The organism is Pseudomonas sp. S3_G06 (assembly GCF_054667565.1).
Map to the genome: position 1 here is coordinate 578,238 of NZ_CP162738.1, position 57,671 is coordinate 635,908.

Annotated in this window: 35 protein-coding genes and 1 pseudogene (2 of these 36 cut by a window edge); 15 read left to right on the top strand and 21 right to left on the bottom strand. The window is 59.8% G+C overall.

Annotated elements, in window-relative coordinates:
* The 5 genes from AB4N47_RS02690 to AB4N47_RS02710 form a co-directional block, all read right to left on the bottom strand.
* Positions 1 to 1,244 carry the 5' portion of an ATP-binding protein gene (locus tag AB4N47_RS02690; protein WP_460154408.1) on the bottom strand. 517 nt of this gene lie to the left of the window's left edge, so the window shows 1,244 of its 1,761 coding nt (coding positions 1–1,244); it begins with the start codon at positions 1,242 to 1,244; its stop codon lies beyond the left edge, outside the window.
* A 77-nt stretch (positions 1,245 to 1,321) separates the two neighbouring features.
* Positions 1,322 to 4,120, bottom strand: coding sequence for an RHS repeat-associated core domain-containing protein (locus tag AB4N47_RS02695; protein WP_341638918.1), 2,799 nt, complete (start codon positions 4,118 to 4,120; stop codon positions 1,322 to 1,324).
* Positions 4,117 to 6,882, bottom strand: a complete 2,766-nt coding sequence (locus AB4N47_RS02700) for an RHS repeat domain-containing protein (protein WP_341638919.1) — start codon at positions 6,880 to 6,882, stop codon at positions 4,117 to 4,119. The genes AB4N47_RS02695 and AB4N47_RS02700 overlap by 4 nt, the downstream gene beginning before the upstream one ends.
* Complete coding sequence (locus AB4N47_RS02705; RefSeq protein ID WP_341638920.1) at positions 6,879 to 11,360, bottom strand: SpvB/TcaC N-terminal domain-containing protein; 4,482 nt, start codon at positions 11,358 to 11,360, stop codon at positions 6,879 to 6,881. Before AB4N47_RS02705 ends, AB4N47_RS02700 begins: the two co-directional genes overlap by 4 nt.
* A gap of 199 nt (positions 11,361 to 11,559) precedes the next feature.
* Positions 11,560 to 13,083: a fumarate hydratase gene (locus tag AB4N47_RS02710; RefSeq protein WP_024014122.1), complete on the bottom strand. Its 1,524-nt coding sequence runs from the start codon at positions 13,081 to 13,083 to the stop codon at positions 11,560 to 11,562.
* A 486-nt stretch (positions 13,084 to 13,569) separates the two neighbouring features.
* Between AB4N47_RS02710 and AB4N47_RS02715 the strand changes: the two genes are divergently transcribed.
* The 3 genes from AB4N47_RS02715 to AB4N47_RS02725 are packed head-to-tail and all read left to right on the top strand — an operon-like array spanning position 13,570 to position 16,499.
* Positions 13,570 to 14,676 carry a GGDEF domain-containing protein gene (locus tag AB4N47_RS02715; protein WP_341638921.1) on the top strand — a complete coding sequence of 369 codons (1,107 nt, stop codon included), beginning with the start codon at positions 13,570 to 13,572 and terminating at the stop codon, positions 14,674 to 14,676.
* Entirely contained in the window at positions 14,669 to 15,604 is a 936-nt protein-coding gene (locus tag AB4N47_RS02720; protein WP_341638922.1) for an iron-sulfur-binding ferredoxin reductase, read from the top strand. Before AB4N47_RS02715 ends, AB4N47_RS02720 begins: the two co-directional genes overlap by 8 nt.
* A gap of 28 nt (positions 15,605 to 15,632) precedes the next feature.
* Positions 15,633 to 16,499 (top strand): enoyl-CoA hydratase-related protein, encoded by an 867-nt coding sequence (locus AB4N47_RS02725; RefSeq protein WP_460154409.1) that lies wholly within the window; start codon positions 15,633 to 15,635, stop codon positions 16,497 to 16,499.
* Between the two features lie 13 nt (positions 16,500 to 16,512).
* Here the strand turns inward: AB4N47_RS02725 and AB4N47_RS02730 are convergent, their stop codons facing one another.
* On the bottom strand, positions 16,513 to 17,808 hold the full coding sequence (locus AB4N47_RS02730) for a hypothetical protein (RefSeq protein ID WP_341638924.1): 1,296 nt from the start codon (positions 17,806 to 17,808) through the stop codon (positions 16,513 to 16,515).
* A gap of 202 nt (positions 17,809 to 18,010) precedes the next feature.
* The gene (gene pyk / locus AB4N47_RS02735; RefSeq protein WP_341638925.1) at positions 18,011 to 19,462 is read right to left on the bottom strand and encodes a pyruvate kinase; all 1,452 of its coding nucleotides are present in this window, start codon (positions 19,460 to 19,462) and stop codon (positions 18,011 to 18,013) included.
* Between the two features lie 172 nt (positions 19,463 to 19,634).
* Between pyk and AB4N47_RS02740 the strand changes: the two genes are divergently transcribed.
* On the top strand, positions 19,635 to 20,021 hold the full coding sequence (locus AB4N47_RS02740) for a tetratricopeptide repeat protein (protein WP_016773461.1): 387 nt from the start codon (positions 19,635 to 19,637) through the stop codon (positions 20,019 to 20,021).
* A gap of 230 nt (positions 20,022 to 20,251) precedes the next feature.
* Positions 20,252 to 20,611 carry a PilZ domain-containing protein gene (locus AB4N47_RS02745; protein WP_125917092.1) on the top strand — a complete coding sequence of 120 codons (360 nt, stop codon included), beginning with the start codon at positions 20,252 to 20,254 and terminating at the stop codon, positions 20,609 to 20,611.
* Positions 20,612 to 20,703: 92 nt separating this feature from the next.
* Here AB4N47_RS02745 and AB4N47_RS02750 read toward each other — a convergent pair whose 3' ends face one another.
* Positions 20,704 to 21,081, bottom strand: a complete 378-nt coding sequence (locus AB4N47_RS02750; protein ID WP_024014114.1) for a DUF6124 family protein — start codon at positions 21,079 to 21,081, stop codon at positions 20,704 to 20,706.
* Between the two features lie 452 nt (positions 21,082 to 21,533).
* Between AB4N47_RS02750 and AB4N47_RS02755 the strand changes: the two genes are divergently transcribed.
* From AB4N47_RS02755 to AB4N47_RS02770, 4 genes are all read left to right on the top strand, one after another.
* Complete coding sequence (locus AB4N47_RS02755) at positions 21,534 to 24,260, top strand: Ig-like domain-containing protein (protein WP_341638926.1); 2,727 nt, start codon at positions 21,534 to 21,536, stop codon at positions 24,258 to 24,260.
* 133 nt (positions 24,261 to 24,393) lie between these two features.
* The gene (locus AB4N47_RS02760; protein ID WP_341638927.1) at positions 24,394 to 28,044 is read left to right on the top strand and encodes a Tc toxin subunit A; all 3,651 of its coding nucleotides are present in this window, start codon (positions 24,394 to 24,396) and stop codon (positions 28,042 to 28,044) included.
* Between the two features lie 41 nt (positions 28,045 to 28,085).
* Positions 28,086 to 32,171, top strand: coding sequence for a Tc toxin subunit A-related protein (locus AB4N47_RS02765; RefSeq protein WP_460154410.1), 4,086 nt, complete (start codon positions 28,086 to 28,088; stop codon positions 32,169 to 32,171).
* Positions 32,164 to 36,468: an Ig-like domain-containing protein gene (locus AB4N47_RS02770; RefSeq protein WP_460154411.1), complete on the top strand. Its 4,305-nt coding sequence runs from the start codon at positions 32,164 to 32,166 to the stop codon at positions 36,466 to 36,468. Before AB4N47_RS02765 ends, AB4N47_RS02770 begins: the two co-directional genes overlap by 8 nt.
* A gap of 13 nt (positions 36,469 to 36,481) precedes the next feature.
* Here the strand turns inward: AB4N47_RS02770 and AB4N47_RS02775 are convergent, their stop codons facing one another.
* From AB4N47_RS02775 to AB4N47_RS02800, 6 genes are read right to left on the bottom strand one after another with little or no spacing between them, the layout of a single operon-like run.
* Entirely contained in the window at positions 36,482 to 37,810 is a 1,329-nt protein-coding gene (locus AB4N47_RS02775) for a DUF58 domain-containing protein (RefSeq protein WP_341638930.1), read from the bottom strand.
* Positions 37,807 to 38,808, bottom strand: a complete 1,002-nt coding sequence (locus AB4N47_RS02780) for an AAA family ATPase (protein WP_042607313.1) — start codon at positions 38,806 to 38,808, stop codon at positions 37,807 to 37,809. The genes AB4N47_RS02775 and AB4N47_RS02780 overlap by 4 nt, the downstream gene beginning before the upstream one ends.
* Complete coding sequence (locus AB4N47_RS02785) at positions 38,805 to 39,968, bottom strand: DUF4350 domain-containing protein (RefSeq protein ID WP_341638931.1); 1,164 nt, start codon at positions 39,966 to 39,968, stop codon at positions 38,805 to 38,807. Before AB4N47_RS02785 ends, AB4N47_RS02780 begins: the two co-directional genes overlap by 4 nt.
* Positions 39,965 to 41,503 carry a DUF4129 domain-containing protein gene (locus AB4N47_RS02790; protein WP_341638932.1) on the bottom strand — a complete coding sequence of 513 codons (1,539 nt, stop codon included), beginning with the start codon at positions 41,501 to 41,503 and terminating at the stop codon, positions 39,965 to 39,967. Before AB4N47_RS02790 ends, AB4N47_RS02785 begins: the two co-directional genes overlap by 4 nt.
* Positions 41,490 to 42,467 (bottom strand): stage II sporulation protein M, encoded by a 978-nt coding sequence (locus AB4N47_RS02795; RefSeq protein ID WP_341638933.1) that lies wholly within the window; start codon positions 42,465 to 42,467, stop codon positions 41,490 to 41,492. Before AB4N47_RS02795 ends, AB4N47_RS02790 begins: the two co-directional genes overlap by 14 nt.
* The gene (locus AB4N47_RS02800) at positions 42,464 to 43,180 is read right to left on the bottom strand and encodes an RDD family protein (RefSeq protein ID WP_341638934.1); all 717 of its coding nucleotides are present in this window, start codon (positions 43,178 to 43,180) and stop codon (positions 42,464 to 42,466) included. The genes AB4N47_RS02795 and AB4N47_RS02800 overlap by 4 nt, the downstream gene beginning before the upstream one ends.
* Positions 43,181 to 43,447: 267 nt before the next feature.
* Between AB4N47_RS02800 and sbcB the strand changes: the two genes are divergently transcribed.
* Positions 43,448 to 44,878, top strand: coding sequence for an exodeoxyribonuclease I (gene sbcB / locus AB4N47_RS02805; RefSeq protein ID WP_341638935.1), 1,431 nt, complete (start codon positions 43,448 to 43,450; stop codon positions 44,876 to 44,878).
* 98 nt (positions 44,879 to 44,976) lie between these two features.
* On the opposite strand, the gene mvaT is transcribed toward sbcB, so the two are convergent.
* Positions 44,977 to 45,354: a histone-like nucleoid-structuring protein MvaT gene (gene mvaT, locus AB4N47_RS02810; protein ID WP_016773476.1), complete on the bottom strand. Its 378-nt coding sequence runs from the start codon at positions 45,352 to 45,354 to the stop codon at positions 44,977 to 44,979.
* Between the two features lie 337 nt (positions 45,355 to 45,691).
* On the opposite strand from mvaT, the gene purU reads away from it, so the two are divergent.
* Together purU and AB4N47_RS02820 are read left to right on the top strand one after the other, a co-directional pair.
* A complete protein-coding gene (gene purU, locus AB4N47_RS02815) occupies positions 45,692 to 46,540 on the top strand; it encodes a formyltetrahydrofolate deformylase (RefSeq protein ID WP_016773477.1) in 849 nt (282 codons plus the stop codon).
* Positions 46,541 to 46,621: 81 nt separating this feature from the next.
* The gene (locus AB4N47_RS02820) at positions 46,622 to 46,798 is read left to right on the top strand and encodes a hypothetical protein (RefSeq protein ID WP_163018872.1); all 177 of its coding nucleotides are present in this window, start codon (positions 46,622 to 46,624) and stop codon (positions 46,796 to 46,798) included.
* Here the strand turns inward: AB4N47_RS02820 and AB4N47_RS02825 are convergent.
* From AB4N47_RS02825 to AB4N47_RS02845, 5 genes and pseudogenes are all read right to left on the bottom strand, one after another.
* Complete coding sequence (locus tag AB4N47_RS02825) at positions 46,782 to 47,780, bottom strand: lysylphosphatidylglycerol synthase transmembrane domain-containing protein (RefSeq protein ID WP_110602535.1); 999 nt, start codon at positions 47,778 to 47,780, stop codon at positions 46,782 to 46,784. The two genes, AB4N47_RS02820 and AB4N47_RS02825, sit on opposite strands and share 17 nt — an antisense overlap.
* Complete coding sequence (locus AB4N47_RS02830; protein ID WP_341638936.1) at positions 47,777 to 48,547, bottom strand: polysaccharide deacetylase family protein; 771 nt, start codon at positions 48,545 to 48,547, stop codon at positions 47,777 to 47,779. The genes AB4N47_RS02825 and AB4N47_RS02830 overlap by 4 nt, the downstream gene beginning before the upstream one ends.
* Positions 48,540 to 49,631, bottom strand: a complete 1,092-nt coding sequence (locus AB4N47_RS02835) for a glycosyltransferase family 4 protein (RefSeq protein ID WP_341639015.1) — start codon at positions 49,629 to 49,631, stop codon at positions 48,540 to 48,542. The genes AB4N47_RS02830 and AB4N47_RS02835 overlap by 8 nt, the downstream gene beginning before the upstream one ends.
* Positions 49,632 to 49,847: 216 nt before the next feature.
* Positions 49,848 to 50,612, bottom strand: coding sequence for a methyl-accepting chemotaxis protein (locus tag AB4N47_RS02840; protein WP_425375757.1), 765 nt, complete (start codon positions 50,610 to 50,612; stop codon positions 49,848 to 49,850).
* Between the two features lie 93 nt (positions 50,613 to 50,705).
* A pseudogene (locus AB4N47_RS02845) lies at positions 50,706 to 51,737 on the bottom strand (HAMP domain-containing protein); the annotation flags it as partial.
* A 186-nt stretch (positions 51,738 to 51,923) separates the two neighbouring features.
* Between AB4N47_RS02845 and AB4N47_RS02850 the strand changes: the two are divergent.
* Positions 51,924 to 53,411, top strand: a complete 1,488-nt coding sequence (locus AB4N47_RS02850; RefSeq protein ID WP_341638938.1) for a helicase HerA-like domain-containing protein — start codon at positions 51,924 to 51,926, stop codon at positions 53,409 to 53,411.
* 90 nt (positions 53,412 to 53,501) lie between these two features.
* On the opposite strand, the gene AB4N47_RS02855 is transcribed toward AB4N47_RS02850, so the two are convergent.
* On the bottom strand, positions 53,502 to 53,957 hold the full coding sequence (locus AB4N47_RS02855) for a DUF721 domain-containing protein (RefSeq protein ID WP_110646619.1): 456 nt from the start codon (positions 53,955 to 53,957) through the stop codon (positions 53,502 to 53,504).
* A 308-nt stretch (positions 53,958 to 54,265) separates the two neighbouring features.
* Between AB4N47_RS02855 and secA the strand changes: the two genes are divergently transcribed.
* Both secA and argJ read left to right on the top strand, forming a co-directional pair.
* Complete coding sequence (gene secA / locus AB4N47_RS02860; RefSeq protein WP_341638939.1) at positions 54,266 to 57,007, top strand: preprotein translocase subunit SecA; 2,742 nt, start codon at positions 54,266 to 54,268, stop codon at positions 57,005 to 57,007.
* A gap of 122 nt (positions 57,008 to 57,129) precedes the next feature.
* On the top strand, positions 57,130 to 57,671 hold the 5' end (the start) of the coding sequence (argJ, locus tag AB4N47_RS02865) for a bifunctional glutamate N-acetyltransferase/amino-acid acetyltransferase ArgJ (RefSeq protein WP_341638940.1). The gene runs 676 nt beyond the window's last position; the window shows 542 of its 1,218 coding nt (coding positions 1–542); the start codon lies at positions 57,130 to 57,132; its stop codon lies off the right edge, out of view.

Below are 57,671 nucleotides of genomic sequence, written 5' to 3' on the forward strand. Positions count from 1 at the left end.
ATGCGCGTGAGCATGTCATCCACCGGTTTCAGCGCCTTGTACGCGTCATCGACGCGGCCATGTTCGAGCAGCAGGCGCAGGGTGGCCAGTTGCATGCGCTGAGCGGTCAACGGTTGATTGATTTCGTGGGCCAGCGCGGCGGACATCTGCCCCAGCGCGGCGAGTTTGGCCGACTGCACCAAACCTTCCTGCGCGGTGCGCAAGTCGCGGGTGCGCTCCTCGACCAGACGCTCGAGTTCTTCGCGATTGCGCTGACGGACCTTGGCCAGCCGCCAGCGCTGATTGAGAAACAGCAACAAGAACACCAGCGCCAGCCACACACCGGCGGCGGCCAGCGCGGCGTTGCGCAAATCTTCGAAGGCCACTTGCGGGCGGCGCAGCAGATGCAGGGTCCAGCCTTCGGTCGCCAGTGGCAGCGATTCCCATAAATAGTCCGCCGTGCCCTGCGGACCTTCGACCCGGCGCAGATCGCTGTTGTCATCGAAGCGCCGTAGCGGCAAATGAGTCAGCGGCAGCAGCGATTGCTTGTCGTACTGACGCGTGCTTTTGATCTCGGTCAGATCATCGGCGCTCAGCGGCCGCAAGGCGCGATAACGCCAGCCCGGCTGATTGGCGATAAAGATGATCCCGCGTGCATCGCTGACCAGCAGCGTGTCGCTGCCCTGGCTCCATTCGCGTTCCAGTTCGGGAAATTCCAGCTTGACCACCATCGCACCGAGAAACTCGTCGTGGTCACCGAGCACCGCGCTGGAAAGGAAATAGCCGGGAATGCCGCTGGTCACGCCCACTGCGTAGAAACGCCCGGTGCCTTGGGTGCGGGTCTGGCTGAAGTAGGGGCGGAAGCCGTAATTGTGGCCAACGTAACTGCTGGGCAAGCGCCAGTTGCTGGCGGCCACGGCCAGGCCTGTGCGATCCAGCAGTTCAAGGGTCGAGGACTGCGCCGCACCGTTGATTTTTTCCAGCTTCACATTCAATGCCGCTTGCTGCGCAGCATCGACCGGGCCGGCCAGGGCCGAACGCAATTGCGGGTCCAGCGCCAGCACGGCGGGCAGGGCGCGATAGCGGTCGATCAGGGTGTGCAAGGAGTTGGCGTACAACCCCAGTTGCTGATTGGCGCGGGCGGCGTCTTCTTCCAGCGCCTGACGCTCGGCGTGGCGCATCGCGAGCGTCGCGGCAATGACCGTGCCGGCGATGATCAGCAGGGAATACGACGACAGACGCAGGGTACGGGAAGTCGGCAGCATGCTGGTCTAACGGATGGTAGGAGGAGCGGCACGATAGCATGCAGATCGCGTTTCGCTACGTGATCGCACGTCACCGGCTATCCCTTGAGTCTTGCCTGTGTGTTCTTGAGATGGCCGATAGTGACATCGGTGGCCCTGCGAATGCTTTGCAGTGTATCGCCCGGTGCATTGCCAAAGAACCTGCTCAGCAATCTGTATGTATGGATGGAGGTACGCCCCGCGTCATCAAACGCCTGAGTAATTTCGTCGACGTTTTTGTTCAGTACATCAATCATCCCGTTGATGAACGTTTGCGCTCTCTCCACTTTCTCGGGACTGAGCGGGGCGCCTGCGCCGGATATCTCATGCAGGATCTCGAACGTGCCTGCCAGAGTACTGAAGGCGGCGCTGGCTTCGCTGGCAGCCGAAGGTGCGGCGTATTTCGCTGCAACACCGGCGCCCGCCGTCGCGACTTCCTTGGCGCCTCTCAGCCAGCCAGCCTGGTTCAGCGTTATGATGCCTCTGCCGATGGCCCTGAATTTGTTGAGCGCATAATGACCGTAGTTGCTGCTCTTGTATTCGGACCGACCCACAATTCGGCCCGGATCAAGCTTGCCCGCCTTGAATTTGACTGACGCGCTGAAGCTCATGCTGTCTGCGACGTAATCCACTCCCACGCTGACGGCTTTTTTTGCCAGCACGCCGAGAAACACCCCGAACGCTACACCGACCGGGCCGGTCACGCTGCCCAGCGCCGCCATCGTTGCGCCGATTCCGATGCCCGCCGCGTAACTGACGGCCTGCCCTCCGATATGTGCCGCGGTTCTGAGGGCCGCGGACTTCCCGTGTTGTGCTGCCGAGCGGTGGTTATCAATTTGCTGATCGGCTTCCTGAGCCCTTCTGGAGGTGAGCTTGAGAATATCAAAATGCCGATCGATGGCTTTTGATAACCGCATGTTCGCTTGGTACTGTCGCTGTTGTGAGGCGCTCGCTGCTTTCCTGGCATCCCGTTCTTCGGGCCTTTCTATGTGAAAAGCGTCCAGCAGGGATTGGCCGTCCTGATCAGAGAATTTGATTGGGTTGTTGGCAACGAACGAGTACAGATTCAACCCATCCACATCCCCCGCCGGATCTGCACTGACCCAACGCTGCAACCATGGCGCGTAATAGCGGGCGCCGTAGTAGTACAAACCGCTGACATCCATTTCCTTGCCGGAGTAACGGACGAAGCGGTATTCGATTTCCGATTCCGGGGCCACCCATGCGGTTTCGCCGAACGGGTAATAGCCTTCTGCGCTGGTGACCACAGCGTCTTTGTTGAGCTCCATCACGCAAGAGCCGAGGTGGTCTTCAAGGGTGTAACGCAGTTGGGTCTTGTCGGCTGGCCCCGCTTGCACCCAATGCAGGCAGCGCGCATTACCGAGGCTGATGATGTGCAGTTCTTCGCCATTGTCCTTGGTGCGGATTTCCAGGCCGGGCAGGTAGCGCACTTTATCGACGTGGTTGACACCCCTGGCGACCGTTTCGCGGTATTTGAGTACCCGCACGCCCTGGCTGTAGCGGTAATACTCAGTGTCGTTGGCGCTGTCCTTGCGAATCACCAGATCTATATGTTCCAGCTCGTCGCGATTGTTCCAGTGCAATGTCGGACCGTGCCGCAGCCTGCATTGATTGCCGTGCAAGTCGAACCAGCTGCCAAAGTCCGGTTGGTCATCGCTTTCCCAGCGCACTGCGCGGTTGCTTTTGTCATCGACGCGCATACGCCTCGTGCGACCGCCGCCGTCGCGCTGATGACGCAATTCGGTCAGATTGCCGCCGTCGTCGTAGCTATACGTCTGGGTGTAGTTGAGGCGGTTTTGCTCGTCGGGCGGTCGCGGCAGGCCGGGAATTTCCGGGGGCAGGGCGTCGTCATGACCGGTCGCGCGGATCAACCGATACAACGAGTCGTAGATGAATGTGCGGTGGCCATCGACCCGCTGGTTGGCGAACCAGGTAGGCTCGAAGGCGCGGTCTTCGATGCGGGTGATATTGCCGACGCGGTCGTAGAAGTAGGCGAGATCCTGCAATCTGGGCTGACCGGGTTTCTGACTGATCCGCGTGCGCAGGCGTCCGTCCGCCGGGTCGTACGTCCACTGACTTAGGACACCGTTACCGGCCAGTTGCGAGGTGATCTGATTGTTCGCGTTGTACTGCGCATCCCGCAGAACCTGTGTGACCTGCTCCCCGACTTGCAGCTCCACCTGTTTGAGCTGGCCGGCAAGACCGTAGCTTGACGCTCTGCGATAACCACCGGCATCGGTCTGCTGCAGCACAGCGCCCAATGGGCTGAAGACCTGATGGCTGGTGAACGCTTCGTTATCGTGAAAAGTGCGCTTTTCCACCAGTGCCTGTCTGGTGAGGGCATAGCTGGTGATATCCAACGAGCCTGACGGATCTGTCTGCCGGATCAACCGGCCGCGCAGGTTGGAGCACGCTCCGGCAGAACCGGGGGCGTAAGTGAAGGTATCGAGCTGATTTTCGCCGTTTCCCGAGACTTCGAGCTGCACCAGGCGCAATTGCTCGTCAAAGGTTGATTGCCAGACATGGCCACGCTCGTCCCAACGGTGTCTGGGCTCTCCGTCCCTGCCCAACAGGGCCAGGCGCCAGCCGCTATCCCGGCTGCTGGTAAACACGGCGATACCGTTCAGCGAAAACACGCTGGTGCTGTTCGCTATCGGCAGGCGTGGATCCTGTTGCGCGACCATACGCCCGGCGACATCGTGGCGCTGGCGGGTCACAAGAGCTCTCGGCGTGTCATCCGCCACGGTACGCAGATAAGCGACCTGGCGGACTGGCAGGCCACGTGCGTCGGTGACCGTCAACGCAGGAGTGCGCGAATGAACGGTATCGAATTTCATTGGTGTGGATATGTATGTCGGGTGAATGGCCTGACAAAGTCCTGAAATGCCGCTTTGAACCTGGATTTCGGTTGAGCTTGTTTGCGCAAAAAACGGTTGTCTGTGAGTGCGTCTTCCTTGTACCAACTCATCATGGTCTGGCTGGTTTCGATAAATCCCAAAACCTTACTGGTTTCCTCTCGAAGGGCTTCGAGTCGGATAGGCCCCGCAGCTGTTGAGTGGCCTGCATTAGGTATCACAAGACCTGCATCGAACGTGTTTCGCCCCAGACGCCTGTACGCTTTTTCGGCGATGGCCATTCGGGAAGTGAGGGCTTCTTTCCAGTCTGCAAGCATGGTTTCGATTTTCTGAATCTTTACCGGATCCAATCCGTTTTTGATGTCCTCGGCTTCTTGTACACGTTGCCCCATATTGAGCGTTGCGCCGACGCCTCCAATAACTGATCCGACGACGTAGTTCATAAATATCAGGCTTGCATTGGCCGGGCTGGTATCCAGTCGACCCTGTGTGAGACCGATCTTTTCATCAATGGCTGCGACGCTCATTGCTGACGTTTGTGGAATCAAGGGCTTGATCAGATTTGCAGGGGACATGAGGCGATCAGCAAGTTCCCCCGTGATGGTGCCGGCGATGTTCCCGCCGACCAACCCTTCGAGAAATGGTGGTTTACCCTGTTCAGTAAAATTGACCATGTGCGGGTTGTCGGGAAGCATTGAGCCTATTTTCGCACCGAGGTAAAGGCCGCCGAGGAAACCGGCAGCGGCATTGATGCCTTCTCCCGCGAAATTCCCCAGCAATTCGACACCGTATTGTCCGTGTGAGAAGTTCTGAATCTGTTCTTGAGCAGTAACAGAGTAATCACTAAGAACGGTCAGAAAGTTTGCGAAGTTGACAATCTCATGTCCTTCTCGGCTGTTCCCCTGCACATCCACAAAAGAGACCGGGTTGTTACCGACAAAACCATACAGATTCAACCCATCCACATCCCCCGCCGGGTCCGAACTGACCCAACGCTGCAACCACGGTGCGTAATAGCGGGCGCCGTAGTAGTACAAACCGCTGACATCCATTTCCTTGCCGGAATAACGGATAAAGCGGTATTCGATTTCCGACTCCGGCGCCATCCACGCGGTTTCGCCGAACGGGTAATAGCCTTCTGCGCTGGTGACCACAGCGTTTTCATTGAGCTCCATTACGCAAGAGCCGAGGTGGTCTTCGAGGGTGTAACGTATCTGGTCGTCTATCGGCACTGAACGTTGCGCCCAATGCAGGCAGCGCGCGTTACCGAGGCTGATGATGTGCAGCTCCTCGCCGTTGTCCTTGCTGCGAATTTCCAACCCCGGCAGGTAGCGCACCTGGTGGAAGTGGCGGACCTTGTCGGTGAACCATTCATGACATTTGAGGACCCGCTGGCCGGCGCTGTACTGGTAATACTCGGCATCGTTATCGCTGTCTTGACGGATAACCAGATCCACGCGCTCCAGCTCATCACGCCTGCTCCATTGCAATGACGGACCGTGGCGCAGCTTGCGTTGATTGCCGTGCGGGTCGAACCAGGTACCGAAGTCCGGCGGCTCGTCGCCCGTTTCCCAACGCACCCCGCGATTGCTTTGATCGTCGATGTATATGCGCCGGGTGCGGCTGGCGCCGTCGCGCTGATGACGCAGTTCGGTCAGATTGCCGCCATCGTCGTAGCTATACGTCTGGGTGTAGTTGAGGCGGTTTTTCTCGTCGGGCGGTTGCGGCAAGCCGGGAATGTCCGGGGGCAGGGCGTCGTCATGACCGGTCGCGCGGATCAGGCGGTACAGGGAGTCGTAGTCGAATTCACGATGGCCGTCGACCCGTTGATTGGCGAACCAGACGGGCTCGAAGGCGTGGTCCTCGATGCGAGTGATGTTACCGACGCGATCGTAGAAATATTGCAGATCCTGCAATCTGGGGTGAGCGGTTTTCTGACTGGTGCGCGTATGCAGGCGTCCGTCGGCCGGGTCATACGTCCACTGACTCAGGACACCGTTACCAGCCAGTTGGGAAATGATCTGGTTGTTGGCGTTGTACTGCGCATCCTGCAGAACTTGCGTGGTGTTCGCCTTCACTTGCAGTTCCATTTGCCTGAGTTGCCCGGCGAGACCATAGCGCGATGCTCTGCGATGGCCGCCGGCATCGGTCTGTTCAAGCACGGCGCCAAGCGGACTGAACACCTGGTGGCTAGTGAACGCTTCGTTATCTTGAAAAGTGCGCTTTTCCACCAGTGCCTGTCCGGTGAGGGCATAGCTGGTGATATCCAACGAGCCTGACGGATCTGTCTGCCGGATCAACCGGCCGCGCAGGTTGGAGCCCGCTCTGGCAGAACCGGGGGCGTAAGTGAAGGTATCGAGCTGATTTTCGCCGTTTCCCGAGACTTCGAGCTGCACCAGGCGCAATTGCTCGTCAAAGGTTGATTGCCAGACATGGCCACGCTCGTCCCAACGGTGTCTGGGCTCTCCGTCCCTGCCCAACAGGGCCAGGCGCCAGCCGCTATCCCGGCTGCTGGTAAACACGGCGATACCGTTCAGCGAAAACACGCTGGTGCTGTTCGCTATCGGCAGGCGTGGATCCTGTTGCGCGACCATACGCCCGGCGACATCGTGGCGCTGGCGGGTCACAAGAGCTCGCGGCGTGTCATCCGCCACGGTACGCAGATAAGCGACCTGGCGGACTGGCAGGCCACGTCCGTCGACGACTGCCAGCGTCGGCGTGCGCCAGTGCAGGGAGGCGGTCATGCTCCCGACTCACTCGAGGACACCACCTCTTCGGCGGTGTCGTTGAAGTCTTCGCTGGTGTGATACCAGGGATGATAAGTCTCGCGGGAAAAGTCGCCTTTGGCGTTGACCAGCCTGGTCGGACGCCCCGGCGCGTCATAGAACAGCTGATCGAAGAGCCCGAGCTTGCGCAGGGATTGATCATTGACGTAGCGGTGGGTGTTGGCGAAAAACGGCCGGTATTGGCGCTGCGGCAGACCTTTGTTGTTGTACTCGACGCGTTCGCTGATACGCCAGCGTGTCTGCGTCGGTTGCTCACCTTCTTCGATGAGCAATTCACCATCCTCGCCCACCACATAAGCCAGCCCCGGGTCGACCTTTTGCTGGGTCTGCAGTACCCGACCAAAGCCATCTACGCAGGTTTTGACGATCTGGATCTGCGCGACGATGGGGTCTGTGGGGTAGCGGTCGGCGCTGAGCACCACGGTGTGTACCGGTTCTCGGTAAGCCAGTTCAATGGCCTCGATCAATTGCTGGTCTTCAGGCGTCAGTGCGTGGCTTTGCGCAAGTCGGCGACGGGCACTGGCACGGATCTGCCCGCCGGGCAACAGGTCGCCTTGCATGATCGACCGGGTTTGAAGGGTGGAGGAGGGGATTGATCCCATCCAGCTAAACGGGTTTTTGTGCAGAGTACTTGCTGCTTTGCCTACGGTGTCCTCTGGAAACTGGATGGCGTATTCCGGACTGGTGTCCGGCAAGGTCCAGCCAACGCCCAGCTTCTCGAATCCGGCAGGTTCACCATTCTCGGTACCGTAAAAGCTGACGACCAGTGGCTGCCCGGAAGGCTCGTAAATGACTTCTTCGAAGTTGTCGTTGGCGTCCTTGATCAGCCTGGGTTTGAGGGCGTGGTAATCGAACTCCGCTACCTCAACCGCACACCCGTCGGGCAATTCCACGCGCATCACCGCCAGGTAGTGTTGATCGTATTCGGCCTTGGTCACGCCATGGCTTGGCGTTTCATTGAAATCGAGCACGTTGTAGAACGCTTGCAAGCCGCCGTACCGAGCCAGATTGAACCGCGACGACCATAGGTTTTGTTCCTCGCTCGGCGGCGTTTCGAACAGCAGTTGCATGGGGTCGTAACCAATTGCCGCGAGGGCCTCGCGGATATTCAGGTCCGGCACAATGCTGTAAGCGTCCAGCGCGGTTTTATCCAGCAGGGCAAGCTCCAGAGAATGTGACAGGGCTTCGAATCCGGCGACGCCGTCATCCAGTTCAATGCCCTCTACGTCCACATAGCGCTGTATGGATTGGGAAGTCAGTACCCTTTCGACGGCCCATTCTTGCGTATCCTGCCGCTCTCTCAGTGATTCGAAAGACACCCGTGCCGGGTTCAACTCGCCGGGGAGCGTACCTTTGGCCAGTTTCAGCGCATCGCCCCGTTCCAGATACGGCAAGCCCAATCGCCACTGCTGTGGCTCTGGCAGATTGATCAGACGTGCACGGGTTTCACTGATGTAAAAGTATTGCTGCGCCTCGTCGTGAGCGTCGGACCACCATTGATTCAGATGGTCTTCGGTGAAGGGGGGCGGGCTCTGGGCGGTCAACCTGCGCGCATAGCTCACCGTAAGTGCGTGGGTCGCGGCGCCATAAGCGTTCCAGCGCAGGGTGACATCGTGGCGGCACAGCGGGTCGTTGATAAAGCCGTCGTACTGATAGCTGATGGCTTCGACCTGAAGGGGCAGCAGAACGGCTGCGGCATATGGCCCCTGCGGCCGCACCTCGCGAACCAGATAGCGCTTCTCTTCTACCGAGTACAGCGCGGCTGCACCGGGCGCCTGCGCATCGGCGCGGTAGGGGAAAATTTCTGTTCGAGCGACCGAGCCAACCAGTGCCTGCGCAATCCGATAGCGACTGTCGGACCCCTCCGGGGTGACGGGCTCATCCATTTCACCTTTGGGGTGGTAACGACTGAACAGGGTTTCGCCCAACGGGCAGGCGTCCACGTCCGCGCTGAAATAATCGTCGCGGGAGCGATTGATTTCCTGACCGTTGTGAAACCAGGTGCATGTTTGCACCGGCTCGCTGAAGCCAGGCTCTGAAGGATCGGTTCCAACCTCGCAGTCAAGTTGCTGCAAGTAGCCGAACCCGCGAAATTCCCTCTCCCTGCCGTCGTAGAACCCTTCGCGCCAAGTGAACGACTGGGTCAACCGGTTGCCGGTGATCTCGTCGTGCTGCTCCTGTTTTTTCACCACGGCCAGCGGAAATGGCAGATGACATACCGGTGCACGCTCAAGCGCCAGCAGCCGCTCCTTTTCATCCAGCCATTCCTGAGCCGAGCTGCGATAAGTCACGCCGCTGGAACAGCCCATGTTGTTGTTACTGTTGACCAGCAGGTAGGGCTTGGCTGCAACAAAATCGTAGCGCCAATGCCGCGGCTGGATATGCGGCACCGTCAAAATCAGGCTGGCGCAACCGAGGCCTTGCAGGTCGGCGAAACTGACCTGGCACAAACGGTCATAGCGCACGTCTTCAGGCCACGGCACGCTGACGGGAATCTGCTCCAGACCATTGCCGCCCCGGTTCAGGTAAATGTCGAACCCTTCGGATTTGAGATAGATCAGCGCGGGCGCGCCGGAGCCATCGAGATCGGCCAGACGTACTCGCGAGGCGTCGAATTCTTCATGGGTGAAGGGCAGGGCGCTGATCTTGCGACCTTGACCGAATGTGCCATGACCAAGATTCGGCCAGCAGCGGACCTCGTCATGGCGGATGCGGCACAGCTCGGGCATGTCGCTGCCAAGCAGGTTGCCCAGAAGCACCAGTTCGCTTCGCGAGTTGCTGAACACCGGCAGACGGTCGTCTGCGTATTCATGGGGTATTTCCTGTGCGGCGGCGAAGCCGTGTTCGCGCAGGCTGGCATAGAGGCGCACACGGTCGGGGCTGATGCGGGCCGCTGACATCAGCCCGTCGCCGCTGAAATCCCCCATGGTCAAAGTCAGATCCTGGTGTTCCCTGGGAAACGTGTCGAACGCGCTGAACAGTTCGAATTGGCGCTGCGCATTCAGCGCATGGAAACCGCAGTAACCCAACCGGGCGATGATCAGGTCCAGGCGCCCATCACCGGTCAGATCCAGCAGTTGCGCCACGGCGCGGTTACGATCTGCCACCGGGATCCTGTCCAGCAGAGCCCATGGGCCGTAACCGATCAATTCAGTGCCAGGCGCCGCGCGCAGCGGCTCGCGGTAGTACCAGGCGTTGTCATAGCGGCAGAGAAAACCCGGCACGCCCTCGCCATACAGATCGACGCATTGGTAGAACCCGCTGTCTTCGATGCCCGGTTGAGTCTCGTTTTCCAACAGGCGTGCAGGTGTCTTGTTGATCTCGAAGGGCGAGTATTCGAACTCTAGCGGCGGTGAATGCTCGACATTGCCTTGCGCATCGAAGGCCTGGTAGTGCGCCGCGGTGATCTGACTGTAGGCCCACGGCGCAGTGTTCTGGATCGGTCGATATTCCAACAGCAGGCGACGTACAAGCTTCGCCTCTGTCGCCAGCCCTTCGGGGAAGTGATGAAACATCAACACTTGCTGGCACAGCCTGCGGGTGCTCAGTTCAAAACCCTGGCCATAGGTGGAAAACGGATCCGGTCGCAGCCGCCAGCGGTTCACTTCTTCGTAGCTCGGGACCTCGGTCAACGAATTGCTGCGTTCGCCGTAATCGAACACCAGTTGAAAATGCCATGGCAGATCCGTCGGTCGGTCAGTGTCCCAGCTGTAAAGGCGATCGCTCGCCGTGGCATTGCCGTAACACACCCGTCGCAGATAGCGCTGGGCGCGGTAGTCGTGAATCGGGTCTTGCTCGTCAGGCTGATCGTCGGCCTTGTACTCGTAGCAGATGTGTTCGCCATGGGCGTTCATGCTTTCACATAAAAGCCAGCCGCTGATGCGTGATGGGTCGTCGGGGTCGGCACGGCGGGAGGCGGTGGTTTTGCCGTAGACATGCAACGTACCGTCGGCGCCATGGATCAGCCAGAAGGGGGCTCCGCCGTCAGCCGGATACCAGCATTCGCGCAGGGAAAAATCACTTTCGATCCGCGCCCGGTAAGTCACGACGTTGTGTTCGGGAATGGGACGGTCTCTGTAGCTGTGTTCCGTGCGCGACTTCAGGTTTCCTCCATCATCGAGCTCCGGCATCCACACCTCGCCGTCATGCCCGATGATTTCATCGTGCTCGGCATAACGTGGGACACCTTTATTGGTGCGGCGGCTGATCTGGCTCAGGCCCAGGTGGCAACCAAGGCCAAACGAACCGTTACCGCTCTGGCTGTTGATTGACAGGGGTATTTGCGGGTCGTAACCACGACCGCTCGATAGCGGAATCGGCAATTCGCATCCAGCCGAGGCGGTCGGCCCTACCGCGCTCCAGCTTTTGCCGATGGTGGCGATCGATGAGCTTCTGGCGATGGAAGGAGCTGTGATGCTGAGGTCTTGATCGGCCATGGTCGAGTCCATTCGCGCTACATAGGGCGTATGGATAGACGCTAACAGGAGTGGGCCTAAGATGGACCTGTCAGATCTGACAGGTGCGCAAGATCGTTTTCTGTGCTTGGGCGATTCTTTTATCGCAATTGGTTTGAACACACAAAAACGGCCGGGGCATCTTTGCGGATGCACCGGCCGTTTTCATGATGCCAGAAGCTTACTGCACTTCTACCGCCAGGCTTTCGCTGATCTTCTGTTGCCAGATCGCCGGGCCAGTGATGTGTACCGACTCGCCTTTGCTGTCCACCGCTACGGTGACCGGCATGTCCTTGACCTCGAACTCGTAGATCGCTTCCATGCCCAGCTCGGCAAATGCCAGCACCTTGGACTTCTTGATCGCTTGCGCAACCAGGTAAGCGGCGCCGCCGACAGCCATCAGGTACACGGCCTTGTTGTCCTTGATCGCTTCGATCGCGGTCGGGCCGCGCTCGGATTTGCCGATCATGCCCAGCAGGCCGGTCTGCTCGAGGATCTGGCGGGTGAACTTGTCCATCCGCGTTGCGGTGGTCGGGCCGGCCGGGCCAACCACTTCGTCACCGACCGGATCAACCGGGCCGACGTAATAGATGAAACGACCTTTCAGATCCACCGGCAGGGTTTCACCCTTGTTGAGCATCTCGACCATGCGCTTGTGCGCGGCGTCGCGACCGGTGAGCATCTTGCCGTTGAGCAGCACGGTTTCGCCCGGCTTCCAGCTCTGCACCTCTTCCGGGGTCAGGGTGTCGAGGTTGACGCGACGGGCCGACGGGCCGGCTTCCCAGACGATTTCCGGGTAGGCGTCCAGCGGTGGCGCTTCCAGCGAGGCTGGACCGGAACCGTCGAGCACGAAGTGTGCGTGACGGGTGGCGGCGCAGTTGGGGATCATGCACACCGGCAGCGAGGCAGCGTGGGTCGGGTAGTCCATGATTTTCACGTCGAGCACGGTGGTCAGGCCACCGAGGCCCTGGGCGCCGATGCCCAACTGGTTGACCTTTTCGAACAGTTCCAGACGCATTTCTTCGATGCGGTTCTGCGGACCACGGGCCTTCAGCTCGTGGATGTCGATGGATTCCATCAACACTTCCTTGGCCATCACTGCGGCCTTCTCGGCGGTGCCGCCGATGCCGATACCCAGCATGCCCGGTGGGCACCAGCCGGCGCCCATGGTCGGCACGGTCTTCAATACCCAGTCGACGATCGAGTCGGACGGGTTGAGCATGGCCATTTTCGACTTGTTCTCGGAACCGCCGCCCTTGGCCGCCACGTCCACTTCCACGGTGTTACCCGGGACGATGGAGTAGTGAATTACGGCCGGGGTGTTGTCTTTGGTGTTCTTGCGAGCGCCTGCCGGGTCGGCAAGGATCGATGCCCGCAGGACGTTTTCCGGCAGGTTGTAAGCGCGACGCACGCCTTCGTTGATCATGTCGTCCAGGCCCATGGTGGCGCCATCCCAGCGCACGTCCATGCCGACACGGACGAATACGGTGACGATACCGGTGTCCTGGCAGATCGGGCGATGGCCGGTGGCGCACATGCGCGAGTTGATCAGGATCTGCGCCATCGAATCACGGGCCGCTGGCGATTCTTCGCGCAGGTAGGCTTCGTGCATCGCCTGGATGAAATCCACGGGGTGGTAATAGGAAATGAACTGCAGGGCGTCGGCAACGCTCTGAATCAGGTCATCTTGCTTGATCACGGTCATGAGTCGCGCTCCTCTGAAAACGGTGGGGAAGCTACAGGCTTCTAGCTTCGAGCGGCAAGTTAAAGCATTACGCGGACAGCTTGAGCTTGCCGCTTGAGGCTTGCGGCTTATGGCTGTCCCTTTGTGGCGCGACGCTAAAAAGGCGCGGCAGTATACCGCGCCTCGGTGGTGGGGGCACATTGGCTTTTGGTCGGATGACCCTGTGGCGAGGGGATTTATCCCCGCTCGGCTGCGCAGCAGTCGTAAAACCTGTGAGCTCAGAGTGATTGACCGGTTGCAAGGGGCCACTTCGCAGCCCATCGAAGATAAATCCCCTCACCACAGGGACCTGGTGCAGGCATCAATGCAGCTCAATCAGGTCATGCATTTGACGTCAATTTTCGAGCCCGAAAATCGGTGGTCATTTAGCGACCGGCCCTCTAAAGTGGCATCCGGTCTGTAGAGTAGGACACTCGGTCAGCCTCCTATCGCACGGTGAGTCAACGATTGACCCATAACGCCATTCAACGCCTTTTGCTCAAACGCTTCGCCCTCGCTGCGGCCACCTACGGATTGGCTTTGCTGCTGCTGTGGCTGGCGTTTTTCACCGGGCATTATCAGCAATCTCTGAGTGGCGTGGCCATCGGCAGCGCCCTGGTGGTCATCAGTCAGGCGAGCCTTTTCGCCATGTTCTGGAGCGGGCGCAACCAGCGCTTCGCCGACCCCAGCCTGACCGAAGCGCAAGTGCTGATGGGCCTCGGCTGGCAGACGTGGCTGATCGCCCATGTCGACGAGGCACGCGGCGCGTTTCTGGTGTTTTATGTGCTGATCCTGCTGTTCGGCCTGTTCCATCTCACCCGACAGGTGTTCATCCGCTGCGCGCTGCTGGTGTTCTTCAGTTTCTCCGCGATTACCCTGTGGGACGCTTACCATTTCCGTCTGGCGGAGCCTGCGCTCGCGGCGTTGCAAGTGTGCATTCTGGCGATGGTTTTGGCGTGGCTGGTGCTTTACGCACGCTTTGTCCAGGTCTCGCGGCAACGTCAGCGTCAGCGCCGGTTTGCCTTGCAGGCGCATCAGGACACCCTGCGCGGGATGATGCGCCAGCTTGAGGATCTGGTGGCCACCGACGAACTGACCGGGCTGTTCAATCGCCGGCATTTCCTGCGCATCGCCTCGCGCGAGCTGAATGCGCTGGACAGCGACGTGATGCACGGGCTGGCGCTGATCGATCTGGACCACTTCAAACGCATCAACGATCTGCACGGCCACGCCGCCGGCGATCAGGTGTTGCAGGCGTTTGCCGGTGTGGCGCAAGCCTGCCTGCGCGACGGTGACGTGCTGGCGCGCTATGGTGGCGAGGAGTTCGTGGTGCTGGTGCCCGACTGTGATGCTGAACGTCTGACCGCGTGTTGCGAGCGTTTGCGCATCGCCTTCAGCGAGGTGGAATTGATGGGCCTGCAAGTGCGCAACCTGAGCCTGTCGGCGGGCATGACCCTGCTGGCGGTCGGCGATGATCTGGACGAGGCGTTGCAGCGCGCCGATCAGGCGTTGTACCGGGCCAAGCGTGACGGGCGCAATCGCTGTGCCGCCGCGTGGGAGAACGTCGATGCCTGAATTGCGTGTCGGTGATCGGCAGTGGACGGTTGAGGCGGGCAGCAATCTGCTCGATGCCCTCAACCACAACGGCGTCGCCGTGCCCTACAGCTGCCGCGCCGGCAGTTGCCATGCCTGTCTGGTGCAATGCGTGCAAGGCCTGCCCAGCGACAGCCGTCCGGACGCCTTGAGTGCCGAGCAACGTCAGGACGGGTGGCGCCTGGCCTGTCAGTGTCAGGTGGTCGAAGACTTGCAGGTACACACCTTCGACCCGATCAGCGACGGTCGCCCGGCCTTGGTCGAAGCGCTGGACTGGCTCAGCGATAGCGTTCTGCGCCTGCGCCTGACCCCGCAGCGGCCATTGCGCTACAGCGCCGGCCAGCATCTGGTGTTGTGGATCGGCCACATCGCCCGGCCTTACTCGCTGGCGAGCCTGCCGCAAGAAGACCGCTTTCTTGAGTTTCACCTCGACTGCCGCCAGCCCGGCGAATTCGTCGATGCCGCCCGCAAGCTGCAAATCGGCGACTCGATCCGCCTCGGCGAACTGCGCGGCGGCGCCTTGCATTACGATGCGGACTGGCACGCCCGGTCGCTATGGCTGCTGGCCGCCGGTACCGGTTTAGGTCCGTTGTTCGGTGTGCTGCGCGAAGCCTTGCGTCAGGATCACCAAGGCGCCATCCGCGTCATTCACCTGGCCCATGACGAACGCGAACACTATCTGGCCAAACCCCTTGCCGCATTGGCCGCGCAGCGGGAAAACCTCAGTGTCGAGCTGTGGACCGCGGCCGAGTCGGCCGCCGCTTTGGCGCAACTGCGCCTTGTTTCCCGGCAGACCCTGGCCTTAGTCTGCGGCTCGACGGCCAGTGTCGACGCCTTCGCCAAGCGTCTGTACCTGGCCGGATTGCCGCGCAATCAACTGCTGGCCGACGTGTTTGTGAGCCGTGGTTGAGCGCTGATTTTCAGACGCGAGACACGCCATGACCGAAGCCATCCTGCTGGAACGCGAACGCGGTTTGCTGACCTTGCGCCTCAACCGCCCGGACAAGAAAAACGCCCTGACCCGCGCCATGTACAGCCGCCTCGCCGAGGCGCTGAAACAGGCCAACGATGACCCGCAAATCAATGCCGTGCTGATCAGCGGCAGCGCCGAGTGCTTCACCGCCGGCAACGACATTGCCGACTTCCTCGAGCAACCGCCGAGCGACCTCGACAGCCCGGTGTTTCACTTCATGCTTAACCTGCTCGAATGCCGCAAACCAGTGATCGCCGCAGTCGCCGGTGCAGCGGTAGGCATCGGCACGACGATGTTGCTGCACTGCGATCTGGTCTATGTCAGCCGCGACGCCAGGCTGCGCATGCCGTTCGTCAACCTCGGATTGTGTCCCGAATTCGGTTCCAGCCTGATCCTGCCGCGTTTGCTCGGGCAGGCGAAAGCGGCTGAGTTATTGCTGCTTGGGGAAGGCTTTAACGGCGAACAGGCTGTGCAGTGGGGGATCGCCACACAAGCGCTGGACAGCGGTGAAGCGGCGTTGAGCAAGGCGCGAGAAGTGGCGCTGCGGTTTGATGAATTGCCGGCCGAAGCGGTGCGCATCAGCAAGCAATTGATGCGAGCGCCGGATCGGGATCTGGTGCGCAAGGTGATCGAGGAGGAGGGTGCGTTGTTCACCCAGCGCCTGCGTTCGCCGGAGGCGGTGGCGGCGTTGAGCGAGTTTTTCGGTGAAGGTCAAGACGCCTTCGCGAGCAGGCTCGCTCCCACGGGGGAACGCATTTCAAAGTTGGGAGCGAGCCTGCTCGCGAAAGGGGTTGACCAGACCATAAAACTCTCAATCAGGGGCAGCCGGTAAACTCGTCGCCAGGTCACTCGATCAACCCACGGCCGACGCATTGAACCTGTTGCCCGTCGACTTGCCTTTGGCCGAGGAACGTCATTTTACCTTCACCGATTGCAACCCCAGTCCAGATCCCCCTCTCCAGGTCGAACACTCGCCAGCCTTTGCCATCCGCAAAATCCGTATCCAATTTGCCGTCATCGGTGAATCTGGCAATAACATGGTTAAAACCAGAGGACACTTGACTCAGCCCGGCAACAAGTATGTGTCCGCTGCTCTGGATGGACGCGTCAAGCCATAAGGTGTCAATGCCTTGCAGTCTGCTCAGAAGTGGTTTGCCTGCGTTGAACTGGGTGTTGGGTTTGCCGTCGGATTCCCGGCTGATCAATACGCCATGGTGTGCAGGCTCCGTATACCCAACGGATAACAGCCGCTTATTCGTCTGCCCGATAACTTTCAAGACATTGACGCTCAGCGAGTTCTCTATCGGATCCATCACTTCAAAGCCATCAACGGCGAACGAGTCATCAATTTTCCCGGTAGCAGTCAAGCGGTTGAGTACTGCCCGGTAAGGATGATTGCCACGTACACAGCCCGCGAGCACGTAGGTCCCATCCTGTTTTGCCAATAGATCGTATAGCTCCGTGTGAGTGAAATTCGGGTGGAGAACATAGGCGATTTCTCCCTCGTTAAATTCAATATCCCGTGTGCCGTCAGGCAAGAGCCGAATGACGGCTGTCGCCACTTTGTTTCCATCCCGATCTACGGTGGTATGCAATACGATCTTGCCGTCAGGCAGAACGGTCGACCGCTGGCTACCGGTTTTTGAGTTCGCTGCGTTGGGTAGTTGCTGGTGCTTCTGATGTGCCGTGTCGTCATCCGAGAGGTAAACGGCGACTTTGCCGGTTTTGTTGAATGCCGGATCAAGGTTGCCAGCGACGTCGAGACGCGCGACCCCTATGGCACGCTTGAGGTTAGCCTGAAAGAAATTGCCGATGAGCAGCAGTTTGCCGTCGGCCTGCTCCACTATTTCGTTAGCGAAGGAATGCGATCCTTCTCCGTCCTCAAATTGACCGGTTACGTAGCCACTCTGGCCAAATTGAGTGTCGTGTACGCCGTTGCTATCCAGTCTGATCAAGTAGTAGGCATCACCGTTCGATTGGCCTACGCTCCCCGCGATATAGGTGCGCCCTGATTTGTCGACCATCACCCCCCGCAGGACAAGGTTTCCTGAAAAATCGGGAGGTTTTTTCGGAGTGGCAACGCCCTGATTGCCAAACGTTGGATCGAATTTACCTGGCGAGATGTTTGCCGCAACGTCCATCTTCAATCCTCCTTGATCACGAGTCGTGTCCAGTCTTGAGTGATTGGGTGGTGCAGTAGCACGCTAGTCAAGAATGGCTCTTGCAACAACTGACAGAACTGACAGTTGACGTTCTGTGAAAACTGGTTTTCAGCGACATGCAGGCAACAAAAAGCCCCGCCATTCACATGGCGGGGCTTTTTGCGTTTCAGCGGCCGGTCACTCAGACCTGCGGATCACCGACATGCAGGATCTTCATGCCGTTGGTGCCGCCAGTGGTGTGGTAGCTGTCGCCCTTGGTCAGGATGACCCAGTCGCCTTTTTCCACGACGCTGCGCTTGGTCAGTTCGTCGATGGCTTTCTGGCTGACTTCGTGCGGTTCCAGCGAGGCCGGGTCGAACGGGATGGTGTAGACGCCACGGAACATCGCCGCGCGGGCCTGGGCTTCGCGGTGCGGGGTGAACGCGTAGATCGGCACCGAGGAGCGGATACGCGACATGATCAGCGGGGTGAAGCCGCTTTCAGTCAACGCGATGATCGCTTTGACGCCCGGGAAGTGGTTGGCGGTGTACATGGTCGCCAGCGCAATGCTCTCGTCGCAGCGGCTGAATTCCTTGCCGATGCGGTGGCTGGAGGTCTTGCCGGTCGGGTGCTTCTCGGCGCCGACGCAGATGCGCGCCATCGCCTGCACGGCTTCCAGCGGGTAGAGACCAGCGGCGGATTCGGCCGAGAGCATCACGGCGTCGGTGTAGTCGAGCACGGCGTTGGCCACGTCGGACACTTCGGCGCGGGTCGGCATCGGGTTCTGGATCATCGACTCCATCATCTGCGTCGCTACGATCACGGCCTTGTTGTGGCGACGTGCGTGCAGAATGATTTTCTTCTGAATGCCCACCAGCTCGGCGTCGCCGATTTCCACACCGAGGTCGCCACGGGCAACCATCACTGCGTCGGAGGCCTTGATCAGGCCATCGAGGGTTTCGTCGTCGGCTACGGCTTCGGCGCGTTCGATCTTCGCCACCAGCCAGGCTGTGCCGCCGGCTTCGTCGCGCAGTTGACGGGCGTATTCCATGTCGGCGGCGTCACGCGGGAAGGACACTGCGAGGTAGTCGACTTCCATTTCGGCGGCGAGCTTGATGTCGGCCTTGTCTTTTTCAGTCAGGGCCGGGGCAGTCAGACCACCACCGCGACGGTTGATGCCTTTGTGGTCGGACAGCGGGCCGCCGATGGTCACCACGCAATGCAGCTCGGTGGCAGTGGCGGTTTCAACACGCATCACCACGCGGCCGTCGTCGAGCAGCAGCTCGTCGCCCACGCCGCAGTCCTTGACCAGATCCGGGTAGTCGATGCCGACCACTTGCTGGTTGCCTTCGGTCAACGGATGGCTGGTGGAGAAGGTGAACTTGTCACCGATCTTCAGCTCGATCTTCTTGTTGGCGAATTTGGCGATACGGATTTTCGGGCCTTGCAGGTCGCCGAGCAGGGCGACGAAGCGGCCGTGCTTGGCAGCGAGGTCACGCACCAGTTTCGCGCGAGCCTTGTGCTCGTCGGGGGTGCCGTGGGAGAAGTTCAGACGGGCAACGTCCAGACCAGCCAGAATCAGCTGTTCGAGAACTTCCGGCGAGTTACTGGCCGGGCCAAGGGTAGCGACGATTTTGGTACGACGGACGGACATGCAAAGACTCCTGAGTTCAAGCGCAGGCAGAGGCTACTATGCTCGAAGGGTGTAGTCATTGTTCGAATGCACTACTTATCGTTTTCTTTATTGAACGTGGCAACTTCGGGACAAACGCGCCTGAAGATTTTCGACCAGGGGTCGATACAGAGCACAAGACAGGAGAACCCCCATGCGATTGTTGCCCATTGCCGCCCTTGCCCTCAGCGTCCTCGCCGCGACGGGCTGCACCCGTTGGTCGATGAACCATCATTTGAACAACGCCTACAGCGCCTATGAACGTGGCAATTGCGAGCAGGTCATGCTTGAACTGTCCAAAGTAGAACGTGCCAGCCGCGCCCGCCCGTACGTGTGGCCGGAAGTGTCGATGATGCGCGGCCAGTGCCTGGAACGGCAGAAGCTGTACATCGACGCGGTGCAGACCTACCAGTTCATCATCGCTTCGTACCCCAACAGCGAATACGCCTACCGCGCCCGCGCGCGTCTGGAAACCTTGCAGAGCCTGGGCCATTACCCGACACGCAGCGCCGCTGCGGTGGTGCGGCCGACACGCTTCTGACGGTACTGTCGTACAAAATCTGGCCGTCTGTACAAGCTCCGCTATAGTCAAGTAAACCGCTTGCGAGGCTTGTCTCGACGGCGGCGCAACACCTGCGACTGGCAGTGGTAAAAGTGACGGCGATTGTCGCGACCGTCACACCGGAAGCGGGGAGAGCGGGCCTGCCTAAAGGCTCGTTCCGAAGCACAGGTGCGGCTCCTTGCGGAGCCCTGCATGGCGTACAGCACATCATGTTTACCGACCGCCGGATCGAACGGCACCAGTTGCCGTATTACCTCAGAGTGTTCAATAGCATTACCGACAAACCCGTCGGCTTTCTCGGCAACGTGTCTGCGGACGGGCTGATGCTGATCAGCCAGTTGCCGATGATGATCGGCGCAGATTTCCAGTTACGCCTCAAAGTCCCGGCCCGCGATGGCAGCCAGCAAGTTATCGATTTCAGCGCCTGCTGCGTGTGGTGCCATGAAGACGCCACACCGCTGCATTACGACGCAGGTTTCATCCTGCGGCGTGCGCCGGCGGAGTTCGGCGAGCTGGTGCTGGCGCTGAAGCAGTACTTCAGTTTTCAGCCGTTGCCGGCTTCTGCCTGAACAGCAAAAGATCGCAGCCTGCGGCAGCTCCTACAGGGGAACGCATTCCAGATGTAGGAGCTGCCGCAGGCTGCGATCTTTTGATCTTGACATCACGCCACCGCGATCGCCCGCTCCTGATCCAGCGCCTTCTCCGCCAGCAATAACCCCATCTCGCTCAACTGATAGATCGCCATCGCCAGATGTCGCGGCTTGTCCTCGAGGCTGTCCGCCAAGTCGAGCAGCAGAATGCTGACCGAAGAAAAGGTTTCGTAGGTTTGAATGGCCATCGCTTCGGGGTTGATGTCGGGCGCGACCATGAACATCTGCATGCCGCGATCGACGGAATTGCACGACGGCGCAGCGCCGGGTTTTTTCAGGTAGTGATCGAGGGCTTTTTCAGCGGCCTCGTGGAGTCTGGTGGAATCGGGGGAAGCGTAGGGGGAGGTCGAGTCTTCGGTTTCAGGGGGATTGGGTGTTGGTTTGATCATGGTGATAACCCTTGGTTGGGGCCTTCACCCCTCGCGACTAAACGAAAGGGTGGCGGCTGGACGCAGGTTAGTCGACCGGGGGTATCACCAAAAACCGGCGCGCCGAAGCGCCCTGCGTACAGCCACCATCGAGTGCGGGGATAGGGATTACCCGACTGGATGACGCTTATACACCTTGATGACAAACCCCCGGGCGACTAAACCCGACCACTGATTGGCAGCGGCACGGATCACGTTACGGGGCAGCTTCAAAGCGCACAAGCCGGCGGATTCTGAGTGATGTGTAGGCAACGGCGCAACCTGATGTAGCCGCGTGTTAACGGCTGAAGGACGTCAGCATGTTGCAGTGTGGGAATAGTTACCGTTGATCGGGACTGTCAGGTTTTACAGGTGTGCTCGCTTGGGCCGTTGTGGCTTTCTGCACCGAACGAACCAGTGCCCCCGGGGGTTTCATGACTGACGATACTGAACAATTGCCCGAAGGCATTACCTTGATAATTGATCAGCCCGCCAATGGCGCTGTAATCGACGTGAGCCAGACAACTATTTCCGGCAGAGGTCTCATCTGGAACGAAGATGTGCGTATTACGATCACCGGGAACTTCACGCCGCTCAGGTTCACGACCCACGCGAGTCAGGGTGTGTGGAGCTTTACGTTGCCGCATTACATGCCTGCTGGCGCTGTCGGTATAACGGCCTTCAGCGTGATCTATGAAACAGCGGTCTCGGTCACCACACAGTTTCCCGCGCCGATCATCGAACCGCAGGAAGGTACTGGCAGCCAAGTCAACGGTAGCGGTCTGCCTGATACTCGAATCGAAGTAACAGGAACTGGCGCAGGCGAGAAGCACGCTTTCGGAATAACTACCGTCGCACGTGATGGCAGGTGGAACTCCCCAGCTTGGCTGCCGGGTTTCGAGCCTGACGATAGAGATTACGAATATGTTGCTCTGGCGCGCTTTTCTATCGGGAATCAAACATACACTTCAGAAAAATCCTTACCGCAAACCTACACCTCTGGATTACGCATACCAGTCATTGAATTACCACGGCCGGGTGATATCCAGGATGTGGCTTTTTCGCTTTCCGGCACTGCTGGCGTAGTTGGTGCAACTGTGAAGGCATTCATCGATTTCACAGACGTGCAGGTAGGGCAAAGTGGCAAGTTGACTGAAGAGGAGTGGGTTGTCCCATTGAACCTGGAACCGGGTGTTCATTCGCTGACGGTGTACCAGGATAATGGCATTTTGAAGTCAAAACGTAGCGTCGCAAGGGCTGTAAAAATCCGTCCCATGCAATTGCCAGCGCCCTCTGTAGTCTTTCTTCCTGATGGCGAAATACGGTTTTCCGGTACTGGCCTCACCGATGCGATGGTCGATATCAAAATCCTCGGCGGCCCGGGCGGAACGGAGCCTGTATCGGTAAAAGTAGCAGGGGGAAATTGGGAAACAACAGCGCTGGACTGGAAGCCGGGCGACTTCCAATTGAGTGCCCGACAACGAGTCCCCGACAACAGCGGCGGCTGGATCGAATCATTGCCACTTCTCTTCACGCTCAGCAAGGAATTACAACCTGTCAGAGAGGTTACTGATGACGGCGAGTATCAACCCACCTTCAGCGGCGAAGGGGTCGACCGCGCTACCGTCAGCCTTTTTGCCGGAGCCGAAATAGCTACGCCTGTTGTCGTCAGAAACAGGCTGTGGTCCACGCAGGCTCTGGAATCCTGGGGGCCGACGAACAAACGGAAAATATCGATCCGACAAGAGCTGGACGGTTCTGAAGGCTGGATGGAGTATGAAATCAGCATCCTGCCTCGCGAACCCGGTCTCGATGTCCCTCCCGAGAACGGGCTCACGCCGATCTTCAGCGGTACCTGCTTCCCCGGCGCGTTGGTGAACATCACGTTCAGCGACAGCGGCTCCTCGTTTGCAGCGACGGTCACCGGGGAAACCTGGACCTTCCGGCGCCCGACTCCATTTACGGATGGGGTGCGCTACACCATCGAAGCGAAGCAGACAGTCGTCGGACTCACATCGAAGCCGGGCTCCCTGACGTTCACGGTCTACAGGGAACGGCTCAAACCCGCGATCAGAACGCCGCTGCCCGAACAGGAAACGGACAGTGATCTGACGGTGACCGGTGACTTCGGCATGGCAGGCGCTTCGATGCAGCTTTGGGACGCGCAGGAAGGCAAGCGCTTGGGTGAGCCCGTGATTCTCGGGCAGGACGGCCCGTGGTCTGTGTCGCTCACCGGACTCGCCATCAAGACATGGTTCATCACCGCGCAGCAAACCCTCAACGACCGGGCCTCACCAGACAGTGAGGTGCGCCAATTCGACGTCGTCGTCATGCCGCCCGAGTTCGTGCGGCCGCTTCCTGGAGGCGATCTGACGCGCACGGCAGTTCTGTCGGGTACAGGTCGGCGAGACGGGTTGGTTACCGTTTGGCGCCGCGGGCTCGATGAGCCGCTGTTGCGCGATGTCCAGATCGGTGTGAACGGTACGTGGGAAGCCAGCGTTGTGCTGGAGGTCGGAGACGAAATCCTTTGGGCAACTCAGACGTTCGAGGGAAAAACGTCAAAACCCGGCCCTGACGTGCCGTGTCGGGTCGTACCCGTCGCGCCGATGCCCGAATCACCCACTCCCGAAGAATTCCTTGGCGCTACGGTGACGGTGTCCGGGTTCGGCGTTTCTGGTGACCTGATCACGCTCAAGCGCGGAGAATACGTATTGGGCACGGCCCCGGTGCTTGACGACGCGAGCTGGTCAATCCCGGCAACGCTGGAGCTACCCGATGGGGCGGTGACATTGAGCGTTGTGGCCTCCAAGGGTGAGTTTCATTCTGTCCCCAGCGAGTGGGAGAGTCAGGTGAGGCTTTTCCTTCCGCAATTCACATACCCAAGGCCAGGTTCTTGGGTTTCTCCGGTGGCGGCCTTCACGGGCTCGGGCAGACCGGGCACGGGAATGCTGATGAGCTGGTACAACCCGGATGTCGTGCTTGCCGGCCCCGTTGCGGTCACTGACGCCGGCTGGACAGCTACGCCGGCGGAGCCGCTGCCCATCGGCGCCCAATGGTGCCGTTTCCGGCAAACGTCCAGCACAGGGACGCCGATGTCAGACGATGCAGAAAGCGGGCGTTTTGATGTGCCGGCCGAGTCGCCTGACCATTCTCACAGGTAGTTCCGATAAACGGTCATGAGGACTGTCATTTATGACAGTAGACCGTTGCTGTGCTGGAGCGTTGAATGGGCGTATCAGCCGGTGCCGGTGAGGTTGCTCGCCAGCGCACATCACCTGTTCAAGGACTGACAGCATGACCATGAAAAATACCGCGAAACGCCCCAGCCTGGAGTTGTTCGAGCAGGTCTTCGGCGAGCAGCAGAGCCAGGAAAATCTCGCCGGTCTGAGAAACTGGCTGGAAAGCGGCGGCTCGATTTTTCCCTTGGTGGAAAAGGGGCCCGTGGGACTGGCCAGAGACTTTGGAATCAGCATCGAGGAGGCGAGGAGGTTTCTGCGTCGGGCCAATGCTCTGGCCATTTATCTGCGCCGGCAGTTTATCGAGCAGTCATTGACCGCCCAGGCTCGACCGGCACCTTACGCGGCGGGGGGGTTCAATACCGGGCCCAATTACGAGCTTTTGTTCAGCCCGGCATATGACCAGTTCGCACCCGTTGGCGCGCTTGAAGATGCCACGGGAGTAGTCGCCTATCTGGTAGAACTGTGGAGGTGGGTCGAGAACAACGTCGAAAAATATGGTAACCCCGATGAGGCGATCGGCACGATTCCACTCCATACGCGTCGTGCCGATATCAAGGAATTAGCCATCGACCACAACGCGATGCACCAGACGGTTTCTGCTGTCAACATTATCATCAAGGTGCTGGAAAGGTTTATCGACAAAACAGAGTTGGAGCTGGAAGACGCCTTGATCCAGCGGCGCTACCCCAATGGTCTGCCGTATTTCAAGCACTGGGCAACCATCAATGCGGTGGTTGCTGATCGCGGTCTTTCAGTGGGACATTTTGCCCGCTGGACAGATATCGAATACCCCAACTTTCTGATTCCGCACGCTTGGGATGACGATGCCGGCCGTGCGCTGGCTCATGCCTCGCGGCTGGGGCCGTTCCAGCGAGAATTGTTGACCGAGGACCTCATTCCCGACGACGTCGACACTGACATCAGAGAGGCATTCTACTTTAGGAATTACGGTACAACCGGGTTGGACTGGCAGAACCTCAATCAAGTGGCCTTTTTCGCTCAGCGCACCAGACTGGATGCCGAAGGAGTGGAGGCTTTTCTGTCGATTCGTCGTTATGCACCAACACGGTCGGCTAACGTGAAAATCTATGGGCCGACCGACGATCAGGAAAGCGAGCGTTCCGGTTCGGTGTACATCAACGGCGGCGAATCACCCGCCGTCAGTGTCAATTACGAAAATCTTCTGCACCGTTTGAGCGAATCCCCCATGGTCCCGGGGCGATACGACCGGATGAACCGCAAGCGGCGCCTGGATCTATGGCTGAAGCTGCCTCCCGAGGAGGTGGACTCGCTGCTGGTGGCCGCTTTCAATGCCGAGTGGGCCGGCATCCCGGATGCCCCTGACAAACCCGAGAAACCCGCCATCCGGCTGACCGACCATACCGTGCATGCGTTGGGGTTGTTCCAGACCCTGCGTGAAGGCTTCGACTGCAAGGCTGCGGATTTCGCGGTGTTCATCGACAAGTTCTCGATCTATGGCCGCGGGCAGGCACCTTCACAATTCGATCAGATCTTCAATAACGTCCAGGGCGACTACCGCGATCCATTGCTGCTTGATAACGGCGAGTTTCCATTGCTGCCGGCGCAAGGTGTGCCGGAAATTACCGTCAGCCGAATCTGCAGCGCGCTGGAAATCGACCTGCAGACATACCAGTATCTGGCGCTGGCGATTGCCCGTGCCCATGGCCGAACCAACACGCTCGTGCGCAGCCCGGAGATTCTGTCGGCGTTTTACCGACTGGTGAAATTGCCACGCTTGTTGGGCATGACGCCTGTCGAGGGGCTGTTGATGCTCATGTTGCTTGGCCGGGAGGCTTGGGCTGACGGTCTGGCGGGCGTTCCGGTGATCAAAGGAGAACCCGCGGCCGGTGACACTGTGCCCGATGTACTGAACCTCATTTCGGCATTGGCTGCATGCCGGTACTGGTGTGGAACGCGCGATTTACCGGTGCTGTGGATGCTGCAGCAGGTGGCGGATCCTCAGGTGTCCAATGTGGCGGACGAGCCTGAACTGCGTTTGTTCGAGCAGGTCCGCAATTTGCTCGGCGAGGCATTGTTGACTCATACCGGTTTCCTGACCGCCGGCGTGCCCGCGCTGGTAGGCCGCAACTGGACGGATCTGCTGTCTTCGCTGACCGACCCTTTGGGCCTGGTGAAATCTCGAGACGGAACCGATGACCAATACGTTGGCTTCGCCAGGGTGGAACTCGACAAAGCGGTCAGGGAGGGGCTGGATGAAGATGACATCAGCGTGCGTACTCCCATTGTCGAGCTCATGCTCACGGTTCTGCTGCAGGCGCGTGCCGCTCAGCTTTCGGTCGCTCGTGAATGTCTGGCTGTTTATACCGGGCTCGATGCAGAGCGGGCGCTGAGGGTTTTGAACTGGGCAGATTCGAGCGTTTATGAGCTGTTGGTCAGAATTGTCGAGCATGCGGGAGACGACTGGGCACTGTCACGCGGCCTGACGGAGGAATCTCTTGATCCTTTGTTTTCATTGCTGGCTGACATGCGTCGGCGCAGCGCTGTCGTGGCCGAACTCGACATCAGCCTCGAAACACTGGATGCGCTTCTCGATTACGGGCTCAACGATTGGTGGGAGCAGGATCAGCCCCATGACTTTAGCGTCGCTACCCTGTATTACCTGACGGTTCTGACTCATGCCTTGAAGATCAGCGAGCAGCCTCATACCGAGATGCTTGAGTACCTGAGGCAGATCAGGGAATGGGGTGATCCGAAGGATTTATCCACCGATGCGCTGCGCCTGGCGCAGCAGGCATCGGAAGTCTGGCTGGCACGGTTCTTCGACTGGAGCGAGCAGGAGGTGCATGAGTGCATCGGTCGGATCGACCCGCAATATGGACTCTTGAAGAACCTCAAGCAGCTCGACTTATTGGTTCGGGTGCTCGAACTCGCTGCCCATACCAATATGGATGCGCTGACCATTTTTCTGCTGGGGACGCTGCCCGAGGCCGTCGACAAGGCTTTTTACAAAAGCGCTGCCGAGCATGCCTCATTGAGCCTGTCGGAAACGGCGCCTGCAGTTCGCCTATCCGCAGAGCTTCGCGCGCCGCTCATCAACATGCAGATCGAGGTGGATAACACCGAGGTGATTGCCGGTAGTCCAGGCCAGATCATTTTCACTATCAAGCTGACTGACCAGGATGGCAAACCGCTCAGCGGTGTGGTCATTCGCGGACAGGCCAGTCTCGGCACGCTGGTCATTGGCAAAACCCAGCCAATAACGGGTATCGCCACGGCAACCTACACGCCTGGAAAAGTCATGGGGGCTGAGCGTCCCCTGTTCTGGGTGCCATTGATCACGCCGCAGGAGGGGCCGCTCATCCAGTTGACCGACGACGGTCTGCTCCTGGATTTCCCCTCAGCCTTCATGTCCAGAGTACCCACGAGCGTGGTTCCAGAACGGCAAGCGGTCGAGTTGACCGCGGTTCTCATGGATAGCTTCGGCAATCTGGGCAAAAACCGCTGGGTGAGTTGGTCCGCAACAGCCATCGGTGACGAGCGTTTACTGGCCGTTGAGGTGGTAATTCAGCCCCAGCAGGGGCAGACCACTCAGCAAGGCGTTGCCCGAGCGGTTGTCTCAAGTCCCACCGGAGGCACATTCATTTGCAGGGTGCTCTCGGAAACCAGCGAAAAAAGTGTGGATTTTGAAGTGATTCGGTTCGCACCTCTTCCTGCTTCCGAATGAAGCATGACGTTTGGGTATCTCCCCGCCAGAAGGTAAAGATCATGAGCCAAAGCATCATCAATGATTTGCTGGAACAACGTCGCGCTGCGTTGACGGATTATTGCCTGGGCCATTTCGGCGAGAGCGTTGGTCGGTTCAAGATCATAAGAAACGCTGAGCACCTGAATGAATTGTTGCGTCTGGACTCACTCGACACGCAGAAAGTACCTGGTGCCCTGGGTGCCGAGGCGATCAGTTGCGCGCAGAAATTCATCAACGCCGCCTACCGCAAGCTTGAGCCGGGTTATTCGGAAACAGAATTTCCCGAAGAAGATCTGAAACGCTGGAAACTGCTAAGCAATTATTCGGGCTGGTCGGCCTCGATGTCGCTCCTCGTCCAGCCGGAAAACTTCATGACACCGTTCGCAAGGCCGCGCACGACTCGTTTGTTCCAGACGCTTATGACGGATCTGAATCAGACGCGGCTGAGCAGCGATTCGGTATTGATAGCTTTGCGCAATTACCTGAAGTCCTTTGAAGAAGTCTGCAACCTGGAAGTCATCAGTGCTTTTCTGAATGGCAGTACCGCGGTGGACGGGCGTTATTTCTTTGTTGGCCGCGAGCGTGTTGCGCCTTATCGATATTTTTGGCGCGAAGCGCGGATCGAATTGACGCCTACCTGCACCGACGTCAACCCTGCGGCATGGAACGAGTGGGAGATGGTCGATGCAGGGGCGACCGGAACCGTGTTGGATATGCGGCCGGTGTTCTGGAACGGTCGGCCGTGTCTGGTCTGGGCTGAGCTTTCGGAAAAACTCGGGGACAAAGGCAAGGATGGCTATGTTCCGTACAAGGTAAACATCAACATAGCCTTCAAATCGCAGAACGGAGACTGGTCGCCTGCAACAAATTTGCAAAGCATTGGAGATCTCGACGCGCCTCCGCCAGCCGAGAGCCGTTTGATTGCCACGGTCCGTGTTACCCCAAGTCAGCCCAATGGCGTTCTCGGCGTGCTGTTTTTCAACGGTGCTGTAGCGCAGACGCCGGTGGTGCGCGATACGCTGTTTCGCTCTGTCCCGACCTATGAAGAGGGTTGGCTGGAAATGCTGGAGCAGCGTTTCGACAGCGTTCTGACGGTCCAGCATTCGTTGACTGAGCAAACCCGGCCAAAAATGGTCACGACGGTCCAGACGCCCGGGACGTTGACTGAGTTCTACGAACTGGATGCTTTTATGCTGACTCACTCCACGGGAGACATCCTGTTTGTCAGGGGCATTTGCAGGCCAAATAGCACCGGGGGCGTGGCAACCGTTGATTTCGATTTGACGCTGACCAGCCAACCCTCGGTCGGGGATCCGAAAGAAACCAGTGGAGCGTATTCGACAGACGGTGGATGGGCCACCGACTGGCTTACCTACACGCGTGGTTCAGGCGGCTTCACCAGCCCCATTACCTTCACTTTCGGCGCGACTACTGCCTCTGCAACCTATGGCCGTAAACAGTTCGTACTGACAATGACCGCCATCGTCGGTTTCGACCCTGCGGTGCTGGAAAAGAATCGGCATGACGCGGCGCAGTTTCTGGCCTTCAACACGCCGGGAACATTGGCACGGGTACGCCTCAATTCGCTTTTCGGTCCGCGGTTGGTCGGCCTCGCCAACATTTCCGTGGATGCGGTGCTCGACTGGACGACACAGTTTCTGCCTGAACCGATCTCGGAAGCCGGGCCGGTCAGTGAGCCTAACGGTGCCTTCAATGGTGCCAATGGTCTGTATTTCTGGGAACTGTTCTTCCATCTGATCCATCTGGTGGCTATCCGCTTTCGCGACGAAAATCGTTATCGCGAGGCCGAAGCCTGGTGGCGCAGGGTGTTCGATCCGCAAGCGATCGCGCAGGCTTCGGATACCCCGCAGCCAAGCGACCCACGCGACTACTGGCGCTGCCGGCCGTTGGTGAGTCCTGGCAATGCCGGCCCTGAGTGTCTGGTGGAAGAAGATCCGTACGCCATCAGTTACGCGGCGCCAAAGCATTTTCAGATCCTGACTTTCCTGGAGTACGTCAAGAATCTGGTCGAGGAAGGGGACTGGTATTACCGCCAACAGACTCGGGACAGTCTGGTGCTGGCCAAGGAGTGTTACGTGCAGGCCCAGAACTTGATGGGCGACCCGCCTTCGTCGCGCTCGGTGACTGATTGGCAGACACAAACGCTCGGCGCGCTGATTGACAAGAGCGACGCGCGCCCGACGCTGGAAGCATTTGAGAGAACGCATCTGTATTCCCTTGCAGACGTGCCGCCTTCGGCTGATTTCGCACCCGTGATGGGGCTGCTGGCTACCCCACCATTCAAACTGCCGACCAACGAGCGCTTGCTGACGCTGTTCCAATTACTTGGGCAACGCCTGTACAACTTGCGTCATTGGTTGACCATTGACGGAAAACCGCTCGACCTGCCTGTGTATGAACCGCCGGGTGATCCTGCGCAACTGTTGCTCAATCTCGCTGCCGGAAGCAGCGCCGGGCCGCAGCGAATGGGGGGGCGGCCAGTCATCAACGGTTATAGCTGGCGAGTGACCAGTGAATTTGCACTGCGTTCTGCGCAAGAGCTGCAGAGTCTCGGCAGTGAGATGCTGCGCTTCATGGAACAGCGCGACACGGCACAACAGGTAGAGCTGCAGCAGCGGCATCTGGTTGAACAGGCCGAGTGGACGAAAGCCATTCAGGAAAAATCCCTGGCTCAGATGAATGCGACGCTGGCGGCCTTGCGCCAAAGTCACGCCGCCGTAAAGCAACGCGCCGATGAATACGCCGCCTGGTTTGACGAGAACGTCACGGCAGAAGAATACAAGGTCATGGATGACCTTCACGCTGCCAAAGAACTCAATCAGAGCTCGGTCGCCGTTCAGGCTGCTGCGGGGGGGATTTCGGTCATTCCCAAAGTCTTTGGCGCGGCCAACGGCAATGCTTTTCCAGAAGGTGTTTTGCATGCCATCGCACAGGGCTTGCAGATCGCCTCCCTGGGCAAACAGGCAGATGCGGAAAAAAGAGCGGTGACCGAAGGCTATCGTCTGCGTCGCCGCGAGTGGGGTTTGCAACGCAACCTGGCACTCGCCGAACTGCAGGCGCTGGATGAGCAGATCAATGCGCAGGTGATAGCTGTGGATGCCGCCCGGGCCAGTCTGCAATTAGTCCTGCAAACCAATCTCCAATCCATGGCCGTGTACGACTTCCTGCAAAAACGCACCGCCCACAGCCAGCTTTACGACTGGCTGCTAGCACAACTCAAGGCGTTGTACTACCAGGCTTATGATGCAACCTACAGTCTGTGCATCAGTGCCCAGGCATCGCGCATCGCGCAAACCGGTGATTACGATTCACAGTCACCTTTGCCTCAGGCCTGGTCCGAGAAGCATCACGGTTTGCTCGCTGGCCAGCAGTTGATCGACTTTCTGATGCGTGAGCAAAGCAATCACTTGCAAGACTTCAAGCGATCCATCGAGCGGGCCAAAACGATTTCCGTTAGGCAGCTCTTCGATGATGCGGTCGAGCCTCAGGCTGCTGCCCCCAACTGGGCGCAGGCGCTTGAACAACTGCAGAATGGCGGAAGGCTGGCCTTCTCTGTAAGTGAGCTGAACTTCAATCGCGACCATCCCGGCGAGTACTGCCGGCTGATCCGATCGGTTGAAGTGGACTGCCCGGCATTGCTCGGACCCTACGAAAACCTCAGGGCCACGTTGACCCAGACCGGCAGTCGCACCGTGGTTCGGCCAGTGCCGCGGGCGGTGGAATATCTGCATGACCCCGACAGCACCACGCCACCTGCCGATGTACTGTTCAATACGCGCTCGGGACAGCAAATCGGTATTTCCAGTGGGGTTGCTGATGATGGGCGCGTCATGGAGGACCAGGATACGGGTCTGCTTCGTGCCTTTGAGTCTTCCGGGGCCGTTTCCTCTTGGGAAATCCATTTTCCGCGGTGTCGCGAACCGGCACAATCTGCGGTGCTTGCGTCCATTACAGACCTCATTGTTACCCTCCGTTTTACGGCCAAGGCTGGTGAGCCGACCTTCACCCTGGCGGTGGAAAATCTGGTTGAAGCCAGAGTGAATGCTCTGCAACGTAATGCCGAACGGAGCCATCATCATGCTTGACTCCAGTATTCAGGCCGAGCGGAATTTGATCATCAATGGTGACTTCTCTCAGAGCCTCGCGCAGTGGAAAAGGGGGCCCGTCAACCCAAGCTACGTCGTAACCAAGGGAGAGCAACTGGAGGGTGGCGAGCGCGTGAATATCCTGTCTGCTCTCGACGGTTCTTCCGCTTATCAGGAAGTCACCTTGTTCAAGAGCGCCAGCGATGACGTCAGGTATGTCATCAGCTTTCTTTGTGAAATGGACCACGAGGAGGAGGGCCTGCTGGAGCTGAGTGTGGCCGGACTGCCTGTTACCCAGCAAATTCCCTTGCACCCGAGCGTGCGCCGTGATCGGCATGACGATCTTCTGCGCCAGCGCGCTGGCCTGCCTCGCCTGTTCAAACCGCGCTCGTACCAAGTGGATGTGACATTGCCGCTTGTGGACACTCACATTCTCAAAGTCCACGCCATCAGTCCGGTCAACAAAGAGGGCGACTACTTCTCCTCGTTGCGTATCACCCGGATCAATCTTCAGTTGCACTTGCCGGCGGCGCAGGTGTTGATCCTGGAACTGGACGGGCAGCAATTGCCACTGGACCGTGCCGTGCCTCTTTGTCTGGGCGCGCTGGGTTCGGCAGCGCATCGTTTCAAATGCATCCATGCTCAGGATGATGCGTGGCGGGGCACGCGGGCGTCCCTGCACAACAAAGCCAATCCGCAGGGCGCAATTGTCGCCGATCCAGACTGGGGCAAGGACAAACCGCTGGATGACTCCTGGAGCCTGGTTTGCCCAGAGATCGACGGCGATCCCCCGTACCTTTTCAACCTGCAGTTATCAAACGAGTTCCATGCACCCGTGCTGGATATTCCGGTCTCATTGGGTGACCACCGCCTGAAGTTCATTCAACTGAAAGAGGCGGCGCATTACGTGGTGATGGAGTATGACCAATCCATCAGGGTCGGCGTCTGCGTTGGCTCGCATTACACCGACAAGGCACAGGAAGGAAGGACAGTCACCTGGACGGTAAAAGACACTGACGTCAAAACCACGACGTCGACCGATCACGAGGGCTGGGCCTGGTTTGAACAAAAACCGAGCGCTGCCGGTGATGTGCGTATTGAAGCCTCGGTCGAGAGTCTCTATTACGCTAGCGGCGCAGTGACGGAGGTCTTTGAGGTCAAGGTCCTCGCGACCGACCCGTTGAAGGAGGTTCGCACGATCACTGAAGCCGGAGACGAGCAGCCGTGGGAACTGAAGGGCTACCCCAATCGCGGGACGACCTGGCATTTGCAGATCCGGTTCCCCGACGTGCTTCGAGGCACCGAGGTGGCGCTGCGATGGAATGGCGAGCCTGCGGAGAAACTGGGCGTTACTGTTTCGCCGCCGCTCGAAATACCTGTTCGTATAGGGGCGGATGGATTACTTGCCTATCGTCTGGATAACGATGACAAACAGGATGGCCAATTTTCCTTGCGGTTGACCTCTGGCCACCTGTTGGAAGGCTCGCCTGCCAAACCGATGTCGCTGGCACGCAACGTGGTCATACCCGGTCAGGTGCGGGGGCCTGACAGGATTTGCGTGGTGGATGAAAACGAAAGTGCACGGATGTGGGTGCAGGTGCTGCACAGGACGACATCAGGAACAGGTGAACCGGTAGAGGGCGCGTTGGTTTTCTGGAAGGAGCCGGATGGGAACATGCCGATGACTCTGACAGGCACTGGCGGTTGGGCCAGTCATCAGTATCAGCCTGCAAGTGCCGGAGACCATCGCGTCATTGCCACCATCAAGGCTCACGAAGAAGCCGAGCCGAGCGAGAAGGAATTCATCGTGAAGGCAATTGCGACCAGCCTCTGGAAAGAGCATGTCGCAATAACCCTGGACGGCGAAGCCGTCGATCTGCAGACCATTGGTCTGCTGTGCCGACATGGCCATACGCACACTCTCAGGGTCACCCCTGTTCCCGGCAGCCCATGGATCGGCACCAAACGCATCAGCCTTGATTGGCGAGAGAACGACCCACTGATCGGCCTGAAACCTGCTGATCCGGGCATTTCTTTCCCGCTGGGGGCTGATGGACTGACATGGAGCCTGTCTTCCAGCGCTGCCGACAGTCGCAGCAGCCCCTTTGAGTTGCGTTTGCGGGCCGATGACGTTGCAGATGATCGCGAGTTGTGCGGGCGATTCATCAATCCGGATCTGACCCGTGAGCTTGGCGTCAGGCTGGATCGGGTAACGGCAGCACTCGATGGGCAGGAGCTATATCCCTGCCTCGGTGCGGATCATCAGTTTACGGTCTGTCTCAATGAGCTAAGCCCGCTGGTGGGCCTGTCAGCAGCGCTGGAGTGGTCGGGAACGCCTGCCGATGAACTGAATGCGATCGTGAGTCCGCCCTTGGCGCAGTCTCAAGCGCTTGGTGCAGAGGGCGCTTTCTGGCAACTCGACTTGCGCAGCAGCACAAAAGCGGGCGACTTTGCGCTCGCTGCAAACCTGCCCCAATTGGCATTCCTCGCACCCGTCACACCAATGGAATTGGGACATAACGCCTTGAGTTTCAATTTCATACTCGAGTCACCGGTGGATCCGGTAGTCGATCTCGATCAGGCCTGGACATGGGCTAATGTGGTGTCGCGTTTTACCGCAGAGGCAGTTGCCGATGTGCCGGTTACCTGGCACTCGGGCGCAGCCCCCGTAGTGGTCAACACGGACAGCGATGGCAATTCCGGCTTCGCCGTGCTTCCCGCGACCATCGACATGCATACGGTGCAGGCCACTTTGCTCAGTCTTTACGACAATACCTCAGAGCAGAGAAGCGCCACCTTCAAACCGTTGGCAGAAGATCTCTGGCCTCGAGTCAACGTCAGTTTCGATGGTCAGACCAGTCAGGTCTGGGGTGACACCACCGGTTTCCCCCGTCGTAAAGGCAGGCACAGTATCGTGGCGTTTTTCCCGGAAGAATTTAACGGGCAGACCGTACGTATGGGGCATATCGGCACTGCGCCTGCGGTACTGGGCAATAGCTATGAGCCAGAGCTGGGCGTGGCGCAGGTTGTCAGGAATGGAATGGCAAGGTTCGGGTTGCGCGCGGGAGATTCCACGGACGGCAGTTTCGCCTTGCGACTTTGCGCCGAACGGCTGGCACGGCTGTCGCCGACCAACGCGATGTCGCAGGGTGCAGGTTCGCGGGTGATGAAAATCGGATTGACGGCCAGCAATGCCGGTTCGCAGCTGCTTTGGGGAGATGTCTTTGAACAGACGATCCAGGTCGTCTCGTCCATCAGCGCAAAACCCATGGCAGGGGTGCTGGTGACATTTACGCACACTGACCTTGGCGTTTTGAACGCCGAGACCGACTTTTACGGGAGGGCAACAGTACGCTTTGTTCCCACAACGCCAGGTTCCAGTCAGGTCATCGCAACAGTTGGGGATGCTGGTAATACGGCTTCGATTGCAATGGATCTTGTCCTCGCCCAACCGAGGCAGATCGCAGAACTTTATGAACCGTCCGACGCCCGGCAGTCTGCCGACGAACCCCGGGTGCATGCAAAAGCGAGAGTGGTGTCTGCGTTGACCGCACAGCCCTTGGCCGGAGTGCTCGTGACGTGGGAGTTTGGCGGGCACATAGTGAGCTCGGTAACCGATGACGAGGGAATTGCCGACTGGACTTTCATGGGTTTGAGTGACGGCGTTCTGTCAGCGACCGTTGAAGGCGGGCTGGCCGGTTGGGATATGGCTGTATTGACCTATACCGGGCAAGTGCCGGTGATTGAATCGCTCAGTTGCGACAGGGCAATGATCTATCGTGCAGACGAAGTGAATGCCTGGGCAGTGGTGAAACTCAACCCGCAAGGCACACCCGTAACAAACCTGCCGGTCAATTGGCGATACGCCGGAAAGTCGCTGCCCACATCGATTTCCGACGAGTACGGGATCGCTCCGGCATCATTTCTGGCTGCTGAAGTCGGGGAATTTGATCTCGAGGCCTGGCTGAATCCGGGCGCGGTTTCCCTGGCAAAGATCAACGTGGTTGCCCGGCCTAGCGTTATCTTGCGTTCCATTTATGCCGTGCCCCTCATCGGGCAAGTAGGCAAGCCTGTGACGATCGCAGTGCAGGTCGTTAAAAACCTGACCGAGCCAGTGGTCGATATGAGCGTGCTCTGGACCGTTGATGATGTTCCGCTGAGAGGGACTGTCAGCGATGACAAGGGATGGTCGAAGGTCGTCTTCGAACCTGTTGAAACTGGCTCGGTTGTTGTCAGTGCAAGCGTGAAAAACCCTGTGGGAACAACCCAGATGTCATTGACTCTGGTCGTAGTCTGAGCGTGCGGTCGCGCTATATCGTGGCGGATTTTTTCCAGCCAAGATAGCGGCTCACTAACGCGGCTCCCAACTCCGCGGGCCGAACATCCATCACGACAACTCCATGAGCATTCAACTGTTCATGGAGTTCTATCCCTTCATTCAAATAATTCACCGTGCCGCAGTGGGCCAATGCTTCGGGCAGTGTTTGCACTGGCGTCTGGCGTAACGTATCCAGCGCTTCCTCGCGCAGGCTCGCCACCAGCACCCGGTGCTGCGCGCTCAGGCGTTTGACCGCGCCGAGCAGTTGATCATCGTCATCGCGCAAATTGGTCACCAGCACTACCAGCGCGCGGCGCTTTTGTCGCGTCAGGAGTTGGTTGACGGCGGCCTGATAATCAGCCGGATGCTGTGTGCTGTCGAGGTCGTAAACCGTGTTCAGCAGCACGTTCAGTTGCCCGCTGCCTTTGACTGGCACGACATCGCGCGGTTGATCATCGGCGAACGTACTCAATCCCACCGCATCGCCCTGGCGCAACGCTACGTAACTGAGCAAGAGACAGGCATTGAGCGCGTGATCGAAGTGCGACAGCTCACCATCGTGACTGCGCATCTGCCGGCCGCAATCGAGCAGGAAGATGATCTGTTGATCGCGCTCGTCTTCGTACTCGCGGGCAATCGGCGTGCGCTGGCGGGCGGTGGCTTTCCAGTCGATCTGGCGCAGGCTGTCGCCCTCGCGAAATTCGCGCAACTGATGGAACTCCTGACCCTGACCGCGACGTTGTCGCTGGCGCACGCCGAGCTGGCTGAGCCAGTTGTCGACGGCGCGCAACTCACCGCCGTAAAGCCGGGCGAAGTCCGGGTAGACACGGGTCTCGTCGCGGACGCTGAGCAGGCGTTTGCCGGACCATAATCCCAAGGGGCTGGGCAGGTTGACTTCGCACTGTTCGAAGCTGAAATGCCCGCGTTCGAGAGGTCGCAGACGGTAGCTGATGTGACTGACATGGCCGGGTTGAAGCTCGACAAGCATTGGCAGATGTTCAAACGCGAGGCCGTCTGGAACGTGGTCGAAGAGACCAATGGACAATGGCTCGGCAAACTCATGGGCGATTTGCAGCTTCACCTCTCCCCAGCGCCCGAGTGCCAGGCTGCCGGGCATCTGCCGTTTGATGCGCGGCGAGGGCAGGCGTCTGAGACGTACGGCGTCGATAACCGCCAAGGCCAACAGCGCCAGGAGCAACCCCCAGTTGATCGAAATCAGGCTCGACGGGAACTCTCTGCCAAGTGCCTGAAAGGCGCCGAGCACAATGCTGACTAACAGCAGCAGCGCCAGCCAGATCAGCAGCAGACGCGAGGGTTTCACAGGCGCGGCGCCGGCACTTGATCGAGCAATTGCGCGAGCACTTGATCGACCTGCAGGCCTTCGATGTCCAGCTCCGGTGCGATGCGCACGCGATGGCGCAGCACCGCCAGCGCGCAGCCTTTGATGTCATCCGGAATCACGAACTCGCCGCCGCGCAACAATGCCCGGGCACGGGCACAGCGAACCAGTGCAATCGAGGCGCGCGGTCCGGCGCCGAGGGTTAGCCCCGGCCAGGTGCGCGTGCTGCGCGCCAGGCGCACGGCGTAATCAAGGACCTGATCGTCCAGCGGCAGATCGCTGGCAATACGCTGCAACGCCTGCACGTCTTTGGCTTGCAACACTGTGCGCAGCGGTTGCACATCGAGCATGTCGGCGCGGGTCGAACGACAGACCTGACGGACCATGTTCAGCTCCTGATCGGCGTCGGGATAATCCATGCGCACCTTGAGCATGAAACGGTCGAGCTCGGCTTCCGGTAGCGGATAGGTGCCTTCCTGTTCGATCGGGTTCTGCGTCGCCAAAACCATGAACGGTTGCGCGATGGGCAGGGCGCGACCTTCGAGCGTCACCTGACGCTCCTGCATGGCTTCAAGCAATGCCGCCTGGGTTTTTGCCGGGGCGCGGTTGATCTCGTCCGCCAGCAGCAGGTTGGTGAACAGCGGGCCTTTGCGCAGCTTGAACTGCTCGGTCTGCAGGTCATACACGGCATGGCCGGTAACGTCGCTGGGCATCAGGTCCGGGGTGAACTGGATGCGCGCGAACTCGCCGCCGAAGCATCGCGCCAGTGCCCGCACCAGCAAGGTCTTGCCCAGACCGGGCACGCCTTCGAGCAGCACGTGGCCGCCGGCGATCAGCGCGGTCAGGACATCGTCGACCACCGCTTCCTGGCCGATCAGCGCCTTGTTCAATTCGTTGCGCACTGCCTGCGCCAACTGGCTGGCACGCTGGCGTTGCTGAGCGGCGTGCGTCGCGCTGCCGGGCTCGATCTGTTCAGTCATAACGCGTTCCTCAAGGTTTGCAGGTGAGCGACCTGACGGCTGAATTCGACGCTGGACAAACGCTGCTTCGGTCGTGGGCTCAGGGCCTGGCTGATGGCGCGGGTGGGTTGCCGAGTCAGGCGCGATAACGCTAGCCACTGTTCGGCGACATTCAATTGATCGAAACCGGGATGGCGGCGGCGGGCGCGGCGCAGGATGTCTTGTTGCAAGGCTTGCAGCAGCGCCTGCTGGCCGTTGTGGCGCAGGAGGAAGTCGGCGCTGGCACGCAGATGTTCGAGCAATTGTCGGCGACCCGCTGGCGCCGGCATTTGCACCGGGCCGTGGCGTACGCCGGCCTGCCACAACCACAGGCCGATCAAGGCGAGCAGGGCGACGATGGCCTGCGGGAAGTAGCGCCAGAGCAAGGTCCACAAGCCATCGTGCGCCGTGTTGTAAATCAGCGTGACGTCGGTGTCGGCGCTCAGGTACCAGAGCAGCCAAGCGTTGTCGTATTTGCCGATAGCGCCGGTTTTCCAAAGCTCGGCATCGGTGACCACGGTGATCGTGCCGAGGCCGTACACCCGTTGCATCATGTGCGTGGCTTTGGCGCTGTTGGCCCAGGCTTGCGCGACATTGTTCGGGTCGTCGAGGTGGAAGTCGGTGTCGAAACCGGCGTAGGCCGGCGCGTCCTCGTCTTCCAGGTACAGTTTGGTCAGTTTCGGGAAGCGGTCCTTTTCCACGTCCACTGGTGGATCTTTCAATTCCTTGCTCAGCGATTGGTGCAGTTGCACCTTATCGAGCAGCAGATCATTGCTTTGCCCGGTTTGCGCATCCCACAGCGATTCAGCGACAAATACCAAGCGTCCGCCGGCGCGAGTCCAGTTCAACACCTGATCGACTTCACGCGGCGTCATCCGCGCGCGCTCGCCGAACAACAACAAGGTGTGGCTGTGCGGATCAATCTGCGGCAGCACCGCCAAGGTCTCGGCGTGATTGACCGCGAGGCCGCGCTCGCGCAGGAACATTTCTGCCGCCAGATAAGGATTGGCTTGCGCGGCAGGCGAGGGGCCGTGATCGACGGTTTCCTGATAGGGCCGGGCTTTGAGGTAGAGGAACAGACTCAAGCCGCCAAGCAGCAAAAGCGCCAGCGTAGCCAACGACCAGCCGATGCGCCGGTTCAATGCCCGGATCCTTTGCCGAACAATTCACGCCAGCCGTTGCACAGCTCTGCTTGCAGGTGCGCAGCTGGAACTCGGTGCCCGTAGGCCATGTTCTGCCAGTGAACAGTGAGGTTGCGGCTGTAGGCGAGCAGGTCCGGGCGTTGCAATTGCTCGATGCGGTTGAGGATCTGGCTCTCGGTGTCGGCGGCTTTCAGCGTCAGGTCGAAATCATGCAGCAGACGGCTGAGCAGGCCGCGATAGAGCAGGCCCAGCGCGGCGCGAGGTTCGCTCAGCCACAATTGTTCGGCGCTGGCGGCGAGGTCATCCGGCAGGGTTTCACGGTTCAGATCGAGGCCGAAGACTTGTGGCGACGCCGGCGGTTTGCTGCGCGCTGGCAGGTTCGGGCGGCGGTTGACGAACGCCCCGAGGAATTCGCGATAACGCCAGACCAGCCAGCCCAGCGCAGCGATCAGCGTGCCCCACAACAGCACTTCAATCACGCCGGCGAGGGTATCGAGGTGCCGACCGTCGAGCCAGCCGAGCAGCGTTTTCAGCCACTGCGGAGCCTCACCCGCTTGCGCGTCTTTGGCCGGACTCGCCGGGTCGTCGCCAAAGCGGTAACGGGTGACGCTTTCCTTGTTCTTGAACGGCGGTTGCTCGAGCAGCGACTGAATGCTGTCGCGCGATGCCTGACTGGTCAGCGGCTGATTGAGCAACCGTGGAGCATCCGGCGCATCGCTGGCCCACACGGGTTGCAGATTCGGCAGCAGCAGACACGCCCCCAGCAACACGCCGAGCACGCCGTTGTTCAAGCGCTGGCGCAGACGGCGGAAGACCAGTTCAATGTCCCAGGCTTCCAGTTGCGTGCGGCGGTTCAGGTACAGGCTGAAACCGCAGGCGACATACACCGGTCCCCAGGCCACCAGGATCAGCGCGTAAAAAACGTTGGTCAGGTGCTCCAGCCAGCGCCAGTCCTGATCAGCGGCGAGCAGCAGTGACTGCCAGTCCCAGTCGGTTTCGATCTGCTGCGGCAAGAGCATGTAGAACAGCAGCATCAAGCCGATCCACAGCGCGGTTTCCAGATGCACGCCGATAAACGTCAGCCATTGCGCGGCGCCGCCGTTGCGTTGCAGCAGCACCTGCAGACGTTGTTGTCTGGCCTCGCCGTCGAGACCTTCGAGTTGCGTCACCGGCAGCACAAAGCTGCGGCTCAGGCTCAGCCGGCGCCAGGTCAGACTGGCCAGCAGTTGCGGCCTGAGCAGGCGCGGCCATTCACGCAAGGCTTGCTTGAGCGTCGGGGTTTCGCCGAACAGCGCTTTGGAGAGGATGTACAGCGGCAGGCGTTCGTAGGCCGGTTTCAGCCACCAGAAAATGAACACCGCCAGTGATGGCGAATCCCACAGCAACAGGCTGAGCAGGGCGAACAGCGGCAGGGTGACGATCGCCCAACTGGTCATCAACAACCGCCGATGCTGCTGGCTCATCAATACGCCCAGGTCCATGGCTTCCCAGGTCGTGCGCGGGCGGATCACTACGCTGGCGTCACTCAGGCGCATGGCGGGTCCTTCCGGCAAACAGCAGATACACCGCGACGGCCAGCCACAGCGCGGTGCCGACGGCGTATTTGGTCAGCGGCGTGACACTGGTTTTCGACGACCAGTAAGCCTCGATAAAGGCTGCGATCAACAGGAACAGCATGGCCCCACACACCAGCAACACACTTTTGCGCGCCGCCAAGCGCAGCGCCTCGCCCCATGTCAGGCGTCCGGGGGCGATCAGCGCCCAGCCCAGCTTGAGGCCCGCCGCGCCGGCGAGGGCAATGGCGCTCAGTTCGAACGCGCCGTGACCGATCACGAACGACCAGAAGGTCTGGCCGAAACCGATCTCGCTGAGATGCCCGGCCACCGCGCCGATGATCATGCCGTTGTAAAGCAGGAAAAAACCGCTGCCCACACCCATCAGCAAACCGCTGGCGAACGTCTGAAAGGCGATGCCCGTGTTGTGCATCACGTAATAGCCGAACATTACCCAGTCTTCGCTGGCCGCCCGTTCCGCCGAGCGGCCGAGGTGGCCGGCAACGGGGTCGTACATGCCTTGCATCTCGCGCACCTGCTCGGCCGGGATCAGGTTGTAGATCAGTTCCGGGAACAGATAAACCAGCACGCCGAAACCGATCAGGCTGCCGAAGAACAACAGGCTGGCGGCCGCAACGAAGCGCCATTGTTCGCGCACCAGTCGCGGGAAGTCGGCGAGGATAAAGCTGATGATTTGCGCCCCGAGCCGACTGCGATGCCGATAGAGCTGTTGATGGCCGCGCAGTACTTGTTGTTGCAACGAATCGATCAGAAAACTGCTGTAGCCGCGCGCCTGGGCCAGAGCCAGATGTTGGCAGAGACGTCGATAGGCCTTGGGAAAATCGCTGACTTGCGCCGTATCCTTGCCGTGTTCGAGGCGTTCGAGCGCCACGGCGAAGCGCTCCCATTCGGCCTTGTGGCGACTTTCGAACAGGCTCTGCTTCATGCGCTCGGCCCCAACAGGCCGCGCGCGATGCCGTTGAGTTCAGACACGGCTTTGGGCGCAGAGATGTGCAGCGGCTGCGCCAGCAATGCCGCCAGCTCGTTGACCCGTGCGGGTGACAGTTCAGCCTGACGCTCGGCGAAACCGAGCACCGCGCGTTGTTCGCTCAAGGTCAGCGGAACGGGGCTGCGGCGAGGTTCAGCGTCAGGCAGTTGCGGGCGGCTCAGCGGGCGCTCGCTGTAAACCACCAACGTGCCGGCGGCAATATCGCCGAGGCGTTTGAAGGTCGGGTGTTGCAGGCAACTGAGCGCACCGAGGAAATAGCCGAAGGGCAGTAGATCGACAAAGCGCAGCAGGTTGCGCAATAGCGAGGCCGACCAGCCGATCGGCGTGCCGTCATCGTGTACCACGCGCAAACCCATCCATTGCTTACCCGGCGAGCGGCCCTGGCGCAGCACCTCGAACAAGACCATGTACCACCAGCTGATGGCAAACAGCAGCAAGGAACCGAGGCCCATGCCGAGCTTGCCGAGAAATGCCAGCGCGATGAACAGCACGCCGAGGATCAAGCCGCGAATGCCCAGATCGATGGCAAACGCCACCGCGCGCACCATCAACCCGGCGGGGCGCAGTGGCAGGTCGATCCCTTCCGGCGTTTCGACCTGATGGCGCGTATCCAGCGGTGCTGTCCTTCGCGGTGCTGTGGGCTCGAGCATGGGCTACCTGATGTTCGCCTGTTCGGGGGGCAAGTGCGCCTGATGCTAGCAGCCTCTCGGGTGTGGGAGCGAGCCTGCTCGCGAATGTGGTGGATCAGTCAGCCTATGTGCAACTGACGGAAAGCCTTCGCGAGCAGGCTCGCTCCCACAAGGGCAATGCATTCCAGTTGTAGGAATCTGGAGAAATTGCTGTTCGAGGGCGACCAGGCTGGCCGTGGCAACCCTGAAACGCCTAGACTTCGCCGATCTTCTGTTCAGGATTCGCCCGTGACTTCAATCTTCTGGTACGACTACGAAACCACTGGCATCAATCCGCGCAACGACCGACCGCTGCAGGTGGCCGGTATTCGCACCGACCATGCACTCAACGAGATCGACGAGCCGGTCAACCTCTATTGCCAGCCCAGCGAAGACATCCTGCCGCACCCGGCGGCATGCGCGATCACTGGCATCACCCCCGGTCAGCTCGCTGAAAAAGGCCTGAGCGAAGCCGATTTCATGACTCGCGTGCATGCGCAACTGGCCACACCGGGAACCTGTGGCGCCGGTTACAACACCTTGCGTTTCGACGACGAGATGACCCGCTACAGCCTGTATCGCAATTTCTTCGACCCCTATGCCCGTGAATGGCAGGGTGGCAACAGTCGCTGGGATCTGATTGATGTGGTGCGCGCCGCTTACGCATTGCGCCCGGACGGTCTGGTCTGGCCGACCGATGATGAAGGCCGCGTGACCCTCAAGCTTGAACGCCTCACGGCGGCCAACAATATCGATCACGGGCACGCTCACGAAGCCCTGTCGGATGTGCGCGCCACCATCGCGTTGGCGCGGCTGATTCGCGAGAAACAACCCAAGCTCTACGAGTGGCTGTTCCAGTTGCGCAGCAAACAGAAGGTGATGGATCAGATCCGCCTGTTGCAGCCACTGGTGCATGTGTCCGGGCGTTTCTCGGCGGCACGCAGTTATGTCGGCGTGGTGCTGCCGCTGGCCTGGCACCCGAAGAATCGCAACGCTCTGATCGTCTGTGATCTGCATCTTGATCCGCAGGGGTTGCTGGACCTCGATGCGCAAGCCCTGCGTCAGCGTCTTTATACCCGTCGCGATGAGTTGGCCGAAGGTGAGTTACCGGTACCGCTCAAGCTGATTCATATCAATCGTTGCCCGGTTGTAGCGCCGCTGGCGGTATTGCGCGCACAAGACCAGCAGCGCCTTGGGCTGGACATGGCGCTTTATCAGGAGCGGACAGTGCGACTAACTGACGCACAACAAGTCTGGAAAGATAAAGTCGCGGCGATTTATGCCAGCGAAGATTTCACTCCCAGCGAAGATCCCGAGCAGCAGTTGTACGATGGATTTATCGGTGATCGTGATCGTCGTTTATGCGAACAAGTTCGAACGGCCGACCCTGCGCAATTGGCGCAAGAGCAGTGGCCTTTCGATGATGAACGTTTGCCTGAATTACTTTTTCGATATCGAGCACGCAACTTTCCGGAGACCCTGGATGTGGCCGAGCAAGAGCGCTGGAAATTATTCTGTCAGCAGCGCCTGACGCAACCCGAGGCAGGTGCGCCGAATACCGTGCAGTCATTTATCGAGGCCGCCGAGCAATGGTCGCTTAGTGCGTCACCGATGCAGCGAGAGGTGCTCAATGACTGGCAGAATTATGTCCAGGCATTACGCAAACGTTTGAATCTGTGAAATTGAACATGCCCGGACAATGAATTACGGGCATAAAAAAACGCCAGCGCTAGCTGGCGTTCTTTTGTTCGCGGATCGCTCGGCGAAAGTGTCGCGGCTTAGCCCAGCAGGGTAGCCCAGCCTTCAACCACGTCGCCGCCCCACTTGGCTTTCCACTCTTTCAGAGTCTTGTGGTTGCCACCTTTGGTTTCGATGACTTCACCGTTGTGCGGATTTTTGTATTGCTTAACTTTGCGTGCACGCTTGGTGCCGGTAGTTTTTACTGCGCCGCCACGTGGAGCCTTGGATTTGGCTTCTGGATCCAGCAGCGCGATGATGTCACGCAGCGACTTGGAGTATTCACCCATCAGCGTGCGCAGTTTGCCTTCGAATTCCAGTTCGGCTTGCAGTTTGTCGTCTTCGGACAGGTTCTTCAGACGGGCTTGCAGCTCTTTGATGGCTTCTTCGGTGGCGCGATATTCGTTGATCAAGGACATGAGTACTACCTTTTGTAGAATGCTGAATGACAGGGGACAGTGCCGCAATAATAGTCAGGCTGTTTCATCAAGTAAACATTTAGATCGGGTTTTTATTTAAATGAGTTACAGGAATTAGCCGCGATTTGAATGTTCAGTTAAATAATGTGATGCAGTCAGCACAGATATTTACAGTTGTCTGACAAAAGCCCTTCTAAAGCGTCACGGTCTTGACGTAAGACCTGCGTCAGAAAGCCGTTTCGCCAGGCTTTGTTCCACCCGGCGCGTATGCGTACTGCAGTTTTCCTGCGCAGTCGCTAGAATGGCGGCCTTTGTGAAGTTCTGGAGTTTCCCCCTCATGCGCACTTTTCGGCTGGTGATCTCTTGCCCGGACCGCGTTGGCATCGTTGCCAAAGTCAGTAATTTTCTGGCCTCTCATAACGGCTGGATCACCGAAGCGAGCCACCACTCTGACAATCAAGTGGGCTGGTTCTTCATGCGTCACGAAATCCGTGCCGATTCCCTGCCGTTCGGTATTGAAGAGTTGCGCGAGAAGTTCGCGCCGATCGCCGAAGAGTTCTCGATGGACTGGCGCATCACCGACACCGAGCAGAAAAAACGCGTGGTGCTGATGGCCAGCCGCGAATCCCACTGCCTGGCCGACCTGCTGCACCGCTGGCACAGCGACGAACTGGATTGCGAAATCTCCTGCGTGATCTCCAACCACGACGACCTGCGCAGCATGGTCGAGTGGCACGGCATCCCTTACTACCACGTGCCGGTCAATCCGCAGGACAAGCAGCCGGCATTCGACGAAGTGTCGCGCCTGGTCAAACAACACGACGCCGAAGTGGTAGTGCTGGCGCGCTACATGCAAATCCTGCCGCCGGACATGTGCCGCGAATACGCGCACAAGGTCATCAACATTCACCACAGCTTCCTGCCATCGTTCGTCGGCGCTAAGCCGTATCACCAGGCATCCCTGCGCGGTGTGAAGCTGATCGGCGCGACCTGCCACTACGTGACCGAAGAGCTGGACGCCGGCCCGATCATCGAGCAGGACGTGGTGCGTGTCAGCCACAGCGACAGCATTGAAGACATGGTGCGTTTCGGCCGTGACGTCGAGAAGATGGTGCTGGCCCGCGGCCTGCGTTATCACCTGGAAGACCGCGTGCTGGTGCACGGCAACAAGACGGTTGTGTTCTGATCGAGCACGCCACGCTTGAAAAACCAGGGGCCTGGGCGTTGAATCGCTCAGGCCCTTGTCATTTGAGCCCGAGGAAAAGCCATGAGCGATCCACTGGACAAAGCCACTTCAAAAGCGCCCGCCACCCTTGGTGAAGGTTGCCTGAGTCGTTACGACCCGGAGGACATGAGCCCGGACGACGGCACCGAATTCCCCGGCGCCGCCGAGCTTTGGGAGCAACTTCAGCAAGAGCAGGACGAACCTAAGAAGCCTGCCTGACGTTCATCAACTTCTTCAGCAACGGCTTGCCCAGCATCAACACGAACACCGGGCCGCCAACCAGCAGATAGAAGTAATACGTCACGACGCGCCAGATCAGGATCGCCGCCGCTGCGGTGGATTTGCCCACCATCGGTGCGAGCAGCGCGGCCGAGGTCAATTCTGCGGCTCCCGCGCCGCCGGGTAGCAGGCTGAACTGGCCGGCGCCGAGCGAGAGCATCTGCACCAGAAAACTCCATGCCCACTGCAAATCCGCGCCGAGCCCGCGCAAGGCCAGATACAGCACGCTGTAGCGCAGCAACCAATGCACGCAGGTCAGAGCAAAAACCTGAACCAGCGTTTGCCAGGGCAGTTTCAAGGTATCGGTAAATGCCGCGAGGAAGTGCAGCAACTTGCGCGCCCAGCGACGGCGAGTGCGTGCCGTGATGTTCATCCCTGCCAACAGCCGCCCGCTCAGGCGAATCAATGCGCGGTGATAACGCGCAATCAACACGCAACTGAACAAACCGCCAAACAGCGAAACGGCGCTGACGGTCAGCAGCCACTCGAGACGATCGCTGAGGTGCTGGAACAGCGCGTAAATCAGAATCCCGCTCAGGGCGCAGAGAAAGAACAGCAGATCGCTGAGCTGATCCATCGCAAACACCGCGCTGCCCCGCGCCGGACGCACGCCGCAACGGGCGAGCAGAGCCATGATCGTCAGCGGCCCGCCGCTGCCACCCGGCGTGGCGCAGTACGCGAACTCGGCCGCCATCACCACGCCGAGACTTTTCAATGGCGCGACCTTTTCACGCTGGTCGCCGAGCAACAAACGCAGGCGCAACGTATTGATGCCCCAGCACAGCAGGATCATGCCGAACATGATCAACAGCCAGTTCAGCGGGAAGCTGCGCAGGCGCGCCCAGGTTTCGCCGCCGCCGAGCAGCACCGGAATCAGCACCGCCGCGAGCAGGCCGATCAGCAACAACAGGCTGCGCTTCATGCTGCACGTTCCAGTTGTCCGCGCTGTCGGGCCAGCCAGTCGATCTTGGTCAGCGGCACGCGTCCTTCCGCCAGCAGCCGCTGCAACGTGTGCAACCAGTAATCGCGAGAAAAGCGGTGACGCATGTCCACCGGATGCAGCCCCAGGCGAATCACCGATGCCTCGCGCCAGCGCTGTTCACGCTGGTCGCTGACGATTTTCGATAAGCCGCGCCGCCAGGCACTGCGCGCACTCCACACCAGCCCCGGTGCATTGATGGCGCTGAAGTCGGGCAAGCGATAAAGGTGCTGCGGATCGCTGGTGTAGCTGAGCGGCAATTCGCGCAAGGCCTGGCGGGTGCCGTCGCTCATCAGCCAGGCCGGGGCGACGAAACCCTGCACCGGCCAGTCGTAGCGCTGAAACATTTCCAGACCCGCATGCAGGCGGGCCAAGGCTGCTTCGCGGGACAGGCGATAGAACTCGCCTTCGTGGGTGTAGACCCGGCGCATGAACCAGTCGCGCGGGTTGTTCGGCAGGGGTTGCTGATCGTCGTGGTAGTAACCGTGCAGCGCCAGTTCATCGCCTCGGGCGACCCTGGCATCGAGCACTCGGCGAAACTCAGGGTTGTCATCGAGTACATCGTGGCGATGGAAGTCCGGCACCACCAGCCACGTCATCGGCACATCACCCAAGGCATCGACAGCCTCGACGAAGGGCTGGTAATCCGCCCACGTCGAGGGCGCCACATCATGCAACACCAGGCAAACAGCTTTCATTTCTTCAACCATTGGCCACCCGTGGCAGCGTATGGCCGAGCACGGCGTGGTAGTGGCTGAGCAGGCTGTCGACCACGGTGTCCCAGGCGTAATGCCGTTCGACGTGCTGGCGCGCCTGTTGACCGAGCCGATCGCAGCCGCGACTGAACAGCTCACGCACGGCATTGGCCATGGCCTGGGGATTGTTCGGCGCGCAGAGCAGACCGCAGGAATCGTTGACGATCTCTTCAAACGCCCCGGCCGCAACCGCCACCACGGGAATGCCGCAGGCCATGGCCTCAAGGATGACCAGTCCGAAGGTTTCCTGGTCGCCGGCATGCAGCAGCGCATCGGCGCTGGCCATCAGCCGCGCGACTTTCGGCGCCGGGCAGAATTCGTCGATAACGCTGACGTTGTCCGGCACCGCTGCGGGCATCGACGAGCCGACCAGCAGCAAGTGGTAACGCGGACCAAGCCGTTGCATGCACTTGAGCAGCACCGGCAGGTTTTTCTCCTTGGAACCGCGCCCGGCAAAGATCAGCAGGCGGGTGTCTTCAGCGATTCCCAGCTCGGCACGCAGGCCGGGGTCGCGGGCGTCGGGATGGAAAGTGTGCAGATCCACGCCCAGCGGTTGCACATGGACGTTGCGCACGCCAAGCCCGATGAGCTTGTCGGCCATGACCTGGCTCGGCGCGAGCACACGATCGAAATTGCCGTACAGACGAGTCACGTAAGCCTCGACATTCGGTGTGACCCAATGGCCCATGCGATTGCCCGCCAGCAGCGGCAGATCCGAGTGATAAAAGCCGATCACCGGCACATCCAGCTGCCGCCGCGCATCCAGCGCCGCCCATGCGGTGAGGTAGGGATCGCCGACTTCAATCAGATCCGGCTGCAAATCCTGCAGGACGTTTCGCCATGGCGCCAGGCGCAGGGGGAAGCGATAACCTTTGCCGAAGGGCAGGGCGGGCGCCGGAACCGTGTAAATGCCGTCGTGTTCACCCAGTCTCGCGCCGGGGATCAGCAGGCTGTGGCGAATGGCGTTGCGCTCGCCAAGGCGACGGTGTTTGGCATCCAGATAAGTCCGCACGCCTCCGCTGGCCGGGGCGTAGAACATGGTGATGTCGGCGATATGCACGGTGAGCAACCCTCCGCTGTGTTGTTCTCCCTTGATTGACCTTTATCCAGAATAGATGTTCGGTCGGGATTGCGCGGTGGGGGGGTGGTCGGGTTTTGTTGGAAGGTAGATATTCGCGAGCAGGCCCGCTCCCACAATGGAATGCATTTTCCCTGTGGGAGCGAGCCTGCTCGCGAAGAGGCCAGTCGCCGCAGCTTAAATCCTGAAGCTGCCCACCAGTTGCTTGAGACGCGAAGCCTGCTGCTCCAGATCCGAGCACGCGCGCAAGGTCGCTTGCAGGTTCTCTACACCCTCCTGGTTCAGCGTGTTGATCTCGGTGATATCGACGTTGATCGACTCAACCACCGCAGTCTGCTCCTCGGTCGCGGTTGCCACCGACTGGTTCATCCCGTCAATCTCGCCAATGCGCAGGGTCACGCTGTTCAGGCGTTCGCCGGCAAGGTTGGCGATCTCGACGCTGTCCTGGCTGTGGCGCTGGCTGTCGCTCATGGTGCTCACCGATTCCCGGGCGCCGACTTGCAGCTCCTCGATCATGGTCTGCACCTGTTGTGCCGATTCCTGCGTGCGGTGCGCGAGGTTGCGCACTTCGTCGGCCACCACGGCGAAACCACGACCGGCCTCACCGGCGCGCGCGGCTTCGATCGCCGCGTTCAGCGCCAACAGGTTGGTCTGCTGGGAAATACTGGTGATCACCTCGAGAATCTGGCCGATGTTGACGGTCTTGCTGTTCAGCGACTCGATGTTGGTGCTCGACGCGCTGAGCATGCTCGATAGCTGATTCATCGCCTTGATGCTGCGCTCGACCACTTGCTGGCCATCCTCGGCCAGACCCCTGGCATCGCTGGCCTGATTCGACGCTTGGGCGGCGTTGCGGGCAATTTCCTGGGCGGCGGCGCCGAGCTGATTGATCGCGGCGGCAACGCTGCTGGTGCGCGAGGCTTGCTGGTCGGAGTTGTACATCGACGAATTCGACGCAGCGACCACGCGCAGCGCGACCTCGTTGACCTGGCCGGTGGCCGAGGACACTTCGCGGATCGAGCCGTGAATACGCTCGACGAAGCGGTTGAACGCGGTGCCGAGGATGCCGAATTCATCGTTATTGACGATGTTCAGGCGTTTGGTCAGGTCGCCTTCGCCGTCGGCGATGTCTTCCATGGCGCGGGTCATCACGTGCAGCGGCTGGATCAACAGGCGGATCAGCATGCCGAGCAGGGCAATGATGATTGCCACGGCAATAATGGTTGCGATTACCGCTGAAGTACGGAATTCGCTGAGCATCGAGTAGGCCTGATCCTTGTCGATCGACAGACCGATGTACCAGTTCACCGACGGCAGGCCCTTGATCGGGGCGAAGGTGACGATGCGGGTTTTACCGTCGACGCTCACTTCGCTGAAATCGCTGCTGATGCGCGGCGTGTCCTGCGGATAGGCTTCTTTCAGCGATTTCATCACCAAAGCCTTGTCCGGGTGGACGAGAATCTTGCCGTCGGCGCTGATCAGAAACGCATAGCCCATGCCGTCGAAATCCCGTGCGGCGAGGGTGTCGACCAGCGATTGCAGGCTGAGGTCGCCGCCGACCACGCCGACGCTCTGCCCGGCCTTTTTCGACGCGGTGGCGATGGAGATGATCAACTGGCCGGTGGCCGCATCAATGTAGGGTTCGGTCAGGGTCGAGGTGCTGCTGCTTTCGGCACCTTTATACCAAGGGCGTACGCGCGGATCGAAACCGTCCGGCATCTTCACGTCCGGGCGGATGGTGAAGTGGCCAGTGGCATCGCCCAGATAGCTGGCCATGAACGTCGAGGTCAAGCTTTTCTGTTCGAGCAGGCTGGCGACCGTGGCAGGTTCCGGGTTGATGGCGATGTTCTGCGCGGCGTTCTCGATCAGCAGGATGCGCCCGCTGAGCCAGGTCTGGATATTGCCGGCGGTGACCTCGCCCATTTCATTGAGGTAGTTGTTCAGGTCATCGCGGATCGCATTGCGTTGCAGCCAGTCGTTGTACAACGTGAACGAGGCGAAAGCGGCAATGACGATGAGAGCGGCGGCAAGCAAAATCTTATGGCTGAAGCGCAGGTTTTTGTTCATGGCTTGGGGTTCCGCTAAGGTCTTAATGTCCTGGGCGTGCTTTGATAGAGACGCGCACTATGGGCAAGGTTGAAAAACTGATATTTCCGGCTCTCCTTAGGGAAATGTCCGACCCGATTTTCTGATGGGTCTATCCAATTTATGTATCGGCCATGTGTCATCAAAGATTAACCATTGGGTGAGAAAATGCCTGACTCCTCGCAACTCGTTATCGGCGCTGGTCCGGCCGCGCAACCCATCGCTCAGGCCATGCGCCTGGCCAACCGCCACGGGCTGATCGCTGGCGCTACCGGCACCGGTAAAACCGTGACCTTGCAGCGCCTGGCTGAAGCCTTCAGCGACGCCGGTGTGGCGGTGTTCGCCGCAGATATCAAAGGCGACCTGTGCGGCCTCGGTGCTGCCGGCAACCCGCAGGGCAAAGTGGCCGAGCGCATCGCCGGCATGCCTTGGCTCGGTCATACGCCGCAGGCTTATCCCGTGACGCTGTGGGACATCCACGGTGAATCCGGTCATCCGCTGCGCACCACGCTGAGCGAAATGGGTCCGCTACTGATCGGCAGCCTGCTCGAGCTGACCGACAGTCAGCAGTCGGCGCTGTACGCGGCCTTCAAGGTGGCGGATCGCGAAGGGTTGTTGCTGCTGGATCTCAAGGATCTGAAAGCGCTGCTCAATCACCTCAAGGACAATCCGCAGTTGCTCGGCGAAGACGCGGCGCTGATGACCACCGGTTCCAGCCAGGCGCTGCTGCGCCGCTTGGCGACGCTGGAACAGCAGGGCGCCGAAGCCCTGTTCGGCGAGCCGGCGCTGCAACTTGAAGACATCCTGCAACCGGGCGCCGATGGCCGGGGACGCATCCATCTGCTCGACGCCAGCCGTCTGGTGCACGAGGCGCCGAAGGTTTACGCAACGTTCCTGCTGTGGCTGCTGGCCGAGTTGTTCGAGCAACTACCCGAGCGCGGCGATGCTGACAAGCCGCTGCTGGCGCTGTTCTTCGATGAGGCGCACTTGTTGTTCGGCGACACGCCCAAGGCGTTGCAGGAACGCCTGGAACAAGTGGTGCGTTTGATTCGTTCCAAGGGTGTTGGCGTGTACTTCGTCACCCAGTCGCCAGCGGATCTGCCGGATGACGTGCTGGCGCAGTTGGGCTTGCGCATTCAACACGGCCTGCGTGCGTTCACCGCCAAAGAACAGAAATCCCTGCGCGCCGTGGCGGATGGTTTTCGGCCGAATCCGGCGTTCGACAGTTTGTCGGTGCTGACTGAGTTAGGTATTGGTGAGGCGCTGGTCGGCACGCTGACCGAGAAGGGCACGCCGGAAATGGTCCAGCGCGTGCTGGTGGCGCCGCCGCAATCGCGGATCGGCCCGCTGACTGAAACCGAGCGAACCGTGCTGATCGCCGGCTCACCGTTCAAGGGCCGTTATGACAAGCCGATCGACCGCGAGTCGGCCTATGAAATCCTGATGGGACGCAAAGGGCTGGCGCCCGAGGCTGAAACACCAGCGGGCAAAGCTGCGGCCGAAGAGCCGAGCCTGGCTGACCGCGCTGGCGAATTCCTCGGCACGGCGGCAGGGCAGGCGCTGAAATCGGCGATGCGCCAGGCGGCCAATAATCTCGGCAAGCAGTTGGTGCGCGGGTTGATGGGGTCGCTGCTCGGCGGCAGCAAGCGCCGCTAAAAGCAAAGATCGCAGCCTTCGGCAGCTCCTACAGTTGAAATGCATTCATTCTGTAGGAGCTGCCGAAGGCTGCGATCTGTTGCTTTTGCTTCAGGCTTTACCCTTGGCATGCGCCGCCAACCGCTCCAGCGCCGCGCGCAATCCCGGATCGCTGATCCCGTCGGCCGTCGATTGAATCGTCTCCGCCGCACTGCTGGACAAATCCATGGTGTGTCCAACCGCCCGGTGCTGGATGATCGGCGGGCGCACGCTGAATTTGATCCGGGTCAGGTTGGCGAACTCTTCGAACAATTGCAGTTGTCGTTGCAGACGTTTCTGCTGATAGCGCAGTCGCGTCGCCCAATGGCCGTCAGTGACCACCAGCGACAGCTCGCCTTCGCGCCACTTGGCTACCCGGCAATGCTCGCGAGCGGCCGGTTGCAGCTGGCTTTCGAGCAGGCGCTGCAAATGCTCCAGACGCTGGGCATGGCCGAGGATGGCTTTCAGCGGTTTGGCTTCACGTAACAGAACGGCGGGTGCTCTGGCCGTGAGAGGGCGAAACGCCATGATCGAACACCTGAAGGAACAGAGGCGCCATGGTAGCAGAAAGCTGCGGAACCTCTGGGCCATTGCTTTTGTCCCTGATTTGCTCATTAAATCAACGCCTGACTTCTTTCCCCCGACGGGTTGAAGTTGAGCAAAACGCCCCTATTTTAAGTGAGCCCCGTCAAAGCGCAGTGCCAGCATCGTGGAACATCGCCACTTTCCTCACCACCGTTTCCGGGTAGAATGCTCGTTCGCATGCGGCCATGAGGGCTGCACGGGCGACTCACGGGGCCGCCCTCCATCCCTTTAGTGTGGAAGATCCTGCCGATATGTTTGCGCCTTTGTTAAAGAAACTTTTTGGAAGCAAGAACGAGCGTGAAGTCAAACGCATGCTCAAGACGGTGCAGCTCGTCAATGCCTTCGAAGAGCAAATGGTGGCCCTTTCGGACGATCAATTGCGCGCCAAGACCGCCGAGTTCAAGGCCCGTATCGCCAAAGGGGAAACCCTCGACAAGCTGTTGCCGGAAGCCTTCGCCGTCGCCCGCGAGGCCGGCAAGCGTGTGATGGGCATGCGCCACTTCGACGTACAACTCGTCGGCGGCATGACTCTGCACGAAGGCAAGATTGCCGAAATGCGCACCGGTGAGGGCAAGACCCTCGTGGCCACCCTGGGTGTTTACCTCAACGCACTGTCCGGCAAGGGCGTGCACGTTGTGACCGTGAACGACTACCTGGCCCGCCGAGACGCCAACTGGATGCGCCCGCTGTATGAATTCCTCGGCCTCACTGTCGGCGTCGTGACGCCGTTCCAGCCGCCGGAAGAGAAGCGTGCCGCCTACGCCGCCGACATCACCTACGGCACCAACAACGAATTCGGTTTCGACTACCTGCGCGACAACATGGCGTTCAGCATGGATGAAAAATTCCAGCGCGAACTCAACTTTGCCGTGATCGACGAAGTCGACTCCATCCTCATCGACGAAGCGCGTACCCCGCTGATCATTTCCGGTCAGGCCGAGGACAGCTCCAAGCTGTACATGGAGATCAACAAACTGATCCCGCAGCTGGAACTGCACGTCGAGGAAGTCGAAGGCCAGGTCACCAAGGCCGGCCACTACACCGTTGACGAAAAGACCCGTCAGGTCGAACTCAACGAAGCCGGTCACCAGTTCATCGAAGAAATGCTCACCCGCGTCGGCCTGCTGGCCGAAGGCGAGAGCCTGTACTCGGCGCACAACCTTGGCCTGCTGACCCACGTCTACGCCGGTCTGCGTGCGCACAAGCTGTTCAACCGCAACATCGAATACATCGTCCAGGACGGTCAGGTCGTGCTGGTCGACGAACACACCGGTCGTACCATGCCGGGTCGTCGTCTGTCCGAAGGCCTGCACCAGGCTATCGAAGCCAAGGAAGGTCTGAACATTCAGGCCGAGAGCCAGACCCTGGCCTCGACCACCTTCCAGAACTACTTCCGTCTGTACACCAAGCTGTCCGGCATGACCGGTACCGCCGACACCGAAGCGTTCGAATTCCACCAGATCTATGGTCTGGAAGTCATGGTCATTCCGCCGAACAAGCCGTTGGCGCGTAAAGACTACAACGACCTGGTGTTCCTCACCGCCGAAGAGAAATACGCGGCGATCGTGGCCGACATCAAGGAAAGCATGGCTGCCGGTCGCCCGGTGCTGGTGGGTACCGCGACCATCGAGACCTCCGAGCACATGTCCGAATTGCTCGTCAAAGAAGGCATCGAACACAAGGTTCTCAACGCCAAGTTCCACGAAAAAGAAGCTGAAATCATCGCTCAGGCCGGTCGTCCGGGTGCGCTGACCATCGCCACCAACATGGCCGGTCGTGGTACCGACATCCTGTTGGGCGGCAACTGGGAAGTGGAAGTCGCTTCGCTGGAGAACCCGACCCCTGAGCAGATCGCCCAGATCAAGGCCGACTGGCAGAAGCGTCACCAGCAAGTGCTGGAGTCCGGCGGCTTGCAGGTGATCGCTTCCGAGCGTCATGAATCGCGCCGTATCGACAACCAGCTGCGTGGCCGTGCCGGCCGTCAGGGCGATGCCGGTTCGAGCCGCTTCTACCTGTCGCTGGAAGACAGCCTGATGCGCATCTTCGCTTCTGACCGGGTGAAGAACTTCATGAAAGCCCTGGGCATGCAGCCGGGCGAAGCGATCGAGCACCGCATGGTGACCAACGCGATCGAGAAGGCGCAGCGCAAGGTTGAAGGCCGCAACTTCGACATCCGCAAGCAACTGCTCGAGTTCGACGACGTCAACAACGAGCAGCGTAAAGTGATTTATCACATGCGTAACACGTTGCTGGCCGCTGACAACATCGGTGAGACCATCGCCGACTTCCGTCAGGACGTGCTCAACGCTACCGTCAGCGCGCACATTCCGCCGCAATCGCTGCCAGAGCAGTGGGACGTGGCCGGTCTGGAAGCGTCGATCGAAAGCGATTTCGGCGTGAAACTGCCGATCCAGCAATGGCTCGACGAAGACGATCACCTGTACGAAGAAACCCTGCGCGAGAAGCTCATGACCGAGCTGATGGCGGCGTACAACGAGAAAGAAGACCAGGCCGGTGCCGAGGCGCTGCGCTCGTTCGAGAAGCAGATCGTCCTGCGCGTACTCGACGACCTGTGGAAAGACCACCTGTCGACTATGGATCACCTGCGTCACGGCATTCACCTGCGTGGCTATGCGCAGAAGAACCCGAAGCAGGAATACAAGCGCGAGTCGTTCACGCTGTTCTCCGAACTGCTCGACTCGATCAAACGCGACTCGATCCGCGTGCTGTCGCACGTTCAGGTTCGCCGCGAAGATCCGGAAGCCGAAGAGCAACGCCTGCGTCAGGAAGCCGAAGCACTGGCGGCGCGCATGCAGTTCGAACACGCCGAAGCGCCTGGGCTGGATCAGCCGGAAGCCCTGGGTGAAGAGGTCGATGTGACACTGGCCACTGCCGCTGCCCCGGTGCGCAACGAGCAGAAGCTGGGCCGCAACGAGCTGTGCTACTGCGGTTCGGGCAAGAAATACAAGCATTGCCACGGGCAGATACAGTAAAACCCGTTTCAATCGCTGAACACCCCGCGCCGCGACCGGCTCCTGCCGTCGCGGCGTTTTGCCATTTATCCCACCGTCCTTTCCCGTGGCGGTGCTGACATCATTGAGTAAGGAGCGCATTCATGGCTGTTGGTCTTGGTCCTTTGCCAACGTTGCACCCGGTTGCCGGTTTTGAACTCGGTATCGCCTCGGCCGGCATCAAGCGCCCGGGGCGCAAGGATGTAGTGGTGATGCGCTGTGCTGAAGGTTCGACCGTGGCTGGCGTGTTCACCCTGAACGCGTTCTGCGCCGCGCCGGTGATCCTAGCGAAAAAGCGCGTGCACAATGCCGTGCGGTACTTGCTGACCAACACCGGCAATGCCAACGCCGGCACCGGCGAGCCTGGCTTGGCGGCTGCCGAGCGCACCACCGCTAAGTTGGCCGAGCTGACCGGCGTCGATGCCAGCCAGATTCTGCCGTACTCCACTGGCGTCATCGGCGAGCCGCTGCCGGTCGAGAAGATCGAAGGCGCGCTGCAAGCCGCGCTGGCTGATCTGTCGGAGAACAACTGGGAAGCCGCCGCCACCGGCATCATGACCACCGACACGCTGCCCAAGGGCGCCAGCCGCCAGTTCGAGCATGACGGCGTAACCATCACTGTCACCGGCATCAGCAAAGGCGCCGG

What these genes read in the sequence shown, in the direction of transcription:
- AB4N47_RS02695 (WP_341638918.1), bottom strand. Translation starts at nt 4,120, where the DNA reads ATGAAATTCGATACCGTTCATTCGCGCACTCCTGCGTTGACGGTCACC.
- AB4N47_RS02700 (WP_341638919.1), bottom strand. Translation starts at nt 6,882, where the DNA reads ATGACCGCCTCCCTGCACTGGCGCACGCCGACGCTGGCAGTCGTCGAC.
- AB4N47_RS02705 (WP_341638920.1), bottom strand. Translation starts at nt 11,360, where the DNA reads ATGGCCGATCAAGACCTCAGCATCACAGCTCCTTCCATCGCCAGAAGC.
- AB4N47_RS02710 (WP_024014122.1), bottom strand. Translation starts at nt 13,083, where the DNA reads ATGACCGTGATCAAGCAAGATGACCTGATTCAGAGCGTTGCCGACGCC.
- AB4N47_RS02720 (WP_341638922.1), top strand. Translation starts at nt 14,669, where the DNA reads ATGCCTGAATTGCGTGTCGGTGATCGGCAGTGGACGGTTGAGGCGGGC.
- AB4N47_RS02725 (WP_460154409.1), top strand. Translation starts at nt 15,633, where the DNA reads ATGACCGAAGCCATCCTGCTGGAACGCGAACGCGGTTTGCTGACCTTG.
- AB4N47_RS02730 (WP_341638924.1), bottom strand. Translation starts at nt 17,808, where the DNA reads ATGGACGTTGCGGCAAACATCTCGCCAGGTAAATTCGATCCAACGTTT.
- pyk (WP_341638925.1), bottom strand. Translation starts at nt 19,462, where the DNA reads ATGTCCGTCCGTCGTACCAAAATCGTCGCTACCCTTGGCCCGGCCAGT.
- AB4N47_RS02740 (WP_016773461.1), top strand. Translation starts at nt 19,635, where the DNA reads ATGCGATTGTTGCCCATTGCCGCCCTTGCCCTCAGCGTCCTCGCCGCG.
- AB4N47_RS02745 (WP_125917092.1), top strand. Translation starts at nt 20,252, where the DNA reads ATGTTTACCGACCGCCGGATCGAACGGCACCAGTTGCCGTATTACCTC.
- AB4N47_RS02750 (WP_024014114.1), bottom strand. Translation starts at nt 21,081, where the DNA reads ATGATCAAACCAACACCCAATCCCCCTGAAACCGAAGACTCGACCTCC.
- AB4N47_RS02755 (WP_341638926.1), top strand. Translation starts at nt 21,534, where the DNA reads ATGACTGACGATACTGAACAATTGCCCGAAGGCATTACCTTGATAATT.
- AB4N47_RS02760 (WP_341638927.1), top strand. Translation starts at nt 24,394, where the DNA reads ATGACCATGAAAAATACCGCGAAACGCCCCAGCCTGGAGTTGTTCGAG.
- AB4N47_RS02765 (WP_460154410.1), top strand. Translation starts at nt 28,086, where the DNA reads ATGAGCCAAAGCATCATCAATGATTTGCTGGAACAACGTCGCGCTGCG.
- AB4N47_RS02770 (WP_460154411.1), top strand. Translation starts at nt 32,164, where the DNA reads ATGCTTGACTCCAGTATTCAGGCCGAGCGGAATTTGATCATCAATGGT.
- AB4N47_RS02780 (WP_042607313.1), bottom strand. Translation starts at nt 38,808, where the DNA reads ATGACTGAACAGATCGAGCCCGGCAGCGCGACGCACGCCGCTCAGCAA.
- AB4N47_RS02790 (WP_341638932.1), bottom strand. Translation starts at nt 41,503, where the DNA reads ATGCGCCTGAGTGACGCCAGCGTAGTGATCCGCCCGCGCACGACCTGG.
- AB4N47_RS02795 (WP_341638933.1), bottom strand. Translation starts at nt 42,467, where the DNA reads ATGAAGCAGAGCCTGTTCGAAAGTCGCCACAAGGCCGAATGGGAGCGC.
- AB4N47_RS02800 (WP_341638934.1), bottom strand. Translation starts at nt 43,180, where the DNA reads ATGCTCGAGCCCACAGCACCGCGAAGGACAGCACCGCTGGATACGCGC.
- mvaT (WP_016773476.1), bottom strand. Translation starts at nt 45,354, where the DNA reads ATGTCCTTGATCAACGAATATCGCGCCACCGAAGAAGCCATCAAAGAG.
- purU (WP_016773477.1), top strand. Translation starts at nt 45,692, where the DNA reads ATGCGCACTTTTCGGCTGGTGATCTCTTGCCCGGACCGCGTTGGCATC.
- AB4N47_RS02820 (WP_163018872.1), top strand. Translation starts at nt 46,622, where the DNA reads ATGAGCGATCCACTGGACAAAGCCACTTCAAAAGCGCCCGCCACCCTT.
- AB4N47_RS02825 (WP_110602535.1), bottom strand. Translation starts at nt 47,780, where the DNA reads ATGAAGCGCAGCCTGTTGTTGCTGATCGGCCTGCTCGCGGCGGTGCTG.
- AB4N47_RS02830 (WP_341638936.1), bottom strand. Translation starts at nt 48,547, where the DNA reads ATGGTTGAAGAAATGAAAGCTGTTTGCCTGGTGTTGCATGATGTGGCG.
- AB4N47_RS02835 (WP_341639015.1), bottom strand. Translation starts at nt 49,631, where the DNA reads ATGTTCTACGCCCCGGCCAGCGGAGGCGTGCGGACTTATCTGGATGCC.
- AB4N47_RS02840 (WP_425375757.1), bottom strand. Translation starts at nt 50,612, where the DNA reads ATGTACAACTCCGACCAGCAAGCCTCGCGCACCAGCAGCGTTGCCGCC.
- AB4N47_RS02850 (WP_341638938.1), top strand. Translation starts at nt 51,924, where the DNA reads ATGCCTGACTCCTCGCAACTCGTTATCGGCGCTGGTCCGGCCGCGCAA.
- AB4N47_RS02855 (WP_110646619.1), bottom strand. Translation starts at nt 53,957, where the DNA reads ATGGCGTTTCGCCCTCTCACGGCCAGAGCACCCGCCGTTCTGTTACGT.
- secA (WP_341638939.1), top strand. Translation starts at nt 54,266, where the DNA reads ATGTTTGCGCCTTTGTTAAAGAAACTTTTTGGAAGCAAGAACGAGCGT.